Origin of the sequence: Streptomyces sp. NPDC127038, from assembly GCF_042725875.1 — a bacterium.
GTDB lineage: Bacteria > Actinomycetota > Actinomycetes > Streptomycetales > Streptomycetaceae > Streptomyces.
This window is the reverse complement of sequence record NZ_JBHXDQ010000008.1, coordinates 107,835-165,179: the sequence shown is the minus strand read 5'-3', so window position 1 is coordinate 165,179 and position 57,345 is coordinate 107,835. Positions and strand designations below refer to the sequence as shown.

Here is a 57,345-nt window from a genome sequence, read left to right as displayed (position 1 = left end):
GCCGCGGTAGACACCGCCGTTGTTCAGGACGACCGTGACGACGGGCAGCCCGTACCGGCAGATCGTCTCCAGCTCCATGCCGCTGAACCCGAACGCGCTGTCCCCCTCCACCGCGACGACCGGGGCGCCGCCGCTCTCGACGGCGGCGGCGATGGCGTAGCCCATGCCGATGCCCATCACGCCCCAGGTGCCGCTGTCGAGGCGGTGCCGCGGTACGCGCATGTCGATGACGTTGCGCGCGATGTCCAGCGCGTTCGCGCCCTCGTTGACGATGTACGTCTCCGGGTGCTCGCGCACGACGTCACGGACGGCCCGCAGGGCGCCCGTGAACCCCATGGGGTGCGGGTCCGCCGCCAGTCGCTCCGCCATTTTCGCCACGTTCCGCGCCGACCGCGCGCCCAGTTCGGCGCGCCAGGCGGCGGGGGCCGCGATCCGGCCGGGCTTGGCCCGGTCGGCGATCGCCTCCAGCACTGATTCGATGTCCCCGACGAGCGGGGCCGCGATGGGCTGGTTGCTGTCCATCTCCCGTGCCTCGATGTCGACTTGGACGAACCGGGCGTCCGGATTCCAGCGCGGTGCCGCGCCGTGGTCCAGCAGCCAGTTGAGGCGGGCGCCGACGAGCATCACGACGTCGGCCTTCCTCAGGGCCAGCGACCGGGCGGCGGCGGCCGACTGCGGGTGGTCGTCGGGCAGCAGCCCCTTGGCCATCGACATCGGGACGAACGGGATGCCGGTGGACTCCACGAACTCGCGGACCCGTTCGTCGGCCCGCGCGTACGCGGCTCCCTTGCCGAGCACCAGCAACGGCCGCTCGGCGCCCGCGAGCAGTTCGACGGCCCGGTCCACCGCCTCGGGCCCCGGGATCTGCCGCGGCGCGGGGTCGACGAGCCGGCTCAGTGTCCTCGCGCCCGCCTCCGCGTCCATGACGGAGCCGAGCACCGCGGCGGGGATGTCGAGGTACACCCCGCCGGGCCGGCCGGAGACGGCGGTGCGCAGGGCGCGGGCGATGCCCCTGCCGATGTCCTCGGCGCGACCGACCCGGTAGGCGGCCTTGCAGAACGGCTGGGCGGCCGCGAGCTGGTCCATCTCCTCGTAGTCGCCCTGCCGGAGGTCGACCAGGTGCCGCTCGCTGGAGCCGGAGATCTGCACCATGGGGAAGCAGTTGGTGGTGGCGTTGGCCAGGGCGACCAGACCGTTGAGGAATCCCGGCGCGGACACGGTCAGGCAGATTCCGGGCCGCTTGGTGAGGAACCCGGCGGCCGCCGCCGCGTGACCCGCGTTGCTCTCGTGCCGGAACCCGATGTAACGGATGCCCCGGGCCTGCGCCAGCCGGGCCAGGTCGGTGACCGGGATGCCGACGACCCCGTAGACCGTGTCGACGTCGTTCATCCTCAGCGCGTCGACGACCAGGTGATACCCGTCGGTGAGCTCGGTCTGCGGGTCGGTGTTCGCCGCGGTGTCCGGTGTCGAGGGGGCGGTCATGGTCCGGGGTCCTCCTTGGTCGGATCGGTCGCTACGGCTGCTCCTCCCACCTTCGGCGACCCGTTCGGCGACGTCCAAGACCGATCGGCGACCGGCTGACACACCGCGTCTATCAAGAGCCGGAGGAAGGAGGGTCACTGAACTCCCTTGCGGGGTGTGGTCGTTCCGGGGAACCGACGACGTACGGACCCGGTGGGCCGGTCCGGTGTCAGCCCACCGGGTGCTCGTGCGCCAGGGGCCGGCCGAAGACCTCGTCGAGCGCCAGGCCCGTCGCCGCCCGCACGAAGGCCCGCGCTGCGACCGAACCGGGCGTCCCCGCGTGGATCGCCACCGAGACCTGGGCACCGGCCTCCGGATCGACCAGGGGCAGGGCGCGGGTCCTGCCGACAACGGGCATCGCGCGCAGCCAGGTGTGCGGGACGATGCTCGCCCGGGCTCCGCCGCCGACGTGGGCGTAGAGCGCGGCGATGGAGTCCGTCTCCACCTGCGGGGTCACCTCGCACCCCTTCTCGGCGAAGACGTCGTCGATGAGCCGGCGGACGCGCATGTCGGGGGTCAGCAGCGCGAGCGGCAGTTCGGCCGCCTCCGCCCAGGTCGCCGAGGTGGCCGTGGACATGAGCTGGTCGTCGGCGACCAGGAGCATGTACCTCTCCCGGTACAGGGGGACGGCCTGAAGTCCTTCCCGCTCGCCGGGGTCGAAATGGGCGATGGCCGCGTCGATCTCGAAGTCCCTCAGCCCGCGGTGGAGTTCCTTCGTCGACAGCCGGGAGCGGACCTGCACCTTGGCCAGCGGGTGCGCGGCGCAGAACGCGGCCACGGGGATCGCGAGCGTCGTCGAGGCCGTCGGGTCCGTGCCGAGGCGGAGCGTCCCGGTGATGCCCGACCGCACCGCGGCCACCTCCGCCTTGAACGCGTCCTGTTCGGCGAGGATCCGTTTGGCCCACACGACGAGCCGTTCCCCTTCGGGGGTCAGGCCCTGGTAGGCGTGGCCGCGGTTGATGAGCGTGACGTTCAACTCCCGCTCCAGTTTGGCGATCGCCGCGGACAGCGCGGGCTGCGAGACGTAACAGGTCCCCGCGGCCCGTGCGAAGTGCCTCTCCCTGGCCACCGCGACGAAGTACTCCAACTGCCGGAACAGCACGAGCGACTCCTCTCCCCTTCACACCTCTCGGAGCGGGAACGTGCGCCGGGGGCACCCCGGCCGACCTGGGATCATCTCCCGGCACCCCGCCATCCTGCATACGAAAACCTGTATGCTGACGCCGCCGTCGGCGACCCTCTCGGCGGCCACCTCCTGGCAGAGCCGTCGGCCCCACGGGGCCCGGTGGCGGAACGGGGCTCCCATGCGTGAGGCACTCACGGCCGCCGCCACCCGGCGCGTCACCCGCCCGGCACCGCTGCGGCAGGCGGTCTACGACGCCCTCACCGAGCTGATCGTCAACGGCTCCCTCAAGCCCGGCCAGCATCTCGTCGAGGCCGAACTCGCCGAACATCTCGGGGTCAGCCGCCAGCCCGTGCGCGAGGCGTTGCAGCGGCTCCAGACCGACGGCTGGGTCGACCTGCGCCCCGCCCAGGGGGCCTTCGTCCACTCGCCGACCGAGGAGGAGGCGGGCCAACTCCTCGGCGTGCGCGCGGTCCTGGAGACCTACTCGGCCCAACTCGCGGCCCAGCAGGCCGAACCCGGGGACGTCGAGCGGCTCTGGGAGCTGCACCAGGAGGGTGTCGACGCCCTCGCCGCCGGCGACGTCGAGCGTCTGGTCGAGGCCAACACCGCGCTGCACGCCTTCATCACCTCCCTCGCCGCGAACGCCGTACTGGCCGAACTGATCGCGGGAGTCGGCCAGAAGGTGCGCTGGTACTACACGCCGATCGCGCGGCCCCGCGGCAAGGAGGCCTGGAACGAGCACGCCCAGCTGATCAGGGCCATCGCCAAGGGGGACGCCGACCGCGCCGGCGAGGTCATGCGCAAGCACACCGAGCGCACCACCGCGTTCTACCGCAGGCAGCTCGCCGCAGGGGCGGGCCAGGACTGAACGAGGGGGCTCGCGTACGGGGCTCGCCGCCGGGGCCGTCCGCGGGATCACGGTCCGAGTCCTGGGCCGGGGCCGAGGCCGAGTCGGGGGCCGGAGCCGAGCCGGGGGTCGACTCCTGGGCCGGGGCCGAGTCGGGAGCCGACTCCGGGGCCGGGGCCCTTGCTCCCGTCAGGTTCGGGGGCGAGTCCGGCTCCGGGGCCGGGAAGGGCGCCGGCGACCGCGGCCCCGAGGGCCAGCAGCCAGGGCCGTACGCGGCCGAGCAGGATGTCCCGCCCTCCGCCGTCCCGTCCGAGCATCACATCGGCGGGTACGAGCACCGGATCCGCGTACAGCGTGGCGGTTCCGCTGCCGCTGGGCCCTCCGCCGTCGGGCCGGGCCGGGACGAAGAGCTCCGGGGCCTGCGCCGGGACGACCCACAGGGTCAGACCCTCGGACCCGGCGAGCGGCCGCGAGGACCAGAGGTAGCTGTCGGCCTCCCCCGCCGCGACCACCCACCGCTTGCGGCCCCGCAGGGCGACCACGTCGGCGAAACGGGTCGCGACCGAGCGGGACCTCCCGTACGGGTCGTCCCCCTCCCCCGCCCCGCACGATCCGCCCTCGCGGAGGGCGAGGCCGACGAGGTGCCGCCCGGCGGCGATCTCCTCGCGCACCCAGGAACCACCGGAGGACTCGACGGCGGCGACCGCCGCGAAGTGGGACGTGAGCACGGCCGCGGTCGCCGGGCAGACGCGCGCGGTCCGTGCGACCACGTCGGCGGCCTCCGGCAGCCCGAGCCCACCGCCCCCGGACTCCCGGGCGACGGTCAGTCCGAGCACGCCCGCGCGGCCCAGCGCCGACACGGACTCCCGGGGGAACTCGCCCTCCCCGGCCGCCCGTTCGGCCGCGGGTCCGACGATCTCGGCCAGCACGACCGAGAGAGAAGTACGACAGGACACGGCCGGCCCCCTCCACGCGAACGGCTTCACGCGACTGCATACAGTATGCGGCTGGGTTGTCCGCGCGCGCCAGAGCCCTGCACGGACCGATCCGGTGGGACCGCCCGGCACGGGATCGCCCGGGGGGGTCCGCGGAGGTGCGACCGCCGGGCGACGGCTCGGCCACCCGGCGGCGAGGAAGGGGAAAGGAACAGCTCAGGCCCGCGGGTCGATCTCCCGCAGCAGCCCGGTGGTGACGTCGAAGACGAAGCCGCGGACGTCGTCGGTGTGCGGCAGGAACGGTGACGTACGCACCCGCTGCATCGACTGCCGTACGTCCTGGTCGACGTCACGGAACGACTCGACCGCCCAGGCGGGCCGCTGCCCGACCTCCATCTCCAGCTCGTGCCGGAACTCCTCGGTGATGCTCTGGAGACCGCAGCCCGTGTGGTGGATGAGTATGACGCTACGGGTCCCGAGCGCACGCTGACTGATCGTCAGGGAGCGGATGGTGTCGTCGGTGACCACACCGCCCGCGTTGCGCACGGTGTGGCAGTCGCCCAACTGGAGGCCCAGCGCGGCATGGAGATCGATCCGGGCGTCCATACAGGCCACGACGGCGACGCGTTGGACGGGGCGGGCGTCCCTGCCCGGGTCCACGAAGCCCGCGGCGTACGCGCGATTGGCCGCCACGAGCCGGTCGGTGACCGTCCCGTCGGCCGGAACCGCGCCGGTGGAGCGGGCCGGGCGACGGGATGCTGAAGTCGACATGGAAGGGCTACCTCACTCTGGTCGGCGACGGAGAGACCTCTACCCGGCCCATGTATGTGATATGCGATAACCCGTCCGCGACGGGCCGGCGGAGGGTGCGCCGCGCCGCTGCGTCATCCGGTGGGAAGGTGCGGCGTGCGCCCGCGCAGCGGGGCCGGATCGCCGGCCGCTGCGCCACAGTGGTGTGGTGCACGACCACGAATCGGAGCGCGGCGGCCGCAGGGTGACGCTGGAGGACCGCAGCACCGCCGTGCTGGACGTACGGGGACTGCGCTGGGCCTCGCAGCAGAGCACCGTCACCGCGGTCCTCGGACGGCGGCCGGGGGTGCTCGACGTCGAGACCAACCCGGTGGCCCAGACGGCGACGGTGGTCTACGACCCGGGTCGTACGTCCGTGGCGGAGCTGCGGCGGTGGGTGACGGAGTGCGGCTACCACTGCGCGGGCCGGTCCGTCCCCGAACACCTCTGCGACCCACTGACCGAACCCGGCCCGACGACGACGGCGGGACCCGAACCCGCCCCGGCCTCGGCGTCAGCCTCCGCGCCCGCGTCCCCGTCGGCCGAGACGACGGACGGACTGGAGGACGGCGGTCACGCCGGTCACGGGGACATGTCGATGGCCGGCATGATCGCCGACCTGCGCGACCGCTTCCTCGTGGCCGCGCTCTTCTCGGTCCCCATCGTGCTGTGGTCGCCGATCGGCAGGAACCTCCTCCGCCTCGACCTGCCCGTCCCCTTCGGGCTGCGGGAGGACGTGTGGGCGCTGCTGCTGAGCCTGCCGGTGATCCTCTACTCCTGCACCCCCTTCTTCGGCGGCGCCCGGCGCGCGCTGCGCCACCGCACCCTCGACATGATGGCGCTGGTGGCGGTCGCGGTGGGCTCGGGCTGGCTGTACTCGCTGATCGTGACCCTCATCGGCGGCGGCGACGTCTTCTACGAGGCCGTCACCGTGCTGGCCTCGTTCGTCCTGCTCGGGCACTGGTTCGAGATGCGGGCCCGCGGCGGTGCGAACGACGCCGTCCGCACCCTGCTCGACCTCGCCCCGCCCAAGGCGCTCGTCCTGCGCGACGGTGAACCGGTGGAGGTGCCCACCGCCGAGATCATGGTCGGTGACCTGCTGCTGGTGCGCCCCGGGGCCAAGATCGCCGTCGACGGCGTGGTGGAGGAGGGTTCGAGCGAGATCGACGAGTCGATGGTCACCGGCGAGAGCCTGCCCGTGCACAAGGAACCGGGCTCACCGGTCGTCGGCGCCACCATCAACGCGAACGGCACGCTGCGGGTACGGGCGACGAAGGTCGGCTCCGACACCGCGCTCGCCCGGATCGTGCAGCTCGTCCAGCAGGCGCAGAACTCCAAGGCCCCCGGGCAGCGGCTGGCCGACCGCGCCGCGTTCTGGCTGGTCCTCGTCGCCCTGATCGGCGGTGCCGTGACCCTGACCGTCTGGCTGATCGCGGGCCGCCCGCCGAGCGAGGCCATGCTGTTCGCGATCACCGTCGTGGTGATCACCTGCCCGGACGCGCTCGGACTGGCCACGCCCACCGCGATCATGGTGGGAACGGGACTCGGCGCGAAACGGGGCGTGCTGTTCAAGAACGCCCTGGGCCTGGAGACCTCGGCCCGTGTCCGGACCGTCGTGATGGACAAGACGGGCACGCTCACCAGGGGCGAGCCGGAGGTCACCGACGTCCTCACCGACGCCCGTACGACCGAGGAGGACCTCCTGCGACTGGTCGCCGCGGTGGAGCGGGAGTCGGAACACCCGCTGGCGGAGGCCGTCGTACGGTACGCCGAGGCCAGGGGGATCTCCGCCGAGCGGGCGGTGGACTTCGTGAACGTGCCGGGCCGGGGCGCGGTCGCCCGGGTGTCGGGTCACCGGGTCGTGGTCGGCAACCGCCGGCTGGCCGAACGCGAGGGCATCGCCCTCGGGGAACTCGGCGGGGACCGGGAGCGGCTGGCCGCCACGGGCCGTACGGTCGTGATCGCGGCGGTCGACGGCCGCGCGGCCGGACTCATCGCGATCGCCGACGCGCCGAGGGAGACGTCCCGGGCCGCGGTCCGTGAACTGCACGCGCTCGGTGTCGAGGTCGTCATGCTCACCGGCGACAACCGGGCGACGGCCGAACGGATCGCCGTACAGCTCGGCATCGGCACCGTGATCGCCGAGGTCCTGCCCGGCGACAAGGCGGCGAAGGTGGCCGAACTCCAGGCCGGCGGCCGCAAGGTGGCCATGGTGGGCGACGGTGTGAACGACGCTCCCGCGCTCGCGCAGGCGGACCTCGGTATCGCGATCGGCGCGGGCACCGACGTCGCCGTCGAGACGGCGGACCTGGTCCTGATGCGGTCCGACCCGCTGGACGTGGCCACCGCCCTGCGCATCGGCCGGGGCACCCTGCGCAAGATGCGGCAGAACCTCGGCTGGGCCATCGGCTACAACGCGCTGGCGCTGCCGATCGCCGCCGGCGTGTTCGAACCGGCCTTCGGTCTCGTCCTTCGCCCGGAGATCGCCGCGCTGTCCATGTCCGGCTCCAGCTTCGTCGTCGCCGTCAACGCCCTCGCCCTGAAGGGACTTCGGCTGCCCGGCACCGGGACGTGACCGGGCGAACGGAAGGCGGCGGATCCCGTCGGGGAACCCGGGCCGTCCCGGTCCTCCGCGGGAGGAGGACGGACCGGTCCTCGCACGTGGCTCCGGCGGTCGTACGGTTCATGGTGATTTATGGTGGCTCAAGGAGGATGCCCCCACCGGAGGTGCAATGATGCGCGCCGCGCCAGCGATCGCCTCTCTGGCTGTCGGCGTGGCACTCACCGTCGCGACATCGGCCTGCGACGAGGGCGGGTCGGAGACGACGCACGCCCAGTACGGGAACTGCCAGGTCAGCGGACGTCACGGGGAGTTCCATCTGTCGCCGAGGACGGCCGGCGCCCTCACCGTCAAGACGACCCTGCCCGCGCCGGGCTGGTGGAACGGCAATACGCCGGAGTCCGTCAAGAGCGGCTACGAGTACTGCATGGCCGCCAACATCGCCTACCGGTCCGGACTCGACCGGGTGAAGGTGGAGAACGCGCCCTTCCCCGAGGTCGTGTCCGGCCGGACCAAGGACTTCGACCTGGCCCTGGCGCAGATCACGATCACCCCGGAACGGAGCAAGGTCGCCGAGTTCTCCCCGCCCTATCTCGACTCGACCCTGGGCGTGCTGATCAGGGACGGCGAGAAGATCAACGAGAACAACCTCCGTGACGTCCGCATCGGGGTCGCCGAGGGCACCACGGGCGAGGCGTTCGTCAAGAACCGCCTCAAGCCGACCAAGCCCGTCACCGCCTTCCCCAACGACCCCGACATGGTCACCGCGCTGGAGAAGGGGCGGATCGACGCGGTCGTCCACGACACGACGATCCTGCTGGCGTATCCCCAGAAGCGGGAGGGCAGGGTGCGCCTCATCGGCCAGTACCGGACCGACCAGGGGTACGGCGCCCTGTACCCGAAGGGATCACCGAACAGGACCGAGCTGGACCGGGTCATCAAGCAGCTGATCGACGACGGGACCCTCGCCAAGCTGTCGGTCGTCTACCTCGGGGGCGCGTTCGGCCAGGACCCGGACAAGATCCCGTACTTCAAGGTCGTCAGCGGTTCCTGAGCCGGGTTCCGCCCCGCCTCACAGGTCCGCCATCAGCAGGGCCCCGAGGTCACCGGCGGCTCCGGCGTCGAGCGCCTGCTCGGCCCAGATGATCTTTCCCCGGTCGGTGTAGCGGGTCCCCCAGCGGCGGGACATCTGCGCGACCAGGAACAGACCCCGTCCGCCCTCGTCGGTGAAGGTCGCGCGGCGCAGGTGCGGGGAGGTGCTGGTGCCGTCGCCCACCTCGCAGATCAGGCTGTCGCGGTCGTGCAGCAGCCGCAGGGTGATGGGGCTGCCCCCGTACCGGATGGCGTTCGTGACCAGTTCGCTGAGGATCAGCTCCATCGTGAACGCGGCCTCGCCGAGCCCCCAGGCCTCCAGCCTGCGGGTGGCCTCGGCACGGATCCGGGGGACGGCCGCGGGGTCGTCGGGCACCTCCCACTCCGCGACCTGCTCCGGGTCGAGCAGCCGGGTACGGGCGACCAGCAGGGCGACGTCGTCGCTCGATCCGGTGCGCAGCATCGCGTCGAGCACCGCCCGGCAGGTGTCGTCCGGGGTGGCGCCGTCCGTCTCGGCGAGCGCCTCCCGCAACATGCCGAGGCCGACGTCGATGTCACGGCCGCGGGCCTCGACCAGGCCGTCGGTGTAGAGGACCAGCCGGCTGTCGGCGGCGAGCCGGAGTTCCGCCGTCTCGACCGGCAGCCCCGCCCCGACGCCCAGCGGCGGGGCGACGGGGATGTCGGGGAAGGTCACGGAGCCGTCGGGGGCGACCAGCGCCGGACCGGGATGGCCCGCCCGGGCGAGGACGCACCGCCCGGTGACCGGATCGTAGACCGCGTACAGGCAGGTGGCGCCGGTGATGGCCTCGGCCGCCGCGTCCTCGTCGATCCGGGTGATCAGGTCGTCCAGATGTCCGAGGATCTCGTCCGGCGACAGGTCGAGGGCGGCGAAGTTGTGCACCGCCGTCCGCAGCCGGCCCATCGTCGCGGCGGCGTGCAGACCGTGTCCCACGACGTCGCCGACCACCAGGGCCACCCGGGCGCCCGGCAGCGGGATGACGTCGTACCAGTCGCCGCCCACCCCGGCCTGGGCGGGCAGGTAGCGGTGCCCGACGTCCAGCGCGGACAGCTCGGGGAGCACGCCGGGCAGCAGGCTGCGCTGGAGGGTCACGGCCGTGATGTGCTCCCGGGTGTAGCGGCGCGCGTTGTCGATGCACACGGCCGCCCGGGCGGCGAGCTCCTCGGCGGGGGACAGGTCGTCCGCCTCGAAGGGGTCCTGGTCGGAGCGCCAGAACTCCACGACCCCCAGCAGCTGGCCGCGCGCCTTGAGCGGCACCGAGATCATGGAGTGGATGCCGAAGTCGATGATCCTCTGCGCCTTCTCCGGGTCCTGGGCGCGCCAGCCGTCGGCCCAGGCGAGGTCCTCCACCAGGACCGAGCGGCCGGTGGTCATCCCGATGGTCACCGGGTTGCCGGGCACATAGCGCACGAGCGTCCCGGCGGGGCGGAGGGGCGCGTCGTCCCGGATGCCCGCGGCCGCGATGCGGCGCATGTCCGTGCCCTCCCCCGTCGGCTCGCCGCCCTGGAGCACGGACTCCGCCAGCTCGACGGTGGCGAAGTCGGCGAAGCGCGGGACCGCCACCTCGGTCAGTTCCTCGGCGGTGCGCGTCACGTCGAGGGTGGTGCCGATCCGTGTGCTGGCCTCGTAGAGCAGGCGCAGTCGCCCGCCCGCCACGTCCGCGCGTCCGGCGAGGGCGCGCAGTTCGGTGGTGTCGCGGAGGGTGGCCACGCTGCCGCCCTTCGGGCCCACCGGCCGTACGTTGACCGCGAGCAGGTTGTCCCCGGCCAGGAAGACCTTGTCCGTGGCCGCCCGGCCCGATGCCAGCAGCTCGGCCAGGGCCGGGCTCAGTCCGAGTTCGGTGACCGGCCTGCCCTCGGCCTCGTCCGGCAGCGCGACCAGCCGGCGGGCCTCGTCGTTGACCAGCAGCAGCGTTCCGTCGCCGTCCAGGATGATCACGCCCTCGCGGACCGCGTGGAGCACCGCGTCGTGGTGCTCGTACATCCGGGTCATCTCCTCCGGCCCGAGACCCCCGGTCTGGCGCCGCAGACGGCCGCTGACCAGGGCCGAGCCGCCCGCGGCCAGGAGCAGTGCGACACCGCCCGCGGCGAAGATCACCGGCAGCTGCTGCTGCACCACCCCGGCCACCTTGTCCACCGTGACCCCGACGGTGATGAGGCCGACGACGGTCCCCTTGTCGTCGAAGACGGCCACGGTCGAGTCGACGGCCTTGCCCAGGCTGCTGTCGAACGTGGTCTGGTGGGGCGTGCCGCCGAGCGCGTCGCTGTAGGAGGTGGTGACGTGCTTGCCGATCTGCGACGGGTCCGGATGGGTCCACCGGAAGCCGTACGGGCTCAGCGCCACGACGTAGTCGACGCCGGTCTTCTTGCGCACCACCTCGGCGTGGGGCTGGAGCAGCGCCGTCGGGTGTTTGCTCTTCATCGCCGGCGCGGTGCCCGGGGCGTTCGCGAAGGTCTCGGCCACCGACAGGGACCGGTCGCCTGCCTCCCGGATCGCCCGGTTGCGGTCCTGGATCACGAGCACCAGCACGGCCGTGGCGATGAGCAGCAGGACGACCACCAGTTGCAGCAGGAAGACCTGTCCGGCGACGCTGCGCGGGGTCAGGCGCGAGCGAAGGCGCGCGGCGGCCGATCGGCGATGGGCCTCCGGGCCGGCTTCCGGCGGTCCGGTCTTCGGCGGCACACGGTCGCCCCGGCGGCTCGCTGGGACGTTTCGCCCAAGTTTGCCCATTTCCTCAGTATCAGCGACCGACCCGGAGGGCGCGGCTCAGGAGGGCGCGGCTCAGGAGGGCTCGGCTCAGGAGGGCCGAACCCGGGCTCCCCGGCTCTCGGGTTCCCGGGACGGCTACGGAGGTCGGGGGGCGAGCCGGTTCGGGCCCACCCCGGGGAGGTCAGCTGTTGGCGTTGAGGACGGGGTAGTAGCCGCTCGCGTGGCCGGTGGCGGTGGGGTGGTAGGACTCCCAGCTGGGCGAGACCACCAGGGAGTGCAGCCAGCCGTCGCTGGAGCACAGTTCATGGCCGCTGAAGGTGGAGCGGACGTCTCCGAAGACGAAGCCGTGGGCGGCGGCACGGGCGGCGATGACACCATCGATGACGTCAGAGGCCTCGTCGATCTTGCTGTGCTTGGTGGCGCTGAGGCCGACGCAGAAGACGTTGAGCGTATACATGTGCGGGTAGCCGAGGACGACCACCTTGGCGTTGGGGGCCTTGGCGCGGATGGCGTTGTAGGTGGCGTCGAGGCGGGCGGGGAGCGTGTTCTGGGCGTAGCTCTCGGCGGTGTTCACGCGGTTGACGCAGTCGGTGTCGGAGCCGGTCACGCAGGTGGTCATGACGTCCGAGAAGCCGGCGTCGTTGCCGCCGATGGTGAGGGAGACGAGGCCGGTGGAGGAGTTCAGAGGGGCGAGCTGACTGTTGGTCACGTCTGTCGTGACCGCGCCTGAGCAGGAGGTGTCGGCGAACGAGGACGGCGCGTGGGCGTTTTTCCACAGATAGGGGTAGGCACTGAGGCTGCGGTGGCAGTCTCCGCTCGAACTGTCGTAGTTCCCCGCGCCGTTGCCGGCCGAGTACGAGTCACCCAGCGCGACATAGGCCGGTCCGGCGGCGTTCGCCGGACCGGTCAGCACCAGGCCGAACATCATCGCGAGCCCGAAGGCGACAAGGGTGGATCGTAAGTTGACGCGTCTCACAGGACCTCCCTGAGCGGGAAAGCTGGCCCTCATTTGGTACAACAGGCAATCACCTGGCGGAAGTGTTCATGTCAAGATTGTTTCCGTATTCAACATCACGTTTGACGTCACGGAAACATGCACGGGGGCCGGTGCGGGCGGAACGCGCGGCACCCTGGAGGGGTGGACGCCATCGACCGTGGAGGGGGGGACCACGTCGACCCTGAGGAGGTGGACGGGATCGGCCCGAGCGGGATGGCGCCCGTCGACCCCGGCGGGGTGCACCCCCTCGGCCCCGGCGGGACAGCCCCCGTCGAGACATCCCCCCGCACGGCGGTGGCCTGGGTCCCGCCCGCGGAGCTGTGGCCGCCGATCCAGGCGGTCCGCCGGGACCACGACCCGCAGATCCACCGCTGGCCGCCGCACGTCAACGTCCTCTTCCCGTTCGTGCCCGAGCCGGACTTCGACCGGGCCGCCCCGCTGCTCGCCGCGGCGAGCGCCGGGACCCCGGTGTTCACCGCCCGGCTGGACGGCATACGGACCTTCCGGCACCGGGCGTACTGCACCGTGTGGCTGGACCCGGCCGCGGCCGGCGCGGCGCCGTGGGAGGACCTGCACCGTTCGCTGAGTCAGCGGTTCCCGTTCCGCCGCGGGTCCGCCAGACCCTTCACCCCGCACCTATCCCTGGGCCGGACCCGGGACCCGCGGCGCGGCGGCGCCGACTGCGCCGCCCGGCTCGACGCCATGACGGCGACGGTCTGGGAACTCGTCCTGCTCTCCCGCAGGGGGCACGGCCCGATGCGGCCACGCGCCACGATCGCCCTGAGCACGGGCGAGATCCGCCTCCTCCCCGCGCCCGGCCCCGAGGCGCCGGGACCGGAGGACACGGCGTGGCTCTCCGGCATCACCGACAGGTGAGGCCGCCGCACACGCGGAGATCGTATGCGTGAGACCCGCCACAAACCCCTCCCCCAAAACGGACTAAAGCGCAAAAATGCTTCTTTGGAGCAGATTGCCGCCCTCGGTGACCGGCTCCAGCTATCCGACGACCAGCGGCATGGGAGAAGCGTTTGATCACCGTACGCAAGCGACGCACCGGACTGATGGCTACGGCCGGAGCACTCGCACTCACGGCGCTGGGCGGTACCAGCTACGCAGCCACCAACGACACCGGGACCCACCCGGGCACACAGGGACAGACGCAAACACAGACACAAACACCGACGCAGACACAAACACCGGCGCAGACGCCCTCGCAGTCGGCGGCGCCCCAGTCGGGCGCCCAGGACACCTCCGACGCCCGAATAAGGATCACGCCCGGGCAGGAGGTCCACGGCGTCGCGCTCAACGACTCCGTGCACGTCACCGTCAGCAACGGCCGGCTCACCAAGGTGACCATGACCGCCGTCGCGACCGGTACGGAGATTCCGGGCACCCTGTCCGCGGACGGCACGTCCTGGAAGCCGAAGGGCGCGCTGAAGGAGGCCACCAGGTATTCCGTCACCGCGGAGGCCGACGACGCGCAGGGCCGTTCCGCCACGGAGGGCGCCTCGATCTCCACGGTCTCCCCGGTCAACGACTTCATCGGGCACCTCTCCCCCGGGAACGGCTCGACCGTCGGCGTGGGCATGCCGGTGAGCTTCACCTTCGACAGGGCGGTCCACGACAAGGCCGCCGTCGCGTCGAAGATCCAGGTCAGCTCCAGCAGCGGCCAGCAGGTCGTCGGCCACTGGCTCAACGGCAGCCGGCTCGACTTCCGCCCCCAGCACTACTGGAAGGCCGGCTCCACGGTCACCGTCAAGATGACGGTCGACGGTGTCGAGAAGACGGCCACGTTCAAGGTCGGCCGAAGCCAGATCAGCACCGTCGACGCCAGGACGAAGCAGCTGACGGTCGTGCGGGACGGCAAGACGATCAAGACCATCCCGATCTCGTCCGGCAGCGCCGAGCACCCGACGTACAACGGTCAGCTGGTCATCGAGGAGAAGTTCACGCACGTCCACATGAACGGTGCGACCGTCGGTCTCACGGAGAAGGACGGCAAGCCCTCGTACGACATCAAGGCCGTGCCGCACGCCATGCGGCTGACGGACTCGGGCACGTTCATCCACGGCAACTACTGGGGTGCCCCCTCGGTCTTCGGCAAGGTCAACACCAGCCACGGCTGCGTGGGCCTGAAGGACGCCAGGAACGCCGACGACCCCCGGACGCCCGCCGCGTGGTTCTTCAACCACTCGATGACCGGCGACGTCGTGATCGTCAAGAACTCCGCGGACAAGACCAAGGTGGCCCCGGACAACGGCCTCAGCGACTGGAACATGTCGTGGAGCCAGTGGGTCTCGGGCAGCGCGTCCCACTGACGCCACCCCGCTCACCCAGGTGAGCCAGCCCCCTCCGCCGGGCGGCGGCCGACCCCCCACCGACCGCCGCCCGCGGCCCCGGCCCGCGATCCACGCACTGATCACATCTCCAGCGCAGGGCGGAATTCATGCGCGGGTAGCGGAAACCGGTCCCACAGAATCTCCGACCGGATCTCACCGGTGAGCACTGCGGTGAGGAACTGGGTCACGGTCATGTCGTAGCGCTCCCAGTCCTCCCCCGACTCGCTGTTGATCAAGAGGGGCCGCGAGTCGGGGTCGTCGGCCGGCCGGACGAGCCAGTACAGGTACTCGCCGTTGTCCGTGGTCGCCCAGCAGATCAGGCGATTGCCCCCGGATTCCATTTCCGCCGGCCTGTCCTCGAACCGCCACAGCGAATCGTTCGCTTCTTCGCGTTCGGCGCTGATCTTGACCAGGTCATAGACGTCATTGGGACAGCCTGGCTCCAGCAGGAGCAGGTACTCGTCCAGGAGTCCGCCGCCGAAGGCTTCGACGAGGTCCCGGTAGTCCGTGGGGAGCCCCGTGCCCAGCTCGGCTTCGACCGCCTCCCAGTCCCAGGAGCGCTCCGGCGCCGCAGGCCCCCGCAGGAGCTCGGCGAGCCGACCCGGTTCCGGGCTCATTCGGTCCCCCTCTTCTCGTTGCCGTCTGGTCAGCTCTTACGGTTCCGTGCGAGCGGTGCTCACGATCGGTCACGAGAACGCAAATAGGGCCGCGACCATGTGGTCGAGACCCTCATCTGCGTAGCACTACAACGAGTGTAGAAGTGTCCGAGGGGGGACTTGAACCCCCACGCCCGATAAAGGGCACTAGCACCTCAAGCTAGCGCGTCTGCCATTCCGCCACCCGGACAAGGTGTCTGCCGCCTGGCCGGGGGTGTTCCCCGCGGCGACATGGACAACAATACCAAGGTTTCGGAGTGCCTTTCACCTGCATATCCGGGCCCCCGGAGCGGGTCCGCGGAGCTCGGTGGGGGTGCGCCTACAGTCTCACCATGGGTGACTGGATGACTACCGGTGGTCTGCGGGAAGGTCGGCGGCCGAGGACGCTGTCGCCGTGGCGGGAGCATCTTCGGGACACGTTCTGGTTCGCGCCCACCGCGGCCATGGTGCTGGTCTTCGTGGTCTGGGCGCTGGCGACCGAGGCCGACACCGCGATCGTCACCTCGCTGCACGAGGCGCGAGACTTCGACACCCTCGACGATCTGCTGCGGCTGGCCGACGACGCGAAGGCCGTGGTGACCGTGGTCAGCTCGGCGATGATGACCTTCATCGGCGTGGTCTTCAGCATCTCGCTGGTCGCCGTGCAGATGGCGAGCGGGCAGTTCAGTCCGCGGGTGGTCCGGATCTTCGTACGGAGCAGGATCACCAAGGCCACCTTCGCGGTGTTCCTGGCCACGTTCCTGCTGTCGCTGCTCGTGCTGACCTCGTACGAGGGGCAGGCCGAGGCCCGGTACGTGACCTCGATCCCGCTGGTCCAGTCGGTGCTGACGCTCACGATGCTGGGGCTGAGCCTCCTGCTCTTCGTGCTGTACGTGAACCAGACCCTGCGGCTCATGCGCGTCAGCCATGTCATCGACCGCATCACCCGCGAGGCGTTCAAGGTCGTCGCGCGCATGCCCGTGGGCCGTTCCACCGGTGAGGAGGAGGCGCTCGGGCCCGTGACCGCCCGGATCACCCATCACGGGCGGGCCGGCGTCCTGCGGGACGTGCACATCACCCGGCTGGTGCGGGCGGCCCGGCAGCAGGGTGTCGTACTGCGGCTGATCCCCCGGATCGGGGACTTCGTCGTACCGGGCATCCCGCTGTTCGCCGTGCACGGGGGTCCCGCCCCGGCGGGACGCTCGCTCAGCCGCACCGTGTCCGTCGGGGTGGAGCGCACGTTCCACCAGGACTTCGCGTTCGGGCTGCGGCAACTGTCCGACATCGGACTGCGGGCGCTGTCGGCCGCGATCAACGACCCGACCACGGCTGTGCAGGCGATCGACCGGATCGTGCAGTTCCTGGCGGCCGTCGCCGGCCGGCCCCTCGACGCGGCACTGCATCGCGACCGGCGCGGGGACCTGCGGCTGGTGCAGCCGGTGCCGGGGTGGACCGAGCTGGTCGATCTCGGGTTCGCCGAGATCCGCGGCTGCGCGGTGGGCACGCCGCAGGTCACCCGGCGTCTCGTCGCCGGGCTCGACGATCTGGCCGCGATCGCCCCCGAGGACCGCCGTGAGCCCCTGCTCCGGCACCGGGCACTGCTGATCGAGGCCGTCGAGCGGTCGGTCCCCGAACCCTCGGACCGCGCCTTCGCCCTGCGCCCGGACCGACAGGGCATCGGGTGACCGGCCCGTTCACACCATCGGGCGACCCGCCGGACCCACGACACCGGGTGGGCGACCGGTCGGGTTCACGGCAACCCGTGGTCAGGTTCACGGCACCCCGGTGACCCGCCGGGCTCACGGCATCAGGTGGTAGTCCGGGAAGTTCCCCGGCAGCCGTTCCCCCGCCGGGCCCCGCGTCACCGCCCGTACCAGGAGTTCCCCGCCCACGAAGGCACCCCGCCACGACGCTCCGAAGCCGCCGAAGAGCTCGTCGCGGTCGCCGCGCGAACGGGGCCTGCCGTGGCCGACCTTGAAGGCGCGGATCTGCGGGGCCAGCCGGGCGTACGTCTCCTCGTCGTCCGTGGACAGCGTGGCGACCAGCGCTCCGTTCGAGGCGTTCATCGCGGCGAGCAGTTCGGCCTCGGTGTCGACCAGGACGATGGTGTCGACCGGGCCGAAGGGTTCCGCGTGGTGCAACGGCGAGGAGGGGGGCGGGTTGAGGAGCGTGACGGGCTGGACGTACGCCGCCGTGTCCTGGCCGGGCAGGAAGCGGGAGTCGGAGGCCCTGCCGCGGTACAGCGGGACCGCGCCCCGGTCGATGGCCTCGGTGACCTGGTCCCTCAGTTCCTTGGCCTTGGCCGCGTTGATGACCGGGCCGAAGTCCAGCGACGGGAAGGGGTCGTCGGGCCGTTCGACGGCCAGCGGGTGGCCGGTGCGCAGGGTGCGGACGGCCGGCAGGTAGGCGGCGAGGAAGTCGTCGAACAGGGAGCGCTGGACGACGAAGCGCGGGTAGGCGGTGCAGCGTTGCTTGCCGTAGTCGAACAGCTTGGGCACGACGGCCGTCAGCGCGTCCCAGTCCGTGTGGTTCCAGACGCCCCAGGTGTTGAGGCCCTCCTGTTCGAGGACGTGGCGCTTGCCGAGGTCGGCGACCGCGGTGGCCACGGCGGCGCCGGTGTCCCGGCCTCCCACGAAGGAGACGCAGCCGATCTCGGGCGCGCGCACGAGCGCCTCCGAGAGCTCGCCCCCGCTGCCGCTGACCAGGGAGAGTGGGAGTCCCTCGCGCACGGCGAGCGCGCAGGCCAGGGCGAGGCAGGCGACACCGCCGTCGGTGGGCGTCTTGGCGATGACCGCGTTGCCCGCGAGCGCCTGCACCAGCATCGCGTGGACGAGGACGCTCATCGGGTAGTTCCAGCTGGCGATGTCGGAGACGGGCCCGTCGAGCGGGGCCCGGCCCTCCAGCATCGGCTCGATGCCGTCGACGTACCAGCGCACGCCGTCGATCGCCCGGTCCACGTCGGCCTGGGCCTGCCGCCAGGGCTTGCCGATCTCCCAGACCAGCAGGAGGGCGAGCAGTTCGCGGTGTCCGGTGAGGGCGTCGAGGGCGGCGGCGACGCGGGCCCGGCGCTCGGCGAGGGGTACGTGGCGCCAGGCGCGGTGCTGGTCGAGCGCGGCGCGGACGGCCGAGCGGGCGGTCTCGCCGTCGAGCCGGGGCGGTCCCGCGATGGGACCGCCGTCGACGGGGCTGGTGGCGGGCAGCGCCCGGCCGTCGGCCTGCCAGCCGGAGTTCCAGAGGTTGAGCACCCGGTCGTCGCGGAACGCCTCGGGGGCGACGGCGAGGGACCGCCGCCAGGCGTCGGCCCAGGAGGTGCCGGACTTGAGGACGAGAGGGGTGGCGGCGAGGGGGCCGGAGTGCGGTGGCACCGGGCCGGGAGGATTGGGCCCGGGGTGCGACGGCACGGGATCCGGAGGGGTGGGGCCGGGGTGCGACGGCACCGGGCCGGGAGGGGTGGGGCCGGGGGTCGGCATCGGGTGTCTCCGCTCTCGGTGCACGGTCGGGGGCGGGGGCCCGGACCCGGCCGGAGGGCAGGCCGTGCGGGCCGCGCGAGCAGTGGTCGCGTACATGAGGGAACGTAGGGGGGTCCTGCGACGTCCGACAGTCACCTCGTATTAACTATGAGTGACATCACTCGGGGTCGCCCGGTCGGCCAGCAGCGCCAGGACCAGCCGCGCGGTCTCGGTCGGGGTCTCGCCGACCCGCACCCCCGCCTCCTCCAGTGCCTTCTTCTTGGCCCGTGCGGTGCCCGAGGAGCCGGAGACGATGGCACCGGCGTGCCCCATGGTGCGGCCCTCGGGAGCGGTGAAGCCGGCGATGTAGCCGACGACGGGCTTGGTGACGTGATCGCGTACGTAGGCGGCGGCCCGTTCCTCGGCGTCGCCGCCGATCTCCCCGATGAGGACGATCAGTTCGGTGCCCGGGTCCTCCTCGAAGGCGGCGAGGCAGTCGATGTGGGAGGTGCCGACGACGGGGTCCCCGCCGATGCCCACACAGGTCGAGAAGCCGATGTCCCGCAGTTCGTGCATGAGCTGGTAGGTGAGGGTGCCGGACTTGGACACCAGGCCGATCGGTCCGGGGCCGGTGATGTCGGCGGGGATGATGCCCGCGTTCGACCGTCCGGGGGAGATCAGGCCGGGGCAGTTGGGGCCGATGACGCGGGTGCCCCGGGCGGCGGCGTGCGCGCGCAGGGCGACGGAGTCGTGGACCGGGATGCCCTCGGTGATGACGACGGCGAGGGCGATCCCGGCGTCGGCGGCCTCCAGCACGGCGGCGCGGGCGAAGGGGGGCGGCACGAACACGACGCTCACGTCGGCCCCCGTCGCCTCGACGCCCTCGCGCACCGATCCGAAGACGGGGACGGTCCGCGGGCCGCTCCCCCGCCCGTCGGCGCCGGGGACGTCGAACTCCACGGCCAGACCGGCCTTGCGCGGATTGACGCCACCGACGACCTCCGTGCCGGCGGCGAGCATGCGCCGGGTGTGCCGCATGCCCTCGGCGCCGGTCATGCCCTGGACGAGGACCCGGGAGTCCTCGGTGAGAAAGACGGCCATGTCCCGCTCCTTCAGCTGATGTGGGCCAGTCGGGCGGCGAGGCGGGCCGCGTCGTCCATCGTGGCGGCCTGGTGCACCAGCGGGTGCGCCCGGCCGTCGAGGACGGCACGGCCCCGGGCCGCGTTGTTGCCGTCGAGCCGGACCACGATCGGCTTGGTCGGCCGTACGGCGTCCAGGGCTCGTACGATCCCGTCGGCGACGGCGTCGCAGGCGGTGATGCCGCCGAAGACGTTGACGAGGACGGACCTGACGCCGGGGTCGGACAGGACGACGGACAGTCCGTCGGCCATGACCCGCGCCGAGGCTCCGCCGCCGATGTCGAGGAAGTCGGCGGGGCGGGCGCCGCTGCCCGCGACGACGTCGAGCGTCGACATCACGAGGCCCGCGCCGTTGCCGATGACCCCGACCTCGCCCTCCAGCCTCACGTAGTTGAGGCCCCTGGCCGCGGCGGCGGCCTCCAGCGGATCCTCGCGCGGGGCTTGCCGGTCGCTCCAACGCACGTGCCGGAAAAGGGCGTTGTCGTCGAGGGTGACCTTGCCGTCCAGGGCCACGAGCTGCCCCCGTGCGGTGCGCACCAGGGGGTTCACCTCGACGAGGAGGGCGTCCTCGCGCGTGAGCACCCGCCAGAGCCGCTCCAGGACGCCGGCGGTCCGCGGCGGCAGTCCGGCGGCCCGGACGATCTCGGCCGCCTTGTCCTCGGTGACGCCCTCGACGGGGTCGACGGGGACGCGCGCCACCGCCTCCGGCCGGGCCGCGGCCACCTCCTCGATCTCGGTGCCCCCCTCGGCGGAGGCGATGGCGAGGAAGCCGCCGGCGGCCCGGTCGAGCACGTACGAGACGTAGAACTCGCTCTCGATGGCGACGGGTTCGGCGACCATCACCGTACGGACCCGATGGCCCCCGATGTCCGTGCCGAGGATGTCGCGTGCCGCGCGTTCGGCGGCGGCGGGGTCCTCGGCGAGCCGTATCCCGCCCGCCCTGCCGCGCCCGCCGGTCCTGACCTGGGCCTTGACGACGGCCCGTCCGCCGAGCCGGCGCGCGATGTCGCGTGCCTCCGCGGGCGAGTCCGTGACCTCGGCCTTCGGGACCAGAACCCCGTGTTCCGCGAAGAGTTGGCGTGCCTGATGTTCGTACAGGTCCACGATGCGGCTCCTGCTCTGAAAGTGGTGCACGACCCCTGGACATCACCCATCGGATGCGGGATAACCATCTTCATACAGTATTCGTCGACTGTATGCAATGTACCGAACCTGACCCACCGCCGGCTCCATCGGGGCGGTTCGAGGCAACGGACAAGTGAGGTGACCTGTGACGACCAAGGCTCTCGAAGGCATCCGGGTCCTGGACATGACGCACGTTCAGTCCGGGCCGTCGGCGACCCAGTTGATGGCCTGGCTCGGCGCCGACGTGGTCAAGATCGAGGCGCCCGCCGGTGACATCACCCGCACCCAGCTGCGGGACATCCCGGACGCCGACTCCCTCTACTTCACCATGCTCAACAGCAACAAGCGCAGCATCACCCTCAACACCAAGACCGAGCGCGGCAAACAGCTCCTGACCGAGCTGATCCGGCGCTCCGACGTGATGGTGGAGAACTTCGGCCCCGGCGCGGTCGACCGCATGGGCTTCACCTGGGACCGCATCCGCGAGATCAACCCGCGGATCGTCTACGCCTCCATCAAGGGCTTCGGGGAGGGCCCCTACACCGACTTCAAGGCGTACGAGGTGGTCGCCCAGGCCATGGGCGGCTCGATGGCCACCACCGGATTCGAGGACGGACCGCCCCTGGCGACCGGCGCCCAGATCGGCGACTCGGGCACCGGCGTCCACGCCGTCGCCGCCGTCCTCGCCGCGCTGCTCCAGCGCACCCGCACCGGACGCGGCCAGCGCGTCAACGTGGCCATGCAGCACGCCGTCCTCAACCTCTGCCGGGTCAAGCTGCGCGATCAGCAGCGCCTGGCCCACGGCCCGCTCGCCGAGTACCCGGGCGACGACTTCGGCGACGAGGTCCCGCGCTCGGGCAACGCCTCCGGCGGCGGCCAGCCCGGCTGGGCCGTCAAGTGCGCGCCCGGCGGCCCCAACGACTACGTCTACGTCATCGTCCAGCCCACCGGCTGGAAGCCGATCACCCGGCTGATCGGCCGTCCCGAACTGGCCGACGACCCCGGCTGGTCCACTCCCCGGGCCCGGCTGCCGAAGCTCGCCAAGATGTTCCAGCTGATCGAGGAGTGGACGGCGACCCTGCCCAAGTGGCAGGTGCTGGAGCGGCTCAACGCCGAGAGCGTCCCGTGCGGGCCGATCCTGTCCACCAAGGAGATCATCGAGGACGCCTCGCTCGCCGACAACGGCATGGTCGTCGAGGTGCGACACCCCGAGCGCGGCTCGTACGTCACCGTCGGCAGCCCCCTCAAACTCTCCGACTCCCCCGTCGACATCACCGCATCCCCCCTGCTCGGCGAGCACAACGAAGAGATCTACGTCGGCGAACTCGGCCTCGGCGACGAGGAACTGAGGCTTCTCAAGCAGGGCGGGGTGATCTGAGATGGCGGCTCAGGACCGGGTGGCTCGGGTGCGGGCGCTCCTCGACGGTGTGCGGCGCGAGGGACGCACCGCGCTCACGGCCCCCGAAGGCAAGGAGATCGCCGACGCCTACGGGATCGCCGTGCCCGGCGAGGAACTGGCTCGGGACGAGGAGGAGGCGGTGGCCCACGCGGAACGCTTCGGCGGCCCCGTGGTGATGAAGATCGTCTCCCCCGACATCCTGCACAAGACCGACGCGGGCGGGGTGCTGGTCGGTGTCGAGGGGGAGGCGGACGTACGGGCCGCCTTCCGCACGATCGTCGGCAACGCCCGCTCGTACGACGTCCGGGCCCGGATCGACGGCGTCCAGGTGCAGGAGCTTGTCCCGCCGGGGCAGGAGGTCATCGTCGGCGCGGTCACCGACCCGACGTTCGGGAAGGTCGTCGCCTTCGGACTCGGCGGGGTGCTCGTCGAGGTGCTGCGGGACGTCACCTTCCGGCTCGCTCCCGTGGACGACGGCGAGGCGCTGTCGATGCTCGACTCGATCCGCTCGGCGCAGCTCCTGCGCGGGGTCCGGGGTGGCCCGGCGGTGGACCGGGAGGCGCTGGCCGGCCAGGTCCGCAGGGTCTCCGAACTGGTCACGGACTTCCCGGAGATCGCCGAGGTGGACCTCAACCCGGTGATCGCCTCCCCCGAGGGGGCCGTCGCCGCGGACGTCCGCGTGATCCTCGGCGCGCCCCCGGCGGCCGGGCGGCGCCGGTACGGCCGGGCCGAGATCCTCGCCTCCATGGACCGGCTGATGCGGCCGCGGTCGATCGCCGTGATCGGCGCCTCCGACGTCCCGGGCAAGATCGGCCACGCGGTGCTGCGCAACCTCGTGGACGGGGGCTTCGCGGGCGAGATCCATCCGGTGAACCCCCGGGCCGACGACATCCAGGGCCGCAAGGCCTACGCGAGCGTCACGGACATCCCCGGCGAGGTGGACGTCGCGGTCTTCGCCGTTCCGGCCCGGGCGGTGCCCGGGGTGCTTGAGGAGGTGGGCCGCAAGAACATCCCCAACGCGGTCCTGATCCCCTCCGGGTTCGCGGAGACCGGCGAACAGGGGCTCCAGGACGAGATCACGGCCATCGGCGAGCGCTACGGCGTACGGCTGCTGGGCCCGAACATCTACGGCTACTACTCGACCTGGCAGGACGTGTGCGCCACGTTCTGCACGCCGTACGACGTGAAGGGCGGGGTCGCGCTCACCTCGCAGTCGGGCGGGATCGGCATGGCGGTCCTCGGGTTCGCGCGGACCACGGGGACGGGTGTCTCGGCGATCGTCGGACTCGGCAACAAGGCGGACCTGGACGAGGACGACCTGCTCACCTGGTTCGGCGAGGACCCGCACACCCGGTGCGTCGCGATGCACCTGGAGGACCTCAAGGACGGCCGCGCCTTCGTGGAGGCGGCCCGCGCCACCGTCCCGAAGAAGCCCGTCGTCGTGCTGAAGGCCGGGCGCACCGCCGCGGGCGCGCGGGCCGCGGGCTCGCACACCGGGGCCCTCGCGGGCGACGACGCCGTGTACGACGACATCCTCCGGCAGGCCGGGGTCATCAGGGCTCCCGGACTGGGCGACATGCTGGAGTACGCGCGCGCCCTGCCGGTGCTGCCCGCTCCCCGGGGCGACAACGTCGTGATCATCACCGGCGCGGGCGGCAGCGGTGTGCTGCTGTCGGACGCGGTCACCGACAACGGGCTGTCCCTGATGGAGATCCCGCCCGATCTCGACGCGGCCTTCCGGGAGTTCATCCCGCCCTTCGGGGCCGCGGGCAACCCGGTGGACATCACGGGCGGCGAGCCGCCGTCGACGTACGAGGCGACGATCCGGCTCGGTCTGGAGGACCCGCGCGTCCACGCGCTCGTCCTCGGCTACTGGCACACGATCGTGACCCCGCCCATGGTGTTCGCCGAGCTCACCGCGCGTCTGGTGGCCGAGTTCCGCGAACGCGGGGTCGAGAAGCCCGTGGTGGCCTCGCTCGCGGGTGACGTCGAGGTCGAGGAGGCGTGCCGCTACCTGTACGAGCGGGGGGTCGTGGCCTATCCGTACACCACCGAGATGCCGGTGGCCGTGCTCGGCGCGAAATACCGCTGGGCCCGTGCGGCCGGCCTGTTGGGGGGTCGTTCATGACATGAGGACGAGGGGGGCGGCCGACGGTGCGCGTCGGCCGCCCCCGGGACCCGCGGGCGCACGAAAGGCATGTGGCAGGGGGCGCTGACCAGATCTTTCGACGCAAGGGGATCTCGATCGACATGACAACCACCGGCTACTCGACTCCGGTGCCTCTTCGCGAGGTGAGGGACCGGCACGGACGCGTGTACCGCGTCGGCGAGACCGATCTCGACATCATGGGCCGCGGACGCGCCTGGATGGTCTTCCTGCCCTGGGCGGCCGTGCTGGCCATCGGCTCGGCCCAAGGCGCCTTCCTCGCGGCCCGGGACACCCTCCGCGAGGCTCACCCGTGGAGCGGCGGGCACGTCTTCTGGCTGTTGGGCGTCTGGGTGTTCTTCCAGGCGGCCGTGGCCTTCCCGGCCGGGCGGCTGCGCGAGAGCGGCAGGCTCCCGGCCCGTACGGCGATGCTGCTGGGCGCGCTCGCCACCCTGCTCGGCTTTCTGTGGCCGGCGTTCGCCCCGCAGGTGACGGTGGCCCGGCTCGGTTTCGGGATGTGGAGCGGCATCGGCGCCGGTCTCGTCCACGCGACCTGCGTGACCACCGTCGGCAAGTGGTATCCGGAGCGCAAGGGCGGCAGGACGGGCTTCGTCGACGGCGGCTTCGCCTGCGGGTCCGTGCCCTTCGTCCTCCTGCTCACCTCGTACGCGGACCCGGGCGGCCACCGGGGCGTCCTGATGGGCGTCGGCCTCGTCTGCTGCGTGCTGGTCGCGGTGGCCGGCCGGCTCCTCCATGACCCGCCGAAGGGCTGGTGGCCGCCGGACGTCGACCCGCTGAAGGTGCCCGACGACCCGAGGGTCCGGCGGATGAGGGCGAAGAACCCGCCGGCGGTCAGGCAGTACACCCCGGGTGAGGCCGCGCGCACCCCTGTCCTGTGGGTGATGTGGTTCTGTCTGCTGTGCACGGCCGGGATCGATGTCTTCGGCATCGCCTTCCAGATCCCGTTCGGCAGGGACATGGGCTTCGCGGGCGGGATCGTGGCCACGGCGACGGCGCTGAAGGCGGTCGTCGACGGCACCGGGCGCGGGGTCGTCGGCTGGATCTCCGACCGGGTCGGCCGGCGCCACACCCTGATCGTGGTGTGCCTGGTGCTGGGTTCGGCCCAGTTCGGGCTCCTGGCCTCGGGCCGGACCGGCAGCGTGCCGTTCTTCCTGGTCTGCTCGATGGTCTCCGGCTTCGCAGGCGGCGCGGTCTTCCCCCTGTTCGCGGCCATGACCGCGGACTACTTCGGCGAGGACAACAACGCCTCCAACTACGGGCTGGTCCACAGCTCGGGACTGCTCTCGGGCCTGGTGGGCTCCGGTACGGGCGCGGTCGTCGTCGGCTCGTGGGACTACCACGGCGCCTTCGTGCTCGCCGGCTCCATCGGTCTGGCGTCCGCCGTACTGGCCCTGTTCCTGAGGGCACCGGGCAGGCCCCGGGCCCGCGGCATCGTTCCCAATCCGCACCCGCTCGGCGAGGAGATGGCGTCATGACGGCGGAACCGATCGCGGCGAAGGACTCGCCGGAGGAGGGCGGCGCCCAGGGGCGCGCGTACCGGGAGGTCACGGACGCACGGGGCCGGGTCTACCGGGTCGGCGAGAGCGACCGGGACATCCTCGGCCACTCGCGCTCGTTCATGGTGTACCTGCCCTGGGCGGCCATGATGGCCATCAGCGTCTTCGAGTACGCGTACGGCTCGGCCGAGGACACGCTGTCCCACGCCCACGGCTGGACGCAGAGCAACACCTTCTGGATCCTCAGCGTCTGGGTGTTCTTCCAGGCCGGCATCGCCTTCCCGGCCGGCTGGCTGCGGGAGAAGGGGATCCTGACCGCCCGTCAGGCCATGTACACGGGCTCGGTCCTGTGCGCGGCCGGCTTCCTGTCCCTGTCGCACCTCAGCGATGTCGCCCTCGCCATCGTGGGCTTCGGGGTCGTCGGCGGTGTCGGATCCGGCCTGGTGTACGCGACCTGCATCAACATGGTCGGCAAGTGGTTCCCCGAACGCCGTGGCGCACGGACGGGGTTCGTCAACGGCGGGTTCGCGTACGGGTCGCTGCCGTTCATCTTCATCTTCAACTACGCCTTCGACACGGCCAATTACCACCGCGTGCTGGATCTCATCGGCGTCTATGTGATGGCGGTGGTGCTGACCGCCGCGTTCTTCTTCAAGGATCCGCCGAAGAACTGGTGGCCCGCGGACATCGATCCGCTGACCCACGGCGGTTCCGGGAAGCGGGCCGCGAGCCTGTCGAAGAACCCGCCGGCCGTGAAGCAGTACACGCCCAAGGAGGCCATCAGGACTGGTGTGCTCCCGCTCATGTGGATCGCGCTGGTGATGACGGCCGGTGTGTCGATCTTCGGCATCTCCTTCCAGGTCGACTTCGCCAAGGAGGTGGGCTTCGGCCCGCTGGTGGCGGCCTCGTCGATGGGCGTGATGGCGGTCGTCAACGGCGTGGGCCGGGGTGTGGTGGGCTGGCTCTCGGACGGCTGGGGGCGCAAGCGGACCCTGGTGTTCGTGATCGTGGTCCTCGGGCTCGCCCAGTTCGGTGTGATCTGGGCCGGTGACATCCACAGCGAGGCCCTGTTCCTGTTCTTCGCGTTCCTCTCCGGGTTCGGCGGCGGGGCCTTCTACCCGATGTTCGCGGCCCTGACCCCGGACTACTTCGGCGAGAACTACAACGCCACCAACTACGGGCTGGTGTACAGCGGAAAGCTGATCAGCGGCCTGTTCGGCGGCGGGCTCGGCTCGATGGTGGTCGCCGCCTGGGGCTACGACGGCGCCTACGCGCTGGCCGGCGGCATCTCCATGGTGGCGGCCGCGGTCGCCCTGCTCCTGCGCCAGCCGGGGCGCAGCACCGCGGACACCTCGGCGCCGGCACCGCAGCCGGTCGGCTGAGCGGTCACGGGCCACCCGGAGAAGGGTGGCCCGTGACCCGCGCCGGGACGTGACCGGGACACGCGGGGGTTGTGGTCCTTCGGGACACGGCTCCCGCGCCCGTCAGCCCGCCTCGGACGGCCGGCCCGAAGCGGCGTTCGCCCGAACCGGACCCTCCGGCGGGACGGCCGCATACGATCTCCCGGGGCCGACTGTCGCGGGGGGAAACATGAGCAGGGCAGGGGACGAGGCGGCGCGGGCCGCGCTGGACGGGCCGGAGCAGCAGGTCGGGCACGAGGGCCCGGGAACGCTCCAGGGACCGGTCCCGGGCGCGGTGGCGTGTCCGGCCGCGGCGGGGGCGCCGCCCCGGCCGGCGGGCGAGGGTGCGGACCTGCGGGCGCCGGACGCGGGGCCCGCGGCAGACGTCGAGGCCGGGCGGCGGGTCAGCACGCTGGAGCTGTTCTTCGACCTGGTCTTCGTGTTCACGCTCACGCAGCTCACCGTGCTGCTCGCCTCCGACCTGTCGTTCGCGACGGCGGCCCGTGTCGCGCTGATCTTCGTGGTGCTGTTCTGGATGTACGGCGCGTACGCGTACCTCACCAACCAGGTGCCGCCCGACCGGCCTTCACGGCGGCTGCTGCTGATGCTGGGGATGGGCGCGTTCCTGGTCTGCGCCCTGGCCGTCCCGCGCGCCTTCGACGACGGCGGCGTGGTCTTCGGGCTCGGCTTCCTGGCCGTCGTCCTCGTGCACAGCGCGCTCTACACCCGCAGTCACGGCCGTGACGTCATCTGGTACGCGGTGCCCAACGCGCTGGCGGCGCTCGCCGTCACGGCAGCGGGACTGTGCGACGGGCCGCGCGCCGACGGGCTGTGGCTGCTGGCCCTGGTCCTCCAGTTCGTCACCCCGTTCTTGGCCGAACACGGGCCCCGGCGCCGGGGCGGGCGCGACGCCGCGGCGCTGCGCGCGCAGCTCGGCGCGCTCGACCCGGCTCACTTCGTCGAGCGGCACGGGCTGCTGCTCATCGTCGCGTTCGGCGAGTCCGTCATCGCGATCGGCATCGGGATCGGGAACCGGCCGCTCACCGCGGACATGTTCGTCGGCGCGTTTCTCTCGCTGGCGCTGGCCGCGGCCCTGTGGTGGACGTACTTCGTCCGCGATGAACACGCGGCGGAGGCCGCGTTCACGGCGACGCCGTCGGACCGGCGCTGGCGCCTGGCGATAAACGCGTACTACTACGCCTTTCTGCCCATGCTGCTGGGCATCGCCTACTGCGCGACCGGGGTGAAGAAGACGCTCGGCCATCTCACCGAGCACTCGGGCACCGGTCCGGCGCTGGCGCTCGCGGGCGGGGTCGCGCTCTTCCTCGCGGGGGACGTGGCGTTCCGGTCGGTGCTGCGGCTCGGGCCGGTGACGTTCCGCGCGGCCGCGGTACCCGTCGCGGGAGCCACCACGCTGCTCGGCACCCAGGTCTCGGCGGTCGCCCAACTCCTTGCGCTGGTGGCGGTGTTGGTGGTGATGCTCGGCGCGGAGGCCCACCTGTCCACGCGCCCGGGCCGCGCGGCGGACACGGTGTCCGCCGTCTGACTACTTCTCGCGGTCGTGGTACATCCGCCGCGTGTGTTCGGTGTGGGCCCGCATGACGTCGGTGGCCCGCTGTCCGTCGCGTTCGGCTATCGCGGCTATCAGGTCGCGGTGTTCGGTCCAGGACTGCAGGCCGCGCTGTCTGGCCACCGGCGTGTAGTACCAGCGGACCCGGCGGTCGACCTGCGCGGCGAGCTCGGCGAGGACCGCGTTGCCGGCGAGTTCCATGACCGTGGCGTGCAGCCGGGCGTTCAGCGCGACCGCGGCGTCGACGTCGTCGTCCGCGACCGCCCGCTCGCCCTGGGCGCACAGGTCCTCCAGCGCGCCGACGGCGTCGGGGCCCGCGTTGGCGGCGGCGAGCCGGGCCGCCTCGGCCTCCAGGAGCGTACGGACCGTGAGGAGCTGGTCGGCCTCCGCCTCGGTCGGCTCGTGCACGAACGCGCCCTGGGCGGGCCGCAGATCGACCCAGCCCTCGGTGCTCAGCCGCTGGAGCGCCTCCCGGACGGGCTGCCGGGACACCCCGAGATGGCCGGCGAGTTCGCTCTCGACGAGGTGCTGGCCCGGCTTCAGGGCACGGGTGGTGATGAGTTCGAGCAGCGCCTCGTAGACGCGGTCACGGAGCGGGCCTGGCCGCTCCAGCTTGGGTACCGCTCCCTGGGGCAGGCCTGCCGACAACATCACGGTCCTCCCTGAGCGGCGTCGCCGCGATAGGAAAGTCGATGGTCAATTGTCTTTCGCCTACAGTCTACGGCGCACAAACGCGCCGCAGACAGGGGAGTTGGGCTTGTCACACCCTGTTCGGGCCGCCTCACGGGCAGCGGACGACCTGGCCGGCGTAGGAGAGGTTGCCGCCGAAGCCGAACAGCAGGACGGGGTCGCCGGTGGAGATCTCGCCGCGCTCGACGAGCTTGGAGAAGGCGAGCGGGATGCTGGCGGCGGAGGTGTTCCCGGAGTCGACGACATCGCGCGCGACGACGGCGTTGACGGCGCCGATCTTCAGGGCGAGCGGTTCGATGATGCGCAGGTTGGCCTGGTGCAGGACGACTCCGGCCAGGTCCTCGGGCGCGAGGCCGGCGCGCTCGCAGGCCTTCCGGGCGATCGGCGGGAGCTGCGTGGTGGCCCAGCGGTAGACGCTCTGGCCCTCCTGCGCGAACCGCGACGGGGTGCCCTCGATGCGCACGGCGTGCCCCATCTCCGGCACCGAGCCCCACAGCACCGGCCCGATCCCGGGCTCCTCGCCCTCGGGACAGGCCTCGACGACCGCGGCCCCGGCGCCGTCCCCGACGAGGACGCACGTCGTGCGGTCGCTCCAGTCCGTCACCTCGGTCATCTTGTCCGCGCCGATGACGAGCGCCCTGGTCGCGGCACCCGCGCGCACGGTGTGGTCGGCGGTGGCGAGGGCGTGGGTGAACCCGGCGCACACGACGTTGACGTCCATCGCGGCGGGCGAGGGGATGCCGAGACGGGCGGAGACCCGGGCGGCCATGTTCGGGGAACGGTCGACGGCCGTGGAGGTGGCGACCAGGACGAGGTCGATGTCGCCGGGCGTCAGTCCGGCCGAGGCGAGCGCCTTGGCGGCGGCGTGCGCGGCCAGCTCGTCGACCGGTTCGTCGGGCCCGGCGACATGGCGGGTCCGGATGCCCACGCGGCTCCTGATCCACTCGTCGCTGGTGTCGACCATGCCCGCCAGGTCCTCGTTGGTGAGTACCTTGGCGGGCTGGTAATGGCCGACGGCGGCGATCCGTGAGCCGTTCATGAGTGGTCCCCCTCGTGCTTCGGGTAGCGGGATCCACCAGTCTGATCAGTGACTCGCGGGTACGACGGCAGGTGATGCCACAGGAATGGGACGCCAGGCTTGTCGGCTTCTGTCAGACCTCGGGCGGTCCGAACACCTACCCCGAGAACAGTTGGGCAGCCTTCTGGACAAGCTCGTAGACGCCGTAGCACAGGGGTGCGCCCACCCACAGCCAGGCGAGGACGGTCAGCGCCCGCCGGGTGGGCGGGCCCGGGACGCCGTCGCCGGACACGGCCGGGACGCCGCCCGGGTCAGGCGGACTCGGGCTGCTGTCGTGCGACATCGGCGGCCTCCCTCTGCGCGGGAACGTGATGGCGGGCGTGCACGGGCCGTACGAACTCGTTCGCGACGAAGCCGACGGCGAGCAGCCCGATCATGATCATGAATGACAGTCCGTACAGGGACGAGCCGTGTCTGCCCGCCGCCTCCTGGTGGTCCGCGATCCGGTTCACGATCAGCGGGCCGAGGACTCCTGCGGTGGACCAGGCGGTGAGCAGCCGGCCGTGGATGGCGCCGACCTGGTGGGTGCCGAACAGGTCCTTGAGATACGCGGGGATCGTGGCGAAGCCGCCGCCGTAGAAGGAGAGGATCACCAGCGCGGCGAGGACGAACAGCGGTTTCGAGGAGTCCCCGAGCCAGGCGATCAGCGCGTACATCAGGGCGCCGGCCCCGAGGTAGATCCGGTAGACGTTCTTGCGCCCGATCACGTCGGAGGCGGAGGACCAGCCGATGCGGCCCGCCATGTTGGCCGCGGAGAGCAGGGCGACGAACCCGGCGGCCGCGGAGGCGGTGACCGGGGTGGAGCTGTCCGCGAAGAAGTCCGTGATCATCGGGGCGGCCTTCTCCAGGATGCCTATGCCGGCGGTGACGTTCATGCACAGGACGATCCACAGCAGCCAGAACTGGGGGGTGCGGACGGCGGCGCGGGCGGAGACCTGGACCCCGTCGAGCGGGCCGGGAGCGGCGGGTGCGGCGGGTGCGGCGGGTTCGGTGGGTTCGGTGGGTGCCCCGTCGAGCGCGTCCGGCCCGGACACGGCCGGTGTCCCCCCGCGTGGCACAGCGCCGCGCGGCACGCGCACCAGCAGCACGCCGAGCGTCATGAACACGGCGTACGAGAGCCCGTGCACCAGGAAGGCGAGCGCGATCCCGGAGGAGTCGGGGCCGAAGGCCTTCAGCATCTGGGCGGACCAGGGCGAGGCGATGAGCGCGCCGCCGCCGAAGCCCATGATCGCGATGCCGGTGGCGGCTCCGGGCCTGTCCGGGAACCACTTGATCAAGGTGGAGACGGGTGAGATGTAGCCGATGCCGAGGCCCGTGCCGCCGACGAAGCCGTAGCCGAGGACGATCAGCCAGTACTGCTCGGTGGCGGCGCCGAGCGCGGAGATCAGGAAGCCGGAGGAGAAGCAGACGAGGGAGACGGTCATGGCCCAGCGCGGACCGTTGCGCTCGACGAGGGTGCCGCCGAACGCGGCCGACAGTCCGAGCATCACGATGGCGAGCTGGAAGGGCAGCGCGCTCTGGGTTCCGCTGAGACCCAGCGCGGATTCGAGCGGCGGCTTGAAGACGCTCCAGGCGTAGGCCTGGCCGATGGAGAGATGGACCGACAGGGCGGCCGGCGGGACGAGCCGGCGGCTCCAACCGGGGGGTGCGACGGGAGGGCTCATGATCCGGGACGATAGGAAGCGGTTGTCCGGCTGTGAAGCGGGGCGGCGCGAACTCGTCGACCGTATGCGATGAGCGGTATCCCTGACGCGACGAACGGTCGTTTCGGCCCGGGCTCTTGTCGCTCCTCATTCCATCCTGTAGACAATATTTCGTCGACCAGGTTCGGCAGTTCCTCCTCGGTACCCTCGACCGAACGGAGCGCCACACAGTGAGAGTCGCAGTCCTCGGCGCCGGTGCGATCGGCGCCTATGTCGGCGCCGCCCTGCACCGCGCGGGCGCCGACGTGCATCTCGTAGCCCGTGGACCGCATCTCGCGGCCATGAGGCGGCACGGCGTCCAAGTCCTCAGCCCACGGGGGGACTTCACCGCACGTGCCCACGCCACCGACGACCCGGCCGAGATCGGCCCGGTCGACTACGTCTTCCTCGGCCTGAAGGCCAACTCGTACGCGGCGTGCGGGCCGCTGATCGAGCCCCTGCTGCACGACACCACGGCGGTGGTCGCCGCCCAGAACGGCATCCCCTGGTGGTACTTCCACCGGCACGGCGGACCGCACGAGGGCCACCGGGTGGAGAGCGTGGACCCCGGCGGGGCCGTCAGCGCGGTACTGGCCCCGGAACGCGCGGTCGGCTGTGTCGTCTACGCCGCGACCGAGCTGGCCGGACCGGGCGTCGTCCGCCACCTCGAAGGCACCCGGTTCTCCGTCGGGGAACCGGACCGATCCGTCTCGGACCGCTGCCGCGCGTTCAGCGACGCCATGCGGGCCGGCGGGCTGAAATGCCCCGTCGAACCGGAGCTGCGCAACGACATCTGGCTCAAGCTGCTCGGCAACATCTCCTTCAACCCGATCAGCGCCCTGGCCCGCGCCACGATGCGGCAGATGTGCCTGCACGGGGGAACACGCCGGGTCATCGAGATCATGATGGCCGAGACGCTGGCCGTGGCCCGCGCCCTCGGCTGCGAGGTCGGGGTGTCCATCGAGCGGCGTCTCGCGGGCGCCGAGCGGGTCGGCGACCACCGCACCTCCACGCTCCAGGACCTGGAGCGCGGCAAGCCGCTGGAACTCGACGTGCTGCTCGCGGCCGTCGTGGAACTCGCGGAGGTCACCGGGGTGCAGGTCCCGACGCTGCGCACCGTGTACGCCATCTCGGATCTGCTCGCGCTGGGCACGGCGGCGTGAGAGCCGGGCGGGCCCCGGCCCGGGGAGGCACCGCCCGGGGAGGCACCCCGCGGGCCCGCCCCGCCGGGTGCAGGACAATGAGACGAGCGGGTCACCCCCGCACCGCGGCCCGGGTGACCCGAACGCCAACCGGCGATCGCCAGGACCGATCCGGCCGGCCGCACGTACGGAAGCGGGACTGATCAGGACATGGGACGAGTCACGGAACGACGCAAGGTGATCCGTATCCGGGACGGGGCCGTGAGCACCCGCCCGGACACGCTCGTCGCCGAGGAACCGCTGGAGATCCGGCTCAACGGCAAGCCCCTGGCGATCACCATGCGCACCCCCGGCGACGACTTCGCGCTGGCCGCGGGCTTCCTGGTGAGCGAAGGGGTGCTGGGCCGGGCCGACGAGCTCCAGAACATCGTGTACTGCGCGGGCGCCACGGTGGACGGCTCCAACACGTACAACATCGTCGACGTACGGACGGCGCCCGAGGTCGTCGTCCCCGACATCACGCTCGAACGCAATGTGTACACGACGTCCTCGTGCGGACTGTGCGGCAAGGCGAGCCTGGACGCGGTGCGGACCACGGCCCGCTGGAGCATCGACGACACGCTGGACGGCACCGCTCCCCCGGTGCGGCTGGAGCCCGCCCTGCTCGCGAGCCTCCCCGACCGGCTGCGCGCGGCCCAGCGGGTCTTCGACCGGACCGGGGGCCTGCACGCGGCCGCGCTGTTCACCGAGGACGGCGAGCTGGTCGACATACGCGAGGACGTGGGCCGGCACAACGCGGTCGACAAGCTGGTCGGCCGCGCCCTCCAGAACGGCACGCTCCCGCTGTCGCGGACGGTGCTGCTGGTCTCCGGCCGGGCCTCGTTCGAGCTGGCGCAGAAGGCGGTGATGGCCGGCATCCCGGTGCTCGCGGCGGTCTCCGCCCCGTCGTCGCTGGCCGTCGACCTGGCGGCGGAGACCGGCCTGACCCTGGTCGGCTTCCTGCGCGGCGCCAACATGAACGTGTACGCGGGCGAGCACCGCGTCACCCTGCGGGCCACGGCCGGCCAGGGCTGACGCCCGCTCCCCGCGGCACGGCGGCGGGGCCCCGGACGGCGGGGAGCGCCCCCTGCGCCGGAGGGGCCCCGTCTCTGCCCGGCGCCGGCCCGGGCACGGCGGCCGGCGTCCCCGGGACCGGCGGGCCGGCGTCCCCGGGGCCGGCCGGGGTTCACCCCGCCGAGAAGCGCACCTCAGCGGCGGTCACGACCGTGCCGAGGCGCGGGAAGTCCAGCCGGACGGACGCCTCGTGCTCGGCCGGGGTGAAGGCGGCCATGGCGTCCTCCACGAAGACGAGGTCGTAGCCGAGGTCCCCGCCGGCGCGCGCGGTCGACTCGACCCCGAGGTTGGTGGCGATTCCGCCGAACACCAGGGTGGAGACGCCGTGTTCGCGCAGCCGCTCGTCCAGGCCGGTCCCCTGGAAGCCGCCGATGGTCCGCTTCACGATCTCCAGGTCACCCTCCGCGACGAGCCCGGCGACCAGACCGCTCCCGGCGGGCTGCTCCGCGACCCCGGACCGCTCGACCCTGACGAGCACGACGAGCGCGCCCGCCTTCCGGAAGGATTCCGCCAACTCCTGTGCGGTGGCTAGCACTTCGGTCCCCTTGTGCGGTTCGAGAGGCAGCGCCACGATGCGCTCCATCAGATCGACGAGCACGAGGGCCGTGCGCGTCGGATCGAGGGCGAGGCGGGGTTCGGTTTCGGGTGCGGTCATGACGGAACGTTAGCCCGCATCAGCCGTCCGTACCGGAAATCCGGATCGACGAGCCCGTGAACGGCTCCCCGCCGGGCGGTCACACGAACGCGAAAATCTGGCGTGAACACGACCGGTCCTTGCTCCTTGTGGGGTGTGTGAACGCCCAAGTAGCCTCTGCGGCGCGAACGTTGGACGTGGGATGTCCATAGAATCCGGAATGCCCAGTCGCCGTACGAAGGGCAGGTCGCACCATGCCGTCACGCCTCCCCACCCGTCTGAGATCCCTTCTCGTCGTCCTGCTCGGCATCGCCGCGCTCGTCACGATGCCGGGCACGGCCCGGGCCGAACCGGCGTCCACCGACGGCCCGTTCGAGCAACAGGTGCTGTTCAAGGCGTCCCAGGACCCGGGCTACGCCTGCTTCCGCATCCCGTCGGTCGTCCGGACGACCCGGGGCACCCTGCTGGCGTTCGCCGAGGGACGCGTCCTGAACTGCGGCGACGCGGCCGACATCGACATCGTGGTGAAGCGTTCCACCGACGGCGGACGCACCTGGAGCCCGCTCCAGGTCGTCAACGACGGGAACGGGGACACCCACGGCAATCCCACGCCGGTCGTGGACCGGGAGACCGGCCGGATCGTGCTGGCGGAGACGTACAACACCGGCCGCACCGACAGCGCGAGCTGCTCGGTCCCCTGCGACCGCACCCCGCACCTCCAGTACAGCGACGACGACGGCCTCAGCTGGTCGCGGCCGCGCGATCTGAGCGACGAGATCCTGCCCGCGGACTGGAACTCCTGGTACGCCACCGGCCCCGTCCACGGCATCCAGCTCACCCGCGGCCGGCACGCGGGCCGGCTGGTGTTCGCCGTCAACACCGAGACCTGGGACGGCAGTCGGGTCACCGCCAACAACGCCGCCCTCGTCACCAGCGACGACGGCGGCGACCACTGGCGCATCGGGGCGCGGGACTCCTGGCCGATCGCGGCCGACGGCACCTACCGGCAGAAGCCGTCCGAGATGACGCTCACCGAGCGCGCCGACGGATCGGTCCTGGTCAGCGGCCGGGAGCAGGACGGCACCGATCTCGGCCACCGCACCGAGGCGGTCAGCCGGGACGGCGGCGACAGCTTCGTGTCCCCCTTCCGTGACCTCCCGGACCTCTACGCGCCCCAGGTTCAGGGCTCGACGCTGCGGGTCGGCGACCGGATCCTGCTGTCCTGCCCGGCCGACCCGGACCGCCGCCGGACCATGATGATCCGCTCCTCCTACGACGGCGGGCGCACCTGGGACAGCGTGGACCGGGGCACGGTCGTCACCGCCGACTGGTCCGGCTACTCCGACCTGGTGCGTGCCGACGGTGACACCGTGGGTCTGGTGTACGAGGGCGGCGCGGTCGACGCGCGCGACGAGATCCGCTTCGTCCGCTTCACCGAGGACTGGCTCCAGCCGCGCCGGGGCCCGGACCCGACGACGGCCGACCTCGCCCCGTTCACCCGGCGGGCGGCGGTGCTCGGCGGCGCGAGCGAGACCCCCGGCGTCCTCGGCGGCGCGCTGGAGTTCGACGGCACCGACGACGCCGTACGCCTCCCTTACCAGGACCGGCTGCCGCTGGGGACGAAGGACTTCACCGCCTCCCTGTGGTTCCGCTACACCGCCACCAGCGGTGAGCAGCCCCTGCTGTGGATGGGCGGGATCGGGACGAGCCAGCCGCAGGTCTGGCTGCGCGCGGAGCCCGCGTCCAACCGCATCACCGGTCTGATCACCACCAGGGACGGCGCGTCGCCCCCGGCCACGGCGTTCGTACGGACCACCGCCGCCTTCAACGACGGCCAGTGGCACCGTCTGGCGCTGCGCCGCGGCGCGGGACGGCTCACCCTGTTCATCGACGGGACGACCGTGAGCACGGCCGACGTCCCCGGATCGGTGAGCCGGAACTCGCCGTTCGGCGTGCACATCGGCCAGCGGATGGACAGCCGTGCCTTCTTCACCGGGGCGATCGACGACGTACGGGTCTACGACCGCGCGCTGACCGACGACGAACTGTCGGCGCCGCCCTCACGGAAGGTGACCCCGGACACCGTCCTGTGGCTCCCGCTGGACCGTGTGAGCGGCAAGGACTGAGGCGGCCGCCGCCGCCACGGCACCGACACCGCCCGCCGCGCCACTAGCGAGCCGTGCCGGGCGCCGATGAGACGCGGGCCCCGGCGGAGCGGAGGGTTTCGGTGGCGCGGGCCGCTCCGCCGGGCGGGCCGGCCGCGCCACCGGGGCCCGTCGCGTCGCCGGTACCGGCCCGCTCGTCCGGGCCGGTGCGTCCGCCCGCCTCGGGATCCCGGGCCCGGCGCCTGGCGATCACCGCGCACACCATGAGCTGCATCTGGTGGAAGAGCATCAGCGGGAGCACGGCGAGGGAGGCGTGCGCGCCGAACAGCACGCCGGCCATCGGCAGGCCCGAGGCCAGCGACTTCTTGGACCCGGCGAACTGGATGGCGATCCGGTCCTCCCGGCCGAAGCACAGGGCCTTCGAGCCGTACCAGGTCAGCAGCAGCATCGCGGCGAGCAGCAGGGCCTCGACGAGGAGGAGCTCCGCCAGCCGGACGGCGCTCACCTGGCTCCAGATGCCCTGCACCATGCCCTCGCTGAAGGCGGTGTACACGACGAGCAGGATCGATCCGCGGTCGACGTAGCCGAGGACCTTCCGGTGGCGGGTGATGAACGCGCCGATCCACGGGCGCAGCAGCTGCCCGGCCAGGAACGGCACCAGGAGCTGGAGCACGATCCTGACGAGCGCGTCCGCGGAGAAGCCGCCGCTGCCGCCGAGGAGGAGCGCGGCGAGCAGCGGGGTGACGACGATGCCCGCGAGCGAGGAGAAGGAGCCCGCGCAGATGGCGGCGGGCACGTTGCCGCGGGCGATCGAGGTGAAGGCGATCGACGACTGGATGGTGGAGGGGACGAGCGTCAGGAAGAGCAGGCCCAGGTAGAGGTCGTGCGTCAGGAGCGCCGGTTCCAGACCGCGGGCGGCCAGGCCGAGCAGCGGGAACGCCACGAACGTGCAGATCAGGACCGTACCGTGCAGGCGCCAGTGCTTGAGGCCGTCCAGTGCCTCACGGGTGGACAGGCGTGCGCCGTACAGGAAGAAGAGGAAGGCGATGGCCGCCGTGGACGCGCCCGAGGCGACGTCCGCCGCGGTTCCGCTCGCGGGGAACAGGGCGGCGAGACCCACGGTCCCGAGCAGCAGCAGGATGTAGGGGTCGACCGGCATCCAGCTCGGCCACTTCAGGCGTTTCACGGTGCTCCACTGCTCGGTCGCTCGGTTCGGTGCGGCCGATCGCCGTCGGCGGATCGTGCCCTCTCCATCGTCCTCCGCCCCGGCCCGATCGGGAATCCGTCATACCGCTCTGACTGTCATCACGTATCGCGATAACGTGGCGGTGTGTACGACCCGTCCCAGCTGCGTACGTTCCTGGCGGTGGCCCAGACGCTGAGCTTCACGCAGGCCGCCCGGCGGCTGGGGGTGCGCCAGTCCACCGTCAGCCAGCACGTGCGCCGGCTGGAGGACGCGGCCGGCCGGCAGTTCTTCTCCCGCGACACCCACTCCGTCGAGCTCACCGAGGACGGCGAGGCGATGCTCGGCTTCGCGCGGCGGATCCTTGAGGTGCAGGAGCAGGCGACGGCGTTCTTCACCGGGACGCGGCTGCGCGGGCGGCTGCGGTTCGGCGCGTCCGAGGACTTCGTGCTGACCCGGCTGCCGGAGATCCTGGAGGGCTTCCGCACCGACCACCCCGAGGTGGACCTCGAACTGACCGTCGAGCTGTCCGGCACGCTCCACGAACAGCTCGCCGCCGGGCATCTCGATCTGGTACTGGCGAAGCGGCGGCCCGAGGATCCGCGCGGCGAGCTCGTCTGGCACGACCGGCTCGTGTGGATCGGCGCCCCGCGGCTGCGCCTCGACCCGGACCGCCCGGTCCCGCTGATCGTCTACCCGCCGCCGGGCATCACCCGCGCGCTCGCGCTCGAAGCGCTGGAGCGCCAGGGCCGGCCGTGGCGCGTCGCCTGCACGAGCGGCAGCCTGAACGGTCTGATCGCGGCGGCCCGCGCGGGCCTCGGCGTGATGGCGCACTCCCGCGGCCTCGTGCCGCCCGGTCTGGTCCGGGTCCCGGAGCGGGCGGGGCTCCCGGAGCTCGGCGAGGTGGACTTCGTGCTGGTGCACGGCAGACGGCGGCCGTCCGCGCAGGGTGCCGCGGACGCGCTCGCGGCGGCGATCCTCACGGGCGGCGACCGGCTGCACCGGGGGCGGCAGAGCTAGTGCCGCGGGCACCGGGCGGACGTCGGCCGCGGCCTTTCGGAGGCGTTCCGTGTCGTAGCGATTCCGTGGAGATTAAGCACGCGAAACCTACGGAACCGTAGGGAATTCTGTCCGCCCCCTCCCCTTGTGCGGGCATTTCCCCTGGTTGACCTGTGCGCACGGCACACCCCCCGGCGATTCGAGCCCCCTCCCGCCCGCTCCCGTGGTGGGGTAGCTTTCACGGCGCTGTGCGGAGGCCACGAGGAGCGGTATTGCGCGAGTTCACCAACCCCCCGTCGGCGTCGGCGCCGCCGGTGGGCGGCCTGGCCGACGCCGTGTTCGAGTACGCCCATCTGGACCCGCTCCATGTCGCCCTCGGCCGCAAGGACGAGCAGGGACAGTGGCGCGACGTCACCTCGGCCGAGTTCCGGGACGAGGTCCTGGCGCTCGCCAAGGGCATGCTGACCCACGGTGTCCGCTTCGGCGACCGGGTCGCCATCATGTGCCGCACCCGCTACGAGTGGACCCTCTTCGACTTCGCCCTGTGGACGATCGGCGCCCAGGTCGTGCCCATCTACCCCACGTCCTCCGCCGAGCAGGTCTTCTGGATGCTGCACGACGCCCAGGTGTCGGCGGTGATGGTGGAGCACGAGGACCACGCGATGACCATCGCCACGGTCGTCGACCGGCTGCCGCAGTTGCACCGGCTCTGGCAGCTCGACGTGGGCGCGGTGCACGAGCTGTACGAGGCGGGCGCGCACCTCGACGACGAGGTGGTGCACCGGCACCGCCGCGCGGTCACGCCCGACTCGACCGCGACGATCATCTACACCTCCGGGACCACGGGACGCCCCAAGGGCTGTGTCATCTCGCACGCGAACTTCATGTTCGAGGCGGACACCGTCATCGAGCGCTGGGAGCCGGTCTTCCACTCCAAGCGCGGCGACGAGGCGAGCACCCTGCTGTTCCTGCCGCTCGCGCACGTCTTCGGGCGGATGGTGCAGATCGCCGCGTTCCGCGGGAGGGTGAAGTTCGGGCACCAGCCCCAGCTGAACGCCTCCGCGCTGCTGCCGGACCTCGCCGCGTTCCGGCCCACCTTCTTCCTGGCGGTGCCGTACATCTTCGAGAAGGTCTTCAACTCCGCGCGCCGCAAGGCCGAGCGCGAGGGCAAGGCCGGTCCCTTCGAGAAGGCCGTGGACGTCGCCGTGCGGTACGCGGACGCCGTCGAGGCCAAGGCCTGGGGCACCGGTCCCGGCCCCTCGGCGAGCCTGCGCATGCAGCACCAGGTCCTCGACAAGCTCGTCTACGCCAAGGTCCGGGCCGCGATGGGCGGCCGGGTCAGACACGCGATGTCGGGCGGTTCCGCGATGGACCGCAGGCTCGGGCTGTTCTTCGCGGGCGCGGGCATCACCATCTACGAGGGGTACGGGCTCACCGAGTCCACGGCGGCGGCCACCGCCAACCCGCCCGAGCTCACCCGGTTCGGGACCGTCGGACAGGCGATCCCCGGCACCACGGTGCACATCGCGGACGACGGCGAGATCTGGCTGAACGGCGGCAACGTCTTCCAGGGCTATCTGAACAACGACAAGGCCACCGACGCCACCCTGCACGACGGCTGGCTCGCCACCGGGGACCTCGGCTCCCTGGACGAGGACGGCTACCTCACCATCACCGGGCGCAAGAAGGAGATCCTGGTGACCTCCGGCGGCAAGAGCGTCTCGCCGGGCGTGCTGGAGGAGCGGGTGCGCGACCATCCGCTGGTCGCCCAGTGCATAGTGGTCGGCAACGACCGGCCGTACATCGCCGCGCTCGTCACCCTCGACTCCGAGGCCGTGGAGCACTGGCTCCAGATGCGCGGCAAGCCGCCGCTGTCCGCCGGCGCCCTGGTGCGGGACCCCGATCTGGAGACCGAGGTGCGGCGCGCCGTGGTCGCCGCGAACACCCTCGTCTCGCAGGCCGAGTCGATCCGTACGTTCCGGATCCTGGCCAACCAGTTCACCGAGGAGCACGGGCTGCTGACGCCGTCGCTGAAGCTGAAGCGCAAGGCGATCGAGAAGGCGTACGCGACGGAGGTCGAGGCGCTGTACCGGACGTGATCCCGGATCGGTCTCCGGCGCAAGCCCGGGGACGACTGATAGGACTATTTCAGCCAATCTGCGATTCCGTGCGCCCGGAGCCCGGTCAGGAATGCATCACGGCCCGTGATCGTTGACGATACGAGAACCATCCGACGACTGAAGGATCGAGAGCTCGTGAGCAAGGTCCCCCCGATCATCCTGAACAACGGCGTCGAGATGCCGCAGCTGGGCTTCGGTGTCTGGCAGGTGCCGGACGACGAGGCGGAGCGGGCGGTCGCCACCGCGCTGGAGTCCGGGTACCGCAGCATCGACACAGCGGCGATCTACGGCAACGAAGCGGGCACGGGCAAGGCCGTCGGCGCCTCCGGCATCGCCCGCGAGGAGCTCTTCGTCACCACCAAGCTCTGGAACAGCGACCAGGGGTACGACTCCGCCCTGCGCGCCTTCGACACCTCGCTGGACAAGCTCGGCCTGGACTACGTCGACCTGTACCTGATCCACTGGCCGACGCCCTCCCGCGGCCGTTACGTCGACACCTTCAAGGCCTTCGAGAAGATCTACGCCGACGGCCGCGCCAAGGCCATCGGCACCTCGAACTTCCTGCCGGAGCACCTGGCGAGGCTGATCGAGGAGACGTCGGTCATCCCCGCCGTCAACCAGATCGAGCTGCACCCGCACCTCCAGCAGCGCGCGGCCCGTGAGTTCCACGCGGAGCAGGGCATCGCGACCGAGGGCTGGTCGCCGCTGGGCCAGGGCAAGGGGCTCCTGGAGGTCCCGGCGATCGTCGCCATCGCCCAGAAGCACGGCCGCACCCCGGCCCAGATCGTGCTCCGCTGGCACCTCCAGCTCGGCAACATCGTGATCCCGAAGTCCGTGACGCCGTCCAGGATCAAGGAGAACATCGACGTCTTCGACTTCTCCCTGGACACCGAGGACATCGCGGCGATCTCGGCCCTGAACGAGGACCGCAGGATCGGCCCCGACCCGGCCGCGTTCGACGTCGGCTGACCCGGCGCGGCGGCGCGCCCCCGACCGCAGCGCAGGCCCGGACGCCCATCGCGTCCGGGCCTGCGGCCGTGTGTCAGACGGGCTGGCCGATCGGGCGGACGACGACCGTGTTCACATCGACGCCCGCCGGCTGCCCGACCGCCCAGACGATCGAGTCGGCGAGCTGGTCCGCCGTCAGGAGCTGCCCGGGCGGCAGGCTGCCGTAGCTGTCCCAGAACGGGGTCTCCACCCGGCCGGGCGAGATCAGGGTCACGCCCACGCCGTACTCGGTGACCTGGCGCCGGGTGTTCTCGGCGAGCCCGGTCACCGCCCACTTCGTCGCGCCGTAGATGTTGCCGGGCGTGTTCACGTGCCCGGCGACGCTGCCGATCAGGACGATCCGGCCGCGGGACTCCTTCAGCGCGTCGATGGACGCCCTGATGAGCAGCGCGGGCCCGAGCACGTTGGTCAGCACCATCTCCGGCCAGCCGGCGGGATCCCCGTCCGCGACCGTGTCGTGCGTGGCGAAGCCCGCGTTGGCGACGACGGTGTCGATCCGCCCGAACTCCTTGAGCGTCACCTCGACCGCGGCCCGCACCCGGTCGTACTCAGCCGCGTGGCCGACGATCGTCAACAGTCCCTCGGGGCGGCCGAGTTCCTCGGCGAAGGCGCTCAGCCGCTCCGCCCCTCGGCCGGTGACGGCCACCCGGTGCCCGCTGTCGAGCAGCCGGCGGGCGACCGCGGCTCCGATGCCGCTTCCGCCCCCGGTGACGAGCGCGACGGGAGAATCGGTCATGGTGTACCTCCGGGAGTGTCCGGCCCGGGCGGGCCAACTGTGCGCGGAACTCCGGGAGTTCATCACTTGAAGCGTGCTCGAAGTCAAGGCCGGCGCCGACCGCGCCCGGCCCGACGGGCGGTCGGCGGTCGGCGGTCGGCGGTCGGCGGTCGGCGACCGGCGACCGGCGATCGGCGATCGGCCTCCGGGACTACTCGGGCTTGACGCCCACGTACACCGTCATCGCCGTCAGGACGAACACGTCCGAACGGTGGTGCACGCTCGCCTTGTCCGCCGGGTCGAGGAGGCGGTCGAGGGCGGCGACGTCCTCGGCGTCGAGGCCTTCGGCGAGCCCCTCCCGCCTGCGGGTCAGGGCGGTGACGGCGAAGGCGCGGGCCTCGTCCGAGACCGGGGCGGGAAGGTCGAGCAGGAAGGTACGGGTCGCGGTGTGGCGCAGCCCGACCGCCTCCAGCAGGGCCGGCCAGTCCTCCGTCTCCGCCACCGACCCGGGCAGTTCGGTCCGCATCCGGGTGAACCACTCGTCGTGCACCGCGTCGATCCTGGCCTCCAGGCCGGGCCGGCCGATACCGGTGTCACGCGGGAGGAACCGCGTGGGCAGGCCGCCCTCAAGCAGCGCGAGGGTGCCGCCGGGCGCCAGGCTCCGGACGAAACCGGTGAGCGCGGCGCGCTGGTCACCGACGTGGTGCAGCGACCTGCTCGCCCACAGCAGATCCGCCGGATACTCCAGGTCGCCGATGCCTTCCGAGAGTTCGGCCTCGATCGTGCTGAAGCGGTCGGCGAAGCCGAGCCGCCCGGCACGGGCCCGGGCCTCCTCAAGCAGGGGTTCGGCCCCGTCCACGGCGACGATCCGCGCGCCGGGGAACTTCTCGGCGAACAGACCGGAGATGACCCCGGGGCCGCTTCCCGCGTCCACGATCAGCCCCGGGTCGGGACGCTGCTCCCGGAGCCAGTCGGCCGCCTGGACGTAGGCCGGCATGAACAGCTCCGCCTCCTGCACCAGCAGGGGCAGCATCTGGCCGAAGTCCATGTGCGTGTGTCCGTGGGAGTCGCCGTGAGCGTGCCCCCCGGCGTCCCCGTGGCCGTGCGCGCCGCCCTGGTGACGGCCGCGATCCTGCGTCCCGCCCTGGTGGTGGGCGCAGCCGCTGCCGTGGCCGTGATCGTGGTCCTGTGTCATGGGGCGAGCCTCTCTCTCGGTAGGAGGCAAGCCTGCGCCGCCGCTCCCGGAAACGGCCAGTCGTGTTGCTCGAACGGCAAAAGGACGGCACCGGAAAACGGGGTGCGCGGGCGGGCCCCGTCGTCGAGCATGGCCGCATGGACGACGGCATGCTGGAGCGCTTTCTCGAGGACGGCTTCGTACGGATCGAGGGCGCCTTCCCGGCGCGGGTCGCGGCCGACTGCGCCCGGCTGCTGTGGAAGGAGACGGGCTGCTCACCGGACGACCCGGCCACCTGGACCGAGCCGGTGCGCTGGGTCTCGGGGATGGCCCAGGGCCCCTTCGCCGCCGCCGTCAACACGCCCGCCCTGCACGACGCGTTCGACCTGCTGCTCGGCGAGGGCCGCTGGGAGCCGCGCTACTCGCTGGGGAGCTTCCCCCTGCGCTTCCCGCACGCCGACGAGCCGGACGACGCGGGCTGGCACATCGAGGGGAGCTATCTGCCCGAGGGCGCGACCTGGTACCACACCAATCTGCGCTCCCGGGACCGCGCCCTGCTGATGTTGTTCCTGTTCACCGAGGTGGGCCCCGAGGACGCTCCGACCCGCATCCGCGTCGGCTCGCACCTGGACGTCCCCCCGCTCCTCGAACCGTACGGGGAGGACGGCGTCTCGGGTCTCGACCTGGCCCCGAGCCTGGTCGAGGCGTCGGCGCACCGGCCGGTCGCGTACGCCACCGGCCGGCCCGGCGACGTGTACCTGTGTCACCCCTTCCTGGTGCACGCGGCGCAGCCGCACCACGGGAGGCGGCCCCGGTTCATGGCGCAGCCACCGCTGCACCCGGCGGTTCCGTGCGAGCTGGAACGGTCCGACGGGACGTACTCGGCGGTGGAGCTCGCGATCCGCCGGGGGCTGGGGAAGAAGGACTGAGCCGGCCCCCGGCGGAAGACGAGCGGCTTCCTATCCGCCGAGGGCGCGCAGATGGTCGCGCAGCCCGATGCCGTAGGCGGTCGGGGTCCCGTCGTAGTTCGAGATCAGTGACGGGCCCGAGGAGCAGTCCCAGGTGTTCCAGGTCCAGCCGAGGTAGGACAGACCCCGGTCGTCGAACCACTTCATGACGGTGTCGACGAACGAGTGGGAGCAGGTGTTCTCCCCGATCTCCCCCGCCACCAGCGGTACTTGGGCGGCGACGGGGGCGAGGGTCGAGTTCCAGCAGCTCTCGCTCGCGCAGGTGTTGAAGTTGTAGACGTGGTACGCGGCGACGAGATTGCCCGTGGGATCGCTGGGTCTGTACGTCAGCCACTGGCTGAGGTCGTTGGAGTACGCGAGACCGCCGGCCAGGATCACGTTCCTGGCGCCGGTGCCGCGGACGGCGTCGACCAGGGACTGCATTCCGGCGACCTGGTAGGAGATGCCGGGGCAGGTGCCGCCGTCGCGCCAGCAGGTCCACGCCTGGGTGGCCGTGGAGGTCGCACGGTCCGGGTAGGGCTCGTTGAACAGGTCGAACGCGACGGCCTGGTCGTCCTTGAAGGTGCTCGCGACCGAGGACCAGAAGGACGGGGTGTACTGGGCGTCGGGCATCGGTTTCTGACAGGTGGCGTGCACGTCGGAGCAGCCCGCCGAGTTGCCCGTGTACTGGCCGTAGGTCCAGTGCAGATCGAGCACGGGGGTCATGCCGTGCGCCTCGACCTCGGCCACCAGACCCTTGACCGCGGCGATGTAGTTGGCGCCCGCGTACTCCGGTTTGATGTTGGAAAGGCCCAGCCAGCACTCCTCGTTGAGCGGGATGCGGACGGTGTTGGCCTTCCAGTCCGCGATGGCCTTGACGGAGGCGTCGTCGACGGGACCGTCGAAGAAGCCGTAGCCCTGGACGCACATGAACTCGCCGCCGGAGCGGTTGACCCCGAGCAGCCTGCGGGTGGCTCCCGCGGAGTCGACCAGTTTCGTTCCCGAGACGCGCAGCTTCGGCGCCTCGCCGCCCGCCGGGGGCGGATCGGTGGGGGTCGGGGTGGGCGTGGGAGTGGGTGTGGGGGTCGGCTGGGTGTCCACGTTGCAGGTGGTGCCGTTCAGCCTGAAGGCCGTCGGGGGCGGGTTGCTTCCCGACCAGGAGGCGAGGAAGCCGGCGCTGACGGTCGCGCCGCTCGCGAGCGAGCCGTTCCAGCTCTCGTTGGACACGGTGACCGCCGTGCCCGACTGGGACCACTTGGCGTTCCAGCCCTGGGTGACCTTCTGGCCGCCCGGGAAGTCGAAGCCGAGGCTCCAACCACTCAGCGCGGCCATGTTGTTGGTGATGTTCACGGCGCCCTGGAAGCCGGTATCCCACTGGCCGGTGACCGAGTACTCCACCGTGCACGCGGGGGTGGCTCCCGAGGCCGTGACGACCGGCGCGACGGCCGTGCCCACGAGGGCGGCCGCGGCTCCGAACACCAGGAGAGACAGACGCGGGGGGTGACGCATGAAGCGACTCCTTGCAGCTCTGGCGCGCCGTGACGGACGCGTCGACTGATGGAACCGCTCCCACTGGTGCGGATGAAGCTAGCGCCAAGTGCCGCCGTTGCCCAGAGGAGTCGCACAGTCGATCTTCCGAATCATTTCGACTCTTCAAGCACCTTGACCGTTCCCGTCCCCCTCTCCACTATGGGAGCGCTCCCACTGGTTCAAGGCTTGTTGCTCCTCCCCCCATTCTCCGAGCCGCAAGGAGGAACCAGCACCATGGATCACAGCCCTCGATGGAGACGTCGTCGCAGGTCGCGGCGTTTGTGGACCGCCGTGGTCGCAGCACTCGCGCTGCCGCTCACCACGCTGGCGACCGGTACGACTCCCGCACACGCGGCGGCACTTCAGTGCAGCGTCGACTACAAGACCAACGACTGGGGCTCCGGCTTCACGGCGGATCTGACGATCACCAACCGGGGTACCGACGCCGTCAACGGCTGGACCCTGACCTACGCCTACACGGGCAACCAGACCCTCACCAACGGCTGGAACGGCACCTGGTCCCAGTCCGGCAAGGCGGTCACCGTCAAGAACGCGGCGTGGAACGGGACGATCGCCGCCGGGACCGCCGTGACCACGGGGGCGCAGTTCACGTACAGCGGCACCAACGCCGCCCCCGCGTCGTACGCCGTCAACGGCACCACCTGCGCCGGGGCCCACCAGCCGCCGGTCACCGTGCTGACCAGCCCCACGGCCGGCGCCGTCTACACCCAGGGCGACTCCGTGCCGCTGGCCGCGACCGCGGCAGCGGCCGACGGGGCGACCGTCTCCAAGGTCGAGTTCTACGACGACACGGCCCTGCTCGGCACCGACACCAGCGCGCCGTTCACCCTGTCGGCCTCGGGGCTGGCCGTGGGCGCCCACTCCATCGTCGCGAAGGCGTACGACAGCCTGGGCGCCTCCGCGGACTCCACGCCCGTCGGCATCACGGTCGCCGCGGGACCGGCGATCGTCGCCTCCCCGACGCAACTCGGCGTCCAGCAGGGCAAGTCGGGGACGTTCGCGGTCAAGCTGTCGACCCAGCCGAGCGCCACTGTGACGGTGGCGGTGGCCCGGACGGACGGCAACACCGGGCTGTCCGTGACCGGCGGTTCGAGTCTGGTCTTCACCCCGTCCAACTGGAACACCGCCCAGACGGTGACGATCACCGCCGACGCCTCGGGCACCGGGTCCGCGACCTTCACGGCCTCGGCGACCGGCCAGGCCAAGGCCACGGTCACCGTGACGGAACTGGCCGCGACGAAGGCGTACGACGCCCGCTTCCTGGACCTCTACGGCAGGATCACCAACCCGGCGAACGGCTACTTCTCCCCCGAGGGCATCCCGTACCACTCGGTGGAGACGCTGATCGTCGAGGCGCCTGACCAGGGGCACGAGACGACGTCGGAGGCGTACAGCTATCTGATCTGGCTCCAGGCGATGTACGGGAAGGTCACCGGCGACTGGTCGAAGTTCAACGCCGCGTGGACGACCATGGAGACGTACATGATCCCCACGCACGCCGACCAGCCGACCAACTCGTTCTACAACGCGTCCAAACCGGCCACCTACGCGCCCGAGCTGGACACCCCGAACGAGTACCCGGCCAAGCTGGACACGGGTGTCTCCGTCGGCACGGACCCGATCGCCGCCGAGCTGAAGAGCGCGTACGGCACGGACGACGTGTACGGCATGCACTGGCTCCAGGACGTGGACAACACCTACGGCTACGGCGACGAGCCCGGCAAGTGCGAGGCCGGGCCCACCGCCACGGGTCCCTCGTACATCAACACCTTCCAGCGCGGGGCGCAGGAGTCGGTGTGGGAGACGGTTCCGCAGCCGACCTGCGACTCCTTCAAGTACGGCGGAAAGAACGGCTACTTGGACCTCTTCACCGGGGACTCCTCGTACGCGAAGCAGTGGAAGTACACGGACGCCCCGGACGCCGACGCGCGTGCGGTGCAGGCCGCGTACTGGGCCGACGTGTGGGCCAAGGCCCAGGGCAAGAGCGCGGACGTGTCGGCTACCGTCGGCAAGGCGGCGAAGATGGGCGACTATCTGCGCTACGCCATGTACGACAAGTACTTCAAGAAAATAGGCAACTGCGTCGGTCCCACGACCTGCCCGGCGGGGACCGGCAAGGACGCCTCGGACTATCTGATCTCCTGGTACTACGCCTGGGGCGGGGCGACCGACACCTCGGCGGGCTGGGCCTGGCGCATCGGCTCCAGCCATGTCCACGGCGGCTACCAGAACCCCCTGGCCGCCTACGCGCTCAGCACCAACGCCGATCTGAAGCCCAAGTCCTCGACAGGCGCGGCGGACTGGGGCACGTCCCTCACCCGGCAACTGGAGTTCTACCGCTGGCTCCAGTCGAGCGAGGGCGCCATAGCGGGCGGCGCGACCAACAGCTGGGCCGGCCGGTACGCGACGCCTCCGGCCGGGACGCCGACCTTCTACGGCATGTACTACGACCAGCAGCCGGTGTACCACGACCCGCCGTCCAACCAGTGGTTCGGCTTCCAGGCCTGGTCCATGGAGCGGGTCGCCGAGTACTACCAGCAGACGGGGAACGCGAGCGCGAAGGCGGTCCTCGACAAGTGGGTCGCGTGGGCGCTGTCCAAGACCACGATCAACCCGGACGGCACCTACCAGATCCCCTCCACCCTCCAGTGGTCCGGCGCCCCGGACACCTGGAACGCGTCGAGTCCCGGCAGCAACAGCGGACTTCACGTCACCGTGGCGGACTACACGAACGACGTGGGCGTGGCCGCCGCCTACGCCAAGACCCTCTCCTACTACGCCGCCAAGTCCGGCAACGCCCAGGCGAAGACGACGGCCAAGGCGCTCCTGGACGGGATGTGGAACAACTACCAGGACGCGCTGGGCATCGCGGTCCCGGAGACCCGCGCCGACTACAACCGCTTCAACGACAGCGTGTACGTGCCGAGCGGCTGGACCGGCACGATGCCCAACGGCGACGCGATCAACTCCTCCTCCACGTTCGCGTCGTTGCGCTCCTTCTACAAGAACGACCCGGCCTGGTCGAAGATCCAGGCCTATCTGGCGGGCGGCGCCGCGCCGTCCTTCACGTACCACCGGTTCTGGGCGCAGGCGGACATCGCCCTCGCCATGGGTTCGTACGCGGAGCTTCTCGAATAGTCCCCGCTAAGGCTCCGCGTACGAGGCCCTGTCCCTGACGACAGGGCCACCGGCCGGGCGGCCCCTCCCCGCACCGGAGGACCGCCCGGCCGTCACATTTCCACTGCCGCGCCGCACACCGGCTCGGCTCGGCTCGGCTCGGCTCGGCTCGGCTCGGCTCGGCTCGGCTGCGCGAAGTTGATCACAACTGCGTCACCTCTTCACCGATCACTCACACTTTCTTCACATCACCCGATAACGTCACCCCATCACGAACCATCCCTTGGGGGGACCATGTCGTACAGCCAGCCGCCGACCGGTTACGGCCGGGGCGCGGTACCGCCCGGGCCGGCACCGCAGCCCGGCCGTCCCCGCTGGGCGCGCAAGCGCTTCGTACTGCCGGCGATCGCCTTCGCCTTCCTCGTCGGTGTGGGCGCCGGCGGCGGTGACGGCAGCGGCGACGGACAGAAGACCGGCAGCACGAAGGCCGCCACCACGAAGGCCGCGGCGGACAAGCTTCGGCCCGCCCCGACCGTCACGGTCACGGCCACCGCGACGGCGACGGCGACGGCCACCGCCAAGCCGAAGCCCGCACCGACGGTGACCGCGACGAAGACGGTCAAGGTGAGGGTCACCGTCACCGCGCGAGCCGCCTCGAACAGCGGCTCCGGCAGCGGCAGCGGCGGGACCAGCGTCGGCACGTGCTCGATCACGTCCAACGCCGGGAACTGCTACTCGGCGGGCCAGTACTGCCGCAACAGCGACCACGGTGCCAGCACGACCACCGCGGGCGGCAGCAGGATCACGTGCGCGTACCGGTCCGGCGGGTGGCGCTGGACGTACAGCTGACGGCACCGCTCCTCATGTGACGGGCCCCCTTCCCCCGGACCGGGAAGGGGGCCCGTCCGGTCGGGCCGGGGCCGTCAGGGGGTCGGTGGCTGCCAGGGTGTGCAGTCGGGGGTCGCGGCGCAGGCGTCCATGGCCGCGCGGTCGCGGGTGGCGTGTTCCAGCTCGGCCTCCGTGAACATCTTCAGTTGGTCCGGCAGCCGGTCGCACGCGCCGGGCGGGGACTCGAAGCCCTCGCCGGGGTCGTAGTCGGCCGCCGACATGGCGCCGGCCCAGGCGGTCACACAGGCCTGGTGGGCCCGTTCGGCGGCGGCCGCGGAGGGTTTCGGGCCGGCGGCCGGTCCGCCGGAGCCGCTGTCGCCGCCCAGGCAGGAGGAGCCGGCGAGAGCGAGTCCGGCGGCGGCGAGCAGGGCGGTGACGGAGCAGCGCATGGATCCCCCCGGGGGTGACACGGTGTCGGGATCCGGACGCTAGTTGCGGCGGAACGACCGGTCCCGCAGGTCGTTCGGCTTTCACCCAAACGGGGAGGTTCCCTGGTCGCGCCCGGGAACGCCCGTCCGCATCCCCCGGGTTCACGCCCGCCCGGACCGTCACTCCGCGTATCTGCGGCCCAGTTCGGCGATCGTCTCCGCGATCAGGGCGCGCAGCTCGGGCGGCCCCAGGACCTCGACGGCGGTCCCGAGCCGCAGGAAGTCGTCGTGCGCCTGGTCCAGGGACTCCACGGGGACCGTGGCACGGGTCCAACCGTCCTCGTCCGTAACCCCGTTGGCCGCCACGGCGCGGCCCGCGACACCGCTCAGCACCGTTCCGGGCGCGATCCGCACGACCGCCTCCGCGCGGTGCAGCCGCTCGTGGAAGGCCTGTTGGTACGCGTTCCAGTACGCGGCCAGGTCGAAGTCCTCGGGCCGGGCGAACTCCGCTCCGGAGGACTTCAGTTCGAGGATCTGGTCCACCCGGAAGGTGCGCGGGCCAGGACCGGCGACGACGTACCAGCGGCCCGCCTTCAGGACGAGCCCGTACGGCTCCAGCCGGCGCTCCACGTCGGTGGGTTCTCGCCAGCGGCGGTAACGGACGTCAAGGACGCGGCCGTTCCAGACGGCGTCGGCGACCGCGGTGAGGTACGGGGTCTCGTCGGCGTCCGCGTACCAGCCCGGGGCGTCCAGGTGGAAGCGGCCGCTCACCCGGTCCGCGTGCTCGCGCAGTTCACCGGGAAGGGCGGCGCGCACCTTCAGCTGGGCCGCCGCGAGCACCGAGCCGAGCCCGAGTTCGGCGGCGGGCCCGGGAACCCCGGCGAGGAACAGGGCCTCGGCCTCGTCGGCGGTGAGACCGGTGAGCCGGGTCCGGTAGCCGTCGAGCAGCCGGTATCCGCCCGCGTGTCCCGCGTCGCCGTACAGCGGGACGCCCGCCGCGCTCAGTGCGTCCACGTCCCGGTACACGGTCCTGACCGACACCTCCAGTTCCTCGGCGAGCTGGGCGGCGGTGAGCCTGCCCCGGGTCTGGAGCAGCAGCAGGATCGAGAGGAGACGGCTGGACTTCACTGACACAGGATGTCGATGGATCGGGGCGCATTGTGGCTGGTCCAGGGAATGACCTGGGGATTCACCTCGGGTTGGCTGACCTGGGTTGACTTCAGTTGACCCAACTTGACAGTGGTGCACAAGATCTATTCCCCATTCGTACCCCATGGGGTACGACGGAGCCCCCGATGCCGATCCGGCCGGGGGCTCTTACGTGTCAGAACCGGGGCGGGGCCGCCACCCGGGGAGGCGGACTGCGCCCCGCCCCGGTCAGACGGCCTAACGATCTCACCCGGCAGATGTCACGTCATCCACTTGTGAAGGAAATATTTAGATCACATGAACGGCAAGTGAACAGAATCTCGGCATAAGGACCGCCCGCCCGCCGCAGGGGGGTGCTCACGGCAAGCCGTGAACCTGCTGACGGACGGACGGCCGTCCAGAATCCGGCGGGCGGTCGAACGGAATCGGCGACCACTTGGGTACTGACCTGTGATCATCATGCCCCCAGCGTCTACCCGTGCCTACCCGCCGCAACCCCCGACCCGACTGGGTCCTCACCCGACAAACCCAGCTCGGCCACCGCATCGCCACGCTCCGCGCCACCGCCGGCCTCAGCCAGGACCAGCTCGCCGAACGCGCCGGCCTCGACCGGCGAAGCATCCAGCGCTACGAGGCCGCAGAGCGCGAGCCGCAGTACGGCGACCTACTGCTGATCTCCGACGCGCTCGACATCCCGCTCGCCGACCTCGTGCGCTGACGGGCGGCCGCCCCCACCAGGGGCGACAGGAGCGACCGCCCTACCCGGGCCCGGCACATGTCGGTACGCCGGGATCGGGAGTCTCTACCAGTTCTTCCTGCGGTACGGGTGATAGTGCGTCCCGGCGTGCCCCGCTGGCAGGAAGCAGTGGAACCCGCCGTTCGGATGCTCGGCCCAGCAGTAGTCGGACATGGGGCCGCTGTAGCGCGGCAGGGACTTCTTGCTCACCGGACTCTCCTCTCCCGGATGAACTGGCGGCCCGCCGCCTGCCACCGCTGACGCAGCACGCCGGCCTGCGGACACGGGCGCCCGGCGACAGTCCGGCATGAGCCGCACGTCATGCAGTGGGTGAGCAGGGCCTGGTACTCCACGGGTGCGAGCGGCTGTATGGTCCGGACGCTCACGGCCGTACCGCCTGGCGGAGCGGGGTGAGGTGGCGCTGCTCGCGGCATGGTGCGCATGCGTTGCCGCCCTGGACGGGGCGGGCGGTCGCGGAGGGGCCCTGGTGCCAGTCGCACCATTTGGCGCCCGTCGCCGGGTCTGTGCGTGGGGGTGGGGTACGGCTAGGCTCAGGCATGTCGACTCCAGCTCAGTCGGCCAAGCCCCGGGCCCTGCCAGGCCGCGGGGTTTTCTCGTGACCACAGCGTAGACCTAGCTAGCTAGGCACGCTAGGCGAGTCAAGCACACTCGTCTCGCTCGGTAGGCTCATCCTGCCTAGCGTTGCGATCATGGATTGGAAGCCCGACGTGCCCCGATGGCGGCAGGTGTACGAGGTCATCGAGGAGCGCATCGCCGACGGAACGTACCCGGCGGGCAGCCAGCTCCCGGGCGTGCTCGCGATCCAGGGTGAGTTCGGGATCGCGCAGATGACGGCGCGGCGCGTGCTGACCGAGCTGCGCACGGCGGGGCTGGCGCAGATGCAGGTGGGTGTCGGCACCTTCGTTGCAGAGCTTCCGGCCGGGGGCCGCCCGTAGAATGGGATCATGTCCCCCACCTCTGCGGCCTCCGCTGTCGTGCGCCCTGCCGCAGCCGTCAACGAGGACATCCGCCGCCTCTGGACCGGACCCGGCGCACACCCCACGAAACGCCTCACCGCGGAGCAGCGGACCGAGTACCTGCGGCTCGTCGCCGAGTACGAAGCCGCGGTCCGGGCCGGGCTCGGCCCGGCGGCATGGCGAAGCCCCGCCCTCCCAGAGAGCGGGGCCACATCGTTCAGCGGCCGGCGGCCTGCCACAAGGTCAGCCCCATCGAGCCCACCGCCACCACCGCAGCCACCGACGGCAACGGCCATTTGGCACGTTCGAGCGTAGTGACCCGCGGCTCGATGTCACTGCCCTTCGGCATAGCCTCCAGCGCACGCAGCCGGGACTCATGATCGGCGACATCCCGGCTGAGCTCCGTCATCCCCTGCCCGATGCTGTCGAGCTTGGTCTCCACCCGGGTCAGGCCATTACTCAGGGATCTCAGCTCCTGGTACATCTGGCCGTTACTGATGAACACGCCAGGGTCCGGCGTCGCCATCACGCCGCCTTGACGAAACTATCCTGCGCCTTCGCAGCCACGCCGACCGGCTTCCAGAACCCGAAGTGGCTGAGCACACCGGTGGCGAAGCTGACGAGAGCGAGAACGGCTGCGGTGCCCACGCTGTACCCGGCATCGTGCGGGCCCGCGTACTCCGTGACGAACCCCGTCACGCTGCTCAGCGCGAGGAGCAGGACAGCCTTCACCCCGGCGTGCGTGACCTTCGTGGTCACCAGACCGACGAGGACCGGAAGGACGACGGAGACGAGCAGGCCGAGCCAGTACGCCTTGTCGAGGGACATGATGATCTCCTTCAGGGATTCAGGCGACGACGTCGAAGCCGTGCTTCGCGCCGAGCTTCTTCAGGCTGGTCATCCCGGGGATGCCGTCGTAGGGGCCGGCCACCGTGCGCCGCTGGAACTCGGCGTAGGCGGAACGTGTCTTGCTGCCGAAGCTGCCGTCCACGTACTGCGCGGCCAGGAGCCCTTCGGCGTGCAGCGCCTTCTCGACCAGGAGGGCCTCGGCCTTGTACGTGGTGTGGCCCTGCGCCGCGGACGGGTCCTTCTTCGCCGCGGCGACGACGTGCGCCAGGCTGACCTTCGGCTTCGCCGGCGCAGGCGCAGGCGTGGGCGCGGCCGTGGACGCGAACAGGTCCGGCATCGGGCCCGGGTCCACGTGCGAGTTCCCCGGGACCTGGTTGTGCCCGTAGTGGCCGCCGAGCTTCGTCCACGTGTCGAGGGGCACCGTGTCGCGGGCGAACCCGGTCGGTGTCCCGCCCGGCCACGCGTCGACGATGCCGAGAGACCGCAGCCAGGCCACGATCTTGTCGAGGCCCTTGCACGGGGTGTCCCGGACCGTCGCGTACTTCTTCCCGCCGACTGTCTCACCCTCGGTGAACACAATCTCGATCTGGATGCAGTACAGGCCAGTCCGGTTCGTGCGGACGTCGCCCGCGTTCTGTAGCGACAGGGACCGCGAGTCCGCGGGGAAGAACTGGGCTATGTCCCCGGTGAACGGATCCCACAGCAGGTGCGGGGCGACGTCGGCGCCGCCGCCTATGAACCAGCTCAGTTCGTTCCTGAACGTCCAGTCCTTGGCGTTGCTGGTGATGTGCCAGACGGCGCGAGCGGGGCCGCCGCTCATGGCGCCGAGGTTGCCGAGCGAGTGCCGGGTCGCGCCGGGCATCCACAGGTCGGTCATGGGTGCAGTCCCTTCTTGCTGACGTGGTTGTCGGACGCCCACTCGCCCATCAGCTGAGCCGCCTGAACCAGCCGAGGATCAGGCGCAGGAGCCGGAGAAGGAGTGGGCGACGGAGGAGGGGCCGGAGCCGGCTCCGGCGTGATGTCGACAGGGAACTTCCGCCCCGTAATGGCCTCATAGGCGGCAGCGAACGCCGCCAGGTCGATGCCCTCCTGGAACGCCGGATGCGCCAGGTGTTCGGGCCAGATCACGACCCACACTTCCTCCACCTTCCGGGACCAGTACCGGTCGGTGAAGCTCGTCTCCTCCGCCCACGTCTCCATCCGCTCGTCGCCGCCCAGCGGGCCCGCGCCGGGCGCGCCGTAGCCGCCGGTCAGGACCGAGTGGCCGCCCTCGTCAGGAGAGTTGCGGTGGTAGTCCCACGGCCGGCCCTCGGCGAACTCCTCCTCGTTCGCGGCCTGGACGACGATGCCCGTCCACACGGCGCCGAAGATGGAGACAGCGGCCTTGACCTCCTCCACGTTGGTGGGATCGACCTTGGCGAAGCCCAGCGCCTTCACCCCGTCGGGGCCGCCGACCTTGACGAGGTATTCGAGCAGGGTCTGAATGTCCATGCCCTGGTCGTGTTCCGAGCCGGGGCCGTTGGTGTCGGCCGTCCCGTTCGGGTCGAACCCGGGGTTCTGCGTGCGGTAGACCTGCCAGACCGCATCCTGGCCGGGGTACCTCTCAGCGCCGGCGATGGCCGTGACGAGGCGCCGGAAGTTCGCCCACGTCACGGACACGCAGCAGCCAGCGACGTCGTTGCCCAGCATCTGCCAGCCGCCGCCCAAACGGGCCAGGTAGTCGGCCGCCGCCGGGTGGGCCGAGGTCTTGCCGGTGAAGATGCGGGAGAAGGGGATCGCGCGGCGCCTGCTCGGTGCCCGGCGGCC

At 71.5% G+C, this 57,345-nt stretch carries 48 protein-coding genes and 1 tRNA gene (2 of these 49 running past the window's edge); 22 read left to right on the top strand and 27 right to left on the bottom strand.

Annotated features, from left to right (window positions below):
* Positions 1–1,482: the 5' portion of an oxalyl-CoA decarboxylase gene (gene oxc / locus ACFWI4_RS09175; RefSeq protein WP_387192723.1), read on the bottom strand. It extends 273 nt beyond the left edge of the window; the window shows 1,482 of its 1,755 coding nt (coding positions 1–1,482); its start codon is at positions 1,480–1,482; its stop codon lies off the left edge, out of view.
* A gap of 208 nt (positions 1,483–1,690) precedes the next feature.
* Positions 1,691–2,623 (bottom strand): LysR family transcriptional regulator, encoded by a 933-nt coding sequence (locus tag ACFWI4_RS09170; protein ID WP_387192720.1) that lies wholly within the window; start codon positions 2,621–2,623, stop codon positions 1,691–1,693.
* 202 nt (positions 2,624–2,825) lie between these two features.
* Between ACFWI4_RS09170 and ACFWI4_RS09165 the strand changes: the two genes are divergently transcribed.
* Entirely contained in the window at positions 2,826–3,515 is a 690-nt protein-coding gene (locus ACFWI4_RS09165; protein ID WP_387192717.1) for a GntR family transcriptional regulator, read from the top strand.
* Positions 3,516–3,562: 47 nt separating this feature from the next.
* On the opposite strand, the gene ACFWI4_RS09160 is transcribed toward ACFWI4_RS09165, so the two are convergent.
* Together ACFWI4_RS09160 and ACFWI4_RS09155 are read right to left on the bottom strand one after the other, a co-directional pair.
* Positions 3,563–4,450 (bottom strand): acyl-CoA dehydrogenase family protein, encoded by an 888-nt coding sequence (locus ACFWI4_RS09160; RefSeq protein ID WP_387192714.1) that lies wholly within the window; start codon positions 4,448–4,450, stop codon positions 3,563–3,565.
* Between the two features lie 195 nt (positions 4,451–4,645).
* Complete coding sequence (locus tag ACFWI4_RS09155) at positions 4,646–5,200, bottom strand: beta-class carbonic anhydrase (protein ID WP_385398223.1); 555 nt, start codon at positions 5,198–5,200, stop codon at positions 4,646–4,648.
* Positions 5,201–5,387: 187 nt separating this feature from the next.
* On the opposite strand from ACFWI4_RS09155, the gene ACFWI4_RS09150 reads away from it, so the two are divergent.
* Positions 5,388–7,793, top strand: a complete 2,406-nt coding sequence (locus ACFWI4_RS09150; protein WP_387192710.1) for a heavy metal translocating P-type ATPase — start codon at positions 5,388–5,390, stop codon at positions 7,791–7,793.
* 199 nt (positions 7,794–7,992) lie between these two features.
* Complete coding sequence (locus tag ACFWI4_RS09145; protein ID WP_387192707.1) at positions 7,993–8,832, top strand: ABC transporter substrate-binding protein; 840 nt, start codon at positions 7,993–7,995, stop codon at positions 8,830–8,832.
* 18 nt (positions 8,833–8,850) lie between these two features.
* Here the strand turns inward: ACFWI4_RS09145 and ACFWI4_RS09140 are convergent, their stop codons facing one another.
* Positions 8,851–11,619, bottom strand: coding sequence for a SpoIIE family protein phosphatase (locus ACFWI4_RS09140; RefSeq protein ID WP_387192704.1), 2,769 nt, complete (start codon positions 11,617–11,619; stop codon positions 8,851–8,853).
* A 160-nt stretch (positions 11,620–11,779) separates the two neighbouring features.
* The gene (locus tag ACFWI4_RS09135) at positions 11,780–12,526 is read right to left on the bottom strand and encodes an SGNH/GDSL hydrolase family protein (RefSeq protein WP_387192796.1); all 747 of its coding nucleotides are present in this window, start codon (positions 12,524–12,526) and stop codon (positions 11,780–11,782) included.
* Between the two features lie 210 nt (positions 12,527–12,736).
* On the opposite strand from ACFWI4_RS09135, the gene ACFWI4_RS09130 reads away from it, so the two are divergent.
* Together ACFWI4_RS09130 and ACFWI4_RS09125 are read left to right on the top strand one after the other, a co-directional pair.
* Positions 12,737–13,471 carry a 2'-5' RNA ligase family protein gene (locus ACFWI4_RS09130; protein ID WP_387192701.1) on the top strand — a complete coding sequence of 245 codons (735 nt, stop codon included), beginning with the start codon at positions 12,737–12,739 and terminating at the stop codon, positions 13,469–13,471.
* 152 nt (positions 13,472–13,623) lie between these two features.
* The gene (locus ACFWI4_RS09125) at positions 13,624–14,913 is read left to right on the top strand and encodes an Ig-like domain-containing protein (protein WP_387192698.1); all 1,290 of its coding nucleotides are present in this window, start codon (positions 13,624–13,626) and stop codon (positions 14,911–14,913) included.
* Positions 14,914–15,014: 101 nt separating this feature from the next.
* Here the strand turns inward: ACFWI4_RS09125 and ACFWI4_RS09120 are convergent, their stop codons facing one another.
* Positions 15,015–15,551 carry an SMI1/KNR4 family protein gene (locus ACFWI4_RS09120; RefSeq protein WP_387192695.1) on the bottom strand — a complete coding sequence of 179 codons (537 nt, stop codon included), beginning with the start codon at positions 15,549–15,551 and terminating at the stop codon, positions 15,015–15,017.
* A 144-nt stretch (positions 15,552–15,695) separates the two neighbouring features.
* Positions 15,696–15,780: transfer RNA gene (locus ACFWI4_RS09115), tRNA-Leu, on the bottom strand.
* 142 nt (positions 15,781–15,922) lie between these two features.
* Between ACFWI4_RS09115 and ACFWI4_RS09110 the strand changes: the two genes are divergently transcribed.
* The gene (locus tag ACFWI4_RS09110) at positions 15,923–17,254 is read left to right on the top strand and encodes a DUF2254 domain-containing protein (RefSeq protein WP_387192692.1); all 1,332 of its coding nucleotides are present in this window, start codon (positions 15,923–15,925) and stop codon (positions 17,252–17,254) included.
* A 114-nt stretch (positions 17,255–17,368) separates the two neighbouring features.
* On the opposite strand, the gene ACFWI4_RS09105 is transcribed toward ACFWI4_RS09110, so the two are convergent.
* The 3 genes from ACFWI4_RS09105 to sucC form a co-directional block, all read right to left on the bottom strand.
* The gene (locus ACFWI4_RS09105) at positions 17,369–18,934 is read right to left on the bottom strand and encodes an aldehyde dehydrogenase family protein (protein ID WP_387192689.1); all 1,566 of its coding nucleotides are present in this window, start codon (positions 18,932–18,934) and stop codon (positions 17,369–17,371) included.
* 246 nt (positions 18,935–19,180) lie between these two features.
* Complete coding sequence (gene sucD, locus ACFWI4_RS09100; RefSeq protein ID WP_387192686.1) at positions 19,181–20,119, bottom strand: succinate--CoA ligase subunit alpha; 939 nt, start codon at positions 20,117–20,119, stop codon at positions 19,181–19,183.
* An 11-nt stretch (positions 20,120–20,130) separates the two neighbouring features.
* Positions 20,131–21,261, bottom strand: a complete 1,131-nt coding sequence (sucC, locus tag ACFWI4_RS09095) for an ADP-forming succinate--CoA ligase subunit beta (RefSeq protein WP_387192683.1) — start codon at positions 21,259–21,261, stop codon at positions 20,131–20,133.
* A 166-nt stretch (positions 21,262–21,427) separates the two neighbouring features.
* Here sucC and frc point away from each other — a divergent pair, with 166 nt between their 5' ends.
* The 5 genes from frc (at position 21,428) to ACFWI4_RS09070 (ending at position 29,290) form a co-directional block, all read left to right on the top strand.
* Positions 21,428–22,660: a formyl-CoA transferase gene (gene frc / locus ACFWI4_RS09090; RefSeq protein ID WP_387192680.1), complete on the top strand. Its 1,233-nt coding sequence runs from the start codon at positions 21,428–21,430 to the stop codon at positions 22,658–22,660.
* 1 nt (position 22,661) lies between these two features.
* On the top strand, positions 22,662–24,809 hold the full coding sequence (locus ACFWI4_RS09085; protein WP_387192677.1) for an acetate--CoA ligase family protein: 2,148 nt from the start codon (positions 22,662–22,664) through the stop codon (positions 24,807–24,809).
* A 122-nt stretch (positions 24,810–24,931) separates the two neighbouring features.
* Entirely contained in the window at positions 24,932–26,323 is a 1,392-nt protein-coding gene (locus ACFWI4_RS09080) for an OFA family MFS transporter (protein ID WP_387192674.1), read from the top strand.
* Positions 26,320–27,726 (top strand): OFA family MFS transporter, encoded by a 1,407-nt coding sequence (locus ACFWI4_RS09075; protein ID WP_387192671.1) that lies wholly within the window; start codon positions 26,320–26,322, stop codon positions 27,724–27,726. Before ACFWI4_RS09080 ends, ACFWI4_RS09075 begins: the two co-directional genes overlap by 4 nt.
* 208 nt (positions 27,727–27,934) lie before the next feature.
* Positions 27,935–29,290 (top strand): low temperature requirement protein A, encoded by a 1,356-nt coding sequence (locus ACFWI4_RS09070; protein WP_387192668.1) that lies wholly within the window; start codon positions 27,935–27,937, stop codon positions 29,288–29,290.
* Here ACFWI4_RS09070 and ACFWI4_RS09065 read toward each other — a convergent pair whose 3' ends face one another.
* The 4 genes from ACFWI4_RS09065 to ACFWI4_RS09050 all read right to left on the bottom strand — a co-directional run bounded on the left by ACFWI4_RS09065 (position 29,291) and on the right by ACFWI4_RS09050 (position 32,746).
* Entirely contained in the window at positions 29,291–29,965 is a 675-nt protein-coding gene (locus ACFWI4_RS09065) for a GntR family transcriptional regulator (RefSeq protein ID WP_387192665.1), read from the bottom strand. It abuts the gene before it with no gap.
* Between the two features lie 130 nt (positions 29,966–30,095).
* Complete coding sequence (locus ACFWI4_RS09060; RefSeq protein ID WP_385398145.1) at positions 30,096–31,043, bottom strand: beta-ketoacyl-ACP synthase III; 948 nt, start codon at positions 31,041–31,043, stop codon at positions 30,096–30,098.
* 136 nt (positions 31,044–31,179) lie between these two features.
* Positions 31,180–31,365 carry a hypothetical protein gene (locus tag ACFWI4_RS09055; RefSeq protein ID WP_387192662.1) on the bottom strand — a complete coding sequence of 62 codons (186 nt, stop codon included), beginning with the start codon at positions 31,363–31,365 and terminating at the stop codon, positions 31,180–31,182.
* The gene (locus ACFWI4_RS09050; protein WP_387192659.1) at positions 31,334–32,746 is read right to left on the bottom strand and encodes an OFA family MFS transporter; all 1,413 of its coding nucleotides are present in this window, start codon (positions 32,744–32,746) and stop codon (positions 31,334–31,336) included. The genes ACFWI4_RS09055 and ACFWI4_RS09050 overlap by 32 nt, the downstream gene beginning before the upstream one ends.
* Before the next feature lie 209 nt (positions 32,747–32,955).
* Here ACFWI4_RS09050 and ACFWI4_RS09045 point away from each other — a divergent pair, with 209 nt between their 5' ends.
* Positions 32,956–33,927: a 2-dehydropantoate 2-reductase gene (locus tag ACFWI4_RS09045; RefSeq protein ID WP_387192657.1), complete on the top strand. Its 972-nt coding sequence runs from the start codon at positions 32,956–32,958 to the stop codon at positions 33,925–33,927.
* A 189-nt stretch (positions 33,928–34,116) separates the two neighbouring features.
* A complete protein-coding gene (fdhD, locus tag ACFWI4_RS09040) occupies positions 34,117–34,980 on the top strand; it encodes a formate dehydrogenase accessory sulfurtransferase FdhD (protein WP_387192653.1) in 864 nt (287 codons plus the stop codon).
* A gap of 151 nt (positions 34,981–35,131) precedes the next feature.
* Here the strand turns inward: fdhD and ACFWI4_RS09035 are convergent, their stop codons facing one another.
* Entirely contained in the window at positions 35,132–35,674 is a 543-nt protein-coding gene (locus ACFWI4_RS09035) for an isochorismatase family protein (protein WP_385408106.1), read from the bottom strand.
* A 233-nt stretch (positions 35,675–35,907) separates the two neighbouring features.
* Here ACFWI4_RS09035 and ACFWI4_RS09030 point away from each other — a divergent pair, with 233 nt between their 5' ends.
* Complete coding sequence (locus ACFWI4_RS09030; protein ID WP_387192650.1) at positions 35,908–37,779, top strand: exo-alpha-sialidase; 1,872 nt, start codon at positions 35,908–35,910, stop codon at positions 37,777–37,779.
* 43 nt (positions 37,780–37,822) lie between these two features.
* Here the strand turns inward: ACFWI4_RS09030 and ACFWI4_RS09025 are convergent, their stop codons facing one another.
* A complete protein-coding gene (locus ACFWI4_RS09025) occupies positions 37,823–38,944 on the bottom strand; it encodes a bile acid:sodium symporter family protein (protein WP_387192647.1) in 1,122 nt (373 codons plus the stop codon).
* A gap of 144 nt (positions 38,945–39,088) precedes the next feature.
* Here ACFWI4_RS09025 and ACFWI4_RS09020 point away from each other — a divergent pair, with 144 nt between their 5' ends.
* The 3 genes from ACFWI4_RS09020 (at position 39,089) to ACFWI4_RS09010 (ending at position 43,029) form a co-directional block, all read left to right on the top strand.
* Positions 39,089–39,961, top strand: coding sequence for a LysR substrate-binding domain-containing protein (locus ACFWI4_RS09020; RefSeq protein WP_385408110.1), 873 nt, complete (start codon positions 39,089–39,091; stop codon positions 39,959–39,961).
* A 251-nt stretch (positions 39,962–40,212) separates the two neighbouring features.
* Positions 40,213–42,039 carry an AMP-dependent synthetase/ligase gene (locus ACFWI4_RS09015; RefSeq protein ID WP_387192644.1) on the top strand — a complete coding sequence of 609 codons (1,827 nt, stop codon included), beginning with the start codon at positions 40,213–40,215 and terminating at the stop codon, positions 42,037–42,039.
* Between the two features lie 198 nt (positions 42,040–42,237).
* On the top strand, positions 42,238–43,029 hold the full coding sequence (locus ACFWI4_RS09010) for an aldo/keto reductase (protein ID WP_385408184.1): 792 nt from the start codon (positions 42,238–42,240) through the stop codon (positions 43,027–43,029).
* Between the two features lie 73 nt (positions 43,030–43,102).
* Here the strand turns inward: ACFWI4_RS09010 and ACFWI4_RS09005 are convergent, their stop codons facing one another.
* Both ACFWI4_RS09005 and ACFWI4_RS09000 read right to left on the bottom strand, forming a co-directional pair.
* On the bottom strand, positions 43,103–43,804 hold the full coding sequence (locus ACFWI4_RS09005; protein WP_387192641.1) for an SDR family oxidoreductase: 702 nt from the start codon (positions 43,802–43,804) through the stop codon (positions 43,103–43,105).
* Between the two features lie 190 nt (positions 43,805–43,994).
* Positions 43,995–44,978 (bottom strand): class I SAM-dependent methyltransferase, encoded by a 984-nt coding sequence (locus ACFWI4_RS09000; protein ID WP_387192638.1) that lies wholly within the window; start codon positions 44,976–44,978, stop codon positions 43,995–43,997.
* A gap of 137 nt (positions 44,979–45,115) precedes the next feature.
* Between ACFWI4_RS09000 and ACFWI4_RS08995 the strand changes: the two genes are divergently transcribed.
* The gene (locus tag ACFWI4_RS08995) at positions 45,116–45,886 is read left to right on the top strand and encodes a phytanoyl-CoA dioxygenase family protein (protein WP_387192635.1); all 771 of its coding nucleotides are present in this window, start codon (positions 45,116–45,118) and stop codon (positions 45,884–45,886) included.
* A 30-nt stretch (positions 45,887–45,916) separates the two neighbouring features.
* On the opposite strand, the gene ACFWI4_RS08990 is transcribed toward ACFWI4_RS08995, so the two are convergent.
* Complete coding sequence (locus ACFWI4_RS08990) at positions 45,917–47,413, bottom strand: cellulase family glycosylhydrolase (RefSeq protein ID WP_387192632.1); 1,497 nt, start codon at positions 47,411–47,413, stop codon at positions 45,917–45,919.
* 255 nt (positions 47,414–47,668) lie between these two features.
* On the opposite strand from ACFWI4_RS08990, the gene ACFWI4_RS08985 reads away from it, so the two are divergent.
* A complete protein-coding gene (locus ACFWI4_RS08985; RefSeq protein ID WP_387192629.1) occupies positions 47,669–50,593 on the top strand; it encodes a glycoside hydrolase family 48 protein in 2,925 nt (974 codons plus the stop codon).
* Between the two features lie 273 nt (positions 50,594–50,866).
* Positions 50,867–51,421, top strand: a complete 555-nt coding sequence (locus ACFWI4_RS08980) for a hypothetical protein (RefSeq protein ID WP_387192627.1) — start codon at positions 50,867–50,869, stop codon at positions 51,419–51,421.
* A 74-nt stretch (positions 51,422–51,495) separates the two neighbouring features.
* On the opposite strand, the gene ACFWI4_RS08975 is transcribed toward ACFWI4_RS08980, so the two are convergent.
* Both ACFWI4_RS08975 and ACFWI4_RS08970 read right to left on the bottom strand, forming a co-directional pair.
* Positions 51,496–51,849 (bottom strand): hypothetical protein, encoded by a 354-nt coding sequence (locus tag ACFWI4_RS08975; RefSeq protein ID WP_387192624.1) that lies wholly within the window; start codon positions 51,847–51,849, stop codon positions 51,496–51,498.
* 159 nt (positions 51,850–52,008) lie between these two features.
* On the bottom strand, positions 52,009–52,956 hold the full coding sequence (locus ACFWI4_RS08970) for a helix-turn-helix transcriptional regulator (protein ID WP_387192621.1): 948 nt from the start codon (positions 52,954–52,956) through the stop codon (positions 52,009–52,011).
* Positions 52,957–53,455: 499 nt separating this feature from the next.
* Between ACFWI4_RS08970 and ACFWI4_RS08965 the strand changes: the two genes are divergently transcribed.
* Positions 53,456–53,695, top strand: coding sequence for a helix-turn-helix domain-containing protein (locus tag ACFWI4_RS08965; RefSeq protein ID WP_387192618.1), 240 nt, complete (start codon positions 53,456–53,458; stop codon positions 53,693–53,695).
* Between the two features lie 84 nt (positions 53,696–53,779).
* On the opposite strand, the gene ACFWI4_RS08960 is transcribed toward ACFWI4_RS08965, so the two are convergent.
* Positions 53,780–53,923, bottom strand: a complete 144-nt coding sequence (locus ACFWI4_RS08960) for a hypothetical protein (protein WP_387192615.1) — start codon at positions 53,921–53,923, stop codon at positions 53,780–53,782.
* A 500-nt stretch (positions 53,924–54,423) separates the two neighbouring features.
* Between ACFWI4_RS08960 and ACFWI4_RS08955 the strand changes: the two genes are divergently transcribed.
* The gene (locus ACFWI4_RS08955; RefSeq protein ID WP_387192613.1) at positions 54,424–54,669 is read left to right on the top strand and encodes a GntR family transcriptional regulator; all 246 of its coding nucleotides are present in this window, start codon (positions 54,424–54,426) and stop codon (positions 54,667–54,669) included.
* A gap of 238 nt (positions 54,670–54,907) precedes the next feature.
* On the opposite strand, the gene ACFWI4_RS08950 is transcribed toward ACFWI4_RS08955, so the two are convergent.
* The 4 genes in view from ACFWI4_RS08950 to ACFWI4_RS08935 are tightly spaced (at most 19 nt apart) and all read right to left on the bottom strand, a layout consistent with a single transcriptional unit that may run on beyond the window.
* Positions 54,908–55,216 carry a hypothetical protein gene (locus ACFWI4_RS08950; RefSeq protein WP_387192610.1) on the bottom strand — a complete coding sequence of 103 codons (309 nt, stop codon included), beginning with the start codon at positions 55,214–55,216 and terminating at the stop codon, positions 54,908–54,910.
* Positions 55,216–55,518, bottom strand: coding sequence for a hypothetical protein (locus ACFWI4_RS08945; RefSeq protein ID WP_387192608.1), 303 nt, complete (start codon positions 55,516–55,518; stop codon positions 55,216–55,218). Before ACFWI4_RS08945 ends, ACFWI4_RS08950 begins: the two co-directional genes overlap by 1 nt.
* 19 nt (positions 55,519–55,537) lie before the next feature.
* A complete protein-coding gene (locus ACFWI4_RS08940) occupies positions 55,538–56,416 on the bottom strand; it encodes a peptidoglycan-binding protein (RefSeq protein WP_387192605.1) in 879 nt (292 codons plus the stop codon).
* Positions 56,413–57,345 carry the 3' portion of a hypothetical protein gene (locus ACFWI4_RS08935; protein ID WP_387192602.1) on the bottom strand. Its footprint extends 24 nt past the window's final position, so only the last 933 of its 957 coding nucleotides appear in the window; its start codon lies beyond the right edge, outside the window; the stop codon is at positions 56,413–56,415. Before ACFWI4_RS08935 ends, ACFWI4_RS08940 begins: the two co-directional genes overlap by 4 nt.

Excerpts from the sequence above, each read along its gene's own strand:
- ACFWI4_RS09165 (WP_387192717.1), top strand. The coding sequence starts at position 2,826 with ATGCGTGAGGCACTCACGGCCGCCGCCACCCGGCGCGTCACCCGCCCG.
- ACFWI4_RS09155 (WP_385398223.1), bottom strand. The coding sequence starts at position 5,200 with ATGTCGACTTCAGCATCCCGTCGCCCGGCCCGCTCCACCGGCGCGGTT.
- ACFWI4_RS09140 (WP_387192704.1), bottom strand. The coding sequence starts at position 11,619 with ATGGGCAAACTTGGGCGAAACGTCCCAGCGAGCCGCCGGGGCGACCGT.
- ACFWI4_RS09135 (WP_387192796.1), bottom strand. The coding sequence starts at position 12,526 with ATGATGTTCGGCCTGGTGCTGACCGGTCCGGCGAACGCCGCCGGACCG.
- ACFWI4_RS09120 (WP_387192695.1), bottom strand. The coding sequence starts at position 15,551 with ATGAGCCCGGAACCGGGTCGGCTCGCCGAGCTCCTGCGGGGGCCTGCG.
- ACFWI4_RS09110 (WP_387192692.1), top strand. The coding sequence starts at position 15,923 with ATGGGTGACTGGATGACTACCGGTGGTCTGCGGGAAGGTCGGCGGCCG.
- sucD (WP_387192686.1), bottom strand. The coding sequence starts at position 20,119 with ATGGCCGTCTTTCTCACCGAGGACTCCCGGGTCCTCGTCCAGGGCATG.
- ACFWI4_RS09085 (WP_387192677.1), top strand. The coding sequence starts at position 22,662 with ATGGCGGCTCAGGACCGGGTGGCTCGGGTGCGGGCGCTCCTCGACGGT.
- ACFWI4_RS09080 (WP_387192674.1), top strand. The coding sequence starts at position 24,932 with ATGACAACCACCGGCTACTCGACTCCGGTGCCTCTTCGCGAGGTGAGG.
- ACFWI4_RS09075 (WP_387192671.1), top strand. The coding sequence starts at position 26,320 with ATGACGGCGGAACCGATCGCGGCGAAGGACTCGCCGGAGGAGGGCGGC.
- ACFWI4_RS09070 (WP_387192668.1), top strand. The coding sequence starts at position 27,935 with ATGAGCAGGGCAGGGGACGAGGCGGCGCGGGCCGCGCTGGACGGGCCG.
- ACFWI4_RS09065 (WP_387192665.1), bottom strand. The coding sequence starts at position 29,965 with ATGTTGTCGGCAGGCCTGCCCCAGGGAGCGGTACCCAAGCTGGAGCGG.
- ACFWI4_RS09060 (WP_385398145.1), bottom strand. The coding sequence starts at position 31,043 with ATGAACGGCTCACGGATCGCCGCCGTCGGCCATTACCAGCCCGCCAAG.
- ACFWI4_RS09055 (WP_387192662.1), bottom strand. The coding sequence starts at position 31,365 with ATGTCGCACGACAGCAGCCCGAGTCCGCCTGACCCGGGCGGCGTCCCG.
- ACFWI4_RS09050 (WP_387192659.1), bottom strand. The coding sequence starts at position 32,746 with ATGAGCCCTCCCGTCGCACCCCCCGGTTGGAGCCGCCGGCTCGTCCCG.
- fdhD (WP_387192653.1), top strand. The coding sequence starts at position 34,117 with ATGGGACGAGTCACGGAACGACGCAAGGTGATCCGTATCCGGGACGGG.
- ACFWI4_RS09035 (WP_385408106.1), bottom strand. The coding sequence starts at position 35,674 with ATGACCGCACCCGAAACCGAACCCCGCCTCGCCCTCGATCCGACGCGC.
- ACFWI4_RS09030 (WP_387192650.1), top strand. The coding sequence starts at position 35,908 with ATGCCGTCACGCCTCCCCACCCGTCTGAGATCCCTTCTCGTCGTCCTG.
- ACFWI4_RS09010 (WP_385408184.1), top strand. The coding sequence starts at position 42,238 with ATGCCGCAGCTGGGCTTCGGTGTCTGGCAGGTGCCGGACGACGAGGCG.
- ACFWI4_RS09005 (WP_387192641.1), bottom strand. The coding sequence starts at position 43,804 with ATGACCGATTCTCCCGTCGCGCTCGTCACCGGGGGCGGAAGCGGCATC.
- ACFWI4_RS09000 (WP_387192638.1), bottom strand. The coding sequence starts at position 44,978 with ATGACACAGGACCACGATCACGGCCACGGCAGCGGCTGCGCCCACCAC.
- ACFWI4_RS08995 (WP_387192635.1), top strand. The coding sequence starts at position 45,116 with ATGGACGACGGCATGCTGGAGCGCTTTCTCGAGGACGGCTTCGTACGG.
- ACFWI4_RS08990 (WP_387192632.1), bottom strand. The coding sequence starts at position 47,413 with ATGCGTCACCCCCCGCGTCTGTCTCTCCTGGTGTTCGGAGCCGCGGCC.
- ACFWI4_RS08985 (WP_387192629.1), top strand. The coding sequence starts at position 47,669 with ATGGATCACAGCCCTCGATGGAGACGTCGTCGCAGGTCGCGGCGTTTG.
- ACFWI4_RS08980 (WP_387192627.1), top strand. The coding sequence starts at position 50,867 with ATGTCGTACAGCCAGCCGCCGACCGGTTACGGCCGGGGCGCGGTACCG.
- ACFWI4_RS08975 (WP_387192624.1), bottom strand. The coding sequence starts at position 51,849 with ATGCGCTGCTCCGTCACCGCCCTGCTCGCCGCCGCCGGACTCGCTCTC.
- ACFWI4_RS08955 (WP_387192613.1), top strand. The coding sequence starts at position 54,424 with ATGGATTGGAAGCCCGACGTGCCCCGATGGCGGCAGGTGTACGAGGTC.
- ACFWI4_RS08950 (WP_387192610.1), bottom strand. The coding sequence starts at position 55,216 with ATGGCGACGCCGGACCCTGGCGTGTTCATCAGTAACGGCCAGATGTAC.
- ACFWI4_RS08945 (WP_387192608.1), bottom strand. The coding sequence starts at position 55,518 with ATGTCCCTCGACAAGGCGTACTGGCTCGGCCTGCTCGTCTCCGTCGTC.
- ACFWI4_RS08940 (WP_387192605.1), bottom strand. The coding sequence starts at position 56,416 with ATGACCGACCTGTGGATGCCCGGCGCGACCCGGCACTCGCTCGGCAAC.